This window comes from Antribacter sp. NEAU-D49 (assembly GCF_057158775.1).
The window spans coordinates 1-57215 of record NZ_JBXTSN010000006.1; the positions used below are offsets into that span (position 1 = coordinate 1).

At 72.3% G+C, this 57215-nt stretch carries 55 protein-coding genes and 1 rRNA gene (1 of these 56 running past the window's edge); 33 read left to right on the forward strand and 23 right to left on the reverse strand.

Translation table 11 applies throughout. From position 1 onward, the window contains the following. Nucleotides 1-214: 214 nt before the first annotated feature. A 5S ribosomal RNA gene (gene rrf, locus AC060K_RS06735) occupies nt 215-331 on the forward strand. Nucleotides 332-560: 229 nt separating this feature from the next. Here the strand turns inward: rrf and AC060K_RS06740 are convergent. Continuing rightward, on the reverse strand, nt 561-1904 hold the full coding sequence (locus AC060K_RS06740; RefSeq protein WP_483764656.1) for a hypothetical protein: 1344 nt from the start codon (nt 1902-1904) through the stop codon (nt 561-563). Here AC060K_RS06740 and AC060K_RS06745 point away from each other — a divergent pair. The 14 genes from AC060K_RS06745 to AC060K_RS06810 all read left to right on the forward strand — a co-directional run bounded on the left by AC060K_RS06745 (nt 1899) and on the right by AC060K_RS06810 (nt 17572). Further along, complete coding sequence (locus tag AC060K_RS06745) at nt 1899-2840, forward strand: hypothetical protein (protein ID WP_483764657.1); 942 nt, start codon at nt 1899-1901, stop codon at nt 2838-2840. The two genes, AC060K_RS06740 and AC060K_RS06745, sit on opposite strands and share 6 nt — an antisense overlap. Further along, the gene (locus AC060K_RS06750) at nt 2837-3877 is read left to right on the forward strand and encodes an HAD-IIA family hydrolase (RefSeq protein WP_483764658.1); all 1041 of its coding nucleotides are present in this window, start codon (nt 2837-2839) and stop codon (nt 3875-3877) included. The genes AC060K_RS06745 and AC060K_RS06750 overlap by 4 nt, the downstream gene beginning before the upstream one ends. A gap of 73 nt (nt 3878-3950) precedes the next feature. Continuing rightward, nucleotides 3951-4229, forward strand: a complete 279-nt coding sequence (locus AC060K_RS06755; RefSeq protein WP_483764659.1) for a hypothetical protein — start codon at nt 3951-3953, stop codon at nt 4227-4229. A gap of 5 nt (nt 4230-4234) precedes the next feature. Next, nucleotides 4235-5227, forward strand: a complete 993-nt coding sequence (locus AC060K_RS06760; protein ID WP_483764660.1) for a TlyA family RNA methyltransferase — start codon at nt 4235-4237, stop codon at nt 5225-5227. Then, nucleotides 5224-6183 carry an NAD kinase gene (locus tag AC060K_RS06765; protein ID WP_483764661.1) on the forward strand — a complete coding sequence of 320 codons (960 nt, stop codon included), beginning with the start codon at nt 5224-5226 and terminating at the stop codon, nt 6181-6183. Before AC060K_RS06760 ends, AC060K_RS06765 begins: the two co-directional genes overlap by 4 nt. 1 nt (nt 6184) lies before the next feature. Then, the gene (gene recN, locus AC060K_RS06770; protein ID WP_483764662.1) at nt 6185-7957 is read left to right on the forward strand and encodes a DNA repair protein RecN; all 1773 of its coding nucleotides are present in this window, start codon (nt 6185-6187) and stop codon (nt 7955-7957) included. A gap of 6 nt (nt 7958-7963) precedes the next feature. Continuing rightward, a complete protein-coding gene (gene steA / locus AC060K_RS06775; protein WP_483764663.1) occupies nt 7964-9169 on the forward strand; it encodes a putative cytokinetic ring protein SteA in 1206 nt (401 codons plus the stop codon). Nucleotides 9170-9245: 76 nt separating this feature from the next. Continuing rightward, a complete protein-coding gene (locus AC060K_RS06780) occupies nt 9246-10229 on the forward strand; it encodes a copper transporter (protein ID WP_483764664.1) in 984 nt (327 codons plus the stop codon). A 58-nt stretch (nt 10230-10287) separates the two neighbouring features. Further along, nucleotides 10288-11211, forward strand: a complete 924-nt coding sequence (locus AC060K_RS06785; protein ID WP_483764665.1) for a hypothetical protein — start codon at nt 10288-10290, stop codon at nt 11209-11211. Between the two features lie 2 nt (nt 11212-11213). Continuing rightward, a complete protein-coding gene (gene murJ / locus AC060K_RS06790) occupies nt 11214-12962 on the forward strand; it encodes a murein biosynthesis integral membrane protein MurJ (protein ID WP_483764666.1) in 1749 nt (582 codons plus the stop codon). A 127-nt stretch (nt 12963-13089) separates the two neighbouring features. After that, complete coding sequence (locus AC060K_RS06795) at nt 13090-14769, forward strand: CTP synthase (RefSeq protein ID WP_483764667.1); 1680 nt, start codon at nt 13090-13092, stop codon at nt 14767-14769. Between the two features lie 2 nt (nt 14770-14771). Beyond that, nucleotides 14772-15608, forward strand: a complete 837-nt coding sequence (locus tag AC060K_RS06800) for an NUDIX domain-containing protein (RefSeq protein ID WP_483764668.1) — start codon at nt 14772-14774, stop codon at nt 15606-15608. A 108-nt stretch (nt 15609-15716) separates the two neighbouring features. Next, nucleotides 15717-16505, forward strand: coding sequence for a DUF4230 domain-containing protein (locus AC060K_RS06805; protein ID WP_483764669.1), 789 nt, complete (start codon nt 15717-15719; stop codon nt 16503-16505). A gap of 116 nt (nt 16506-16621) precedes the next feature. Beyond that, complete coding sequence (locus AC060K_RS06810; RefSeq protein ID WP_483764670.1) at nt 16622-17572, forward strand: hypothetical protein; 951 nt, start codon at nt 16622-16624, stop codon at nt 17570-17572. 87 nt (nt 17573-17659) lie between these two features. Here the strand turns inward: AC060K_RS06810 and AC060K_RS06815 are convergent, their stop codons facing one another. Then, nucleotides 17660-18619, reverse strand: coding sequence for an LLM class flavin-dependent oxidoreductase (locus tag AC060K_RS06815; protein WP_483764671.1), 960 nt, complete (start codon nt 18617-18619; stop codon nt 17660-17662). Between the two features lie 65 nt (nt 18620-18684). On the opposite strand from AC060K_RS06815, the gene AC060K_RS06820 reads away from it, so the two are divergent. Next, nucleotides 18685-19851, forward strand: coding sequence for an FAD-dependent oxidoreductase (locus AC060K_RS06820; protein ID WP_483764672.1), 1167 nt, complete (start codon nt 18685-18687; stop codon nt 19849-19851). Between the two features lie 21 nt (nt 19852-19872). On the opposite strand, the gene lgt is transcribed toward AC060K_RS06820, so the two are convergent. Next, entirely contained in the window at nt 19873-20823 is a 951-nt protein-coding gene (lgt, locus tag AC060K_RS06825) for a prolipoprotein diacylglyceryl transferase (RefSeq protein WP_483764673.1), read from the reverse strand. 156 nt (nt 20824-20979) lie between these two features. Here lgt and AC060K_RS06830 point away from each other — a divergent pair, with 156 nt between their 5' ends. Together AC060K_RS06830 and AC060K_RS06835 are read left to right on the forward strand one after the other, a co-directional pair. Further along, nucleotides 20980-21741 carry a helix-turn-helix transcriptional regulator gene (locus AC060K_RS06830; RefSeq protein ID WP_483764674.1) on the forward strand — a complete coding sequence of 254 codons (762 nt, stop codon included), beginning with the start codon at nt 20980-20982 and terminating at the stop codon, nt 21739-21741. An 11-nt stretch (nt 21742-21752) separates the two neighbouring features. After that, a complete protein-coding gene (locus AC060K_RS06835) occupies nt 21753-22595 on the forward strand; it encodes a hypothetical protein (RefSeq protein WP_483764675.1) in 843 nt (280 codons plus the stop codon). 3 nt (nt 22596-22598) lie between these two features. Here the strand turns inward: AC060K_RS06835 and AC060K_RS06840 are convergent, their stop codons facing one another. The 3 genes from AC060K_RS06840 to AC060K_RS06850 all read right to left on the reverse strand — a co-directional run bounded on the left by AC060K_RS06840 (nt 22599) and on the right by AC060K_RS06850 (nt 25506). Further along, nucleotides 22599-23537, reverse strand: coding sequence for a COX15/CtaA family protein (locus tag AC060K_RS06840; protein WP_483764676.1), 939 nt, complete (start codon nt 23535-23537; stop codon nt 22599-22601). 119 nt (nt 23538-23656) lie between these two features. Beyond that, nucleotides 23657-24454 carry an ABC transporter permease gene (locus tag AC060K_RS06845; RefSeq protein ID WP_483764677.1) on the reverse strand — a complete coding sequence of 266 codons (798 nt, stop codon included), beginning with the start codon at nt 24452-24454 and terminating at the stop codon, nt 23657-23659. After that, entirely contained in the window at nt 24451-25506 is a 1056-nt protein-coding gene (locus tag AC060K_RS06850) for an ABC transporter ATP-binding protein (protein WP_483764678.1), read from the reverse strand. The genes AC060K_RS06845 and AC060K_RS06850 overlap by 4 nt, the downstream gene beginning before the upstream one ends. A 217-nt stretch (nt 25507-25723) precedes the next feature. On the opposite strand from AC060K_RS06850, the gene AC060K_RS06855 reads away from it, so the two are divergent. The 10 genes from AC060K_RS06855 to AC060K_RS06900 all read left to right on the forward strand — a co-directional run bounded on the left by AC060K_RS06855 (nt 25724) and on the right by AC060K_RS06900 (nt 34363). Further along, complete coding sequence (locus AC060K_RS06855; protein ID WP_483764679.1) at nt 25724-26506, forward strand: helix-turn-helix transcriptional regulator; 783 nt, start codon at nt 25724-25726, stop codon at nt 26504-26506. A gap of 101 nt (nt 26507-26607) precedes the next feature. Next, complete coding sequence (sufB, locus tag AC060K_RS06860) at nt 26608-27942, forward strand: Fe-S cluster assembly protein SufB (RefSeq protein ID WP_483764811.1); 1335 nt, start codon at nt 26608-26610, stop codon at nt 27940-27942. Next, nucleotides 27942-29171 carry a Fe-S cluster assembly protein SufD gene (gene sufD / locus AC060K_RS06865; RefSeq protein WP_483764680.1) on the forward strand — a complete coding sequence of 410 codons (1230 nt, stop codon included), beginning with the start codon at nt 27942-27944 and terminating at the stop codon, nt 29169-29171. Before sufB ends, sufD begins: the two co-directional genes overlap by 1 nt. Next, entirely contained in the window at nt 29168-29512 is a 345-nt protein-coding gene (locus AC060K_RS06870; RefSeq protein ID WP_125776654.1) for a non-heme iron oxygenase ferredoxin subunit, read from the forward strand. Before sufD ends, AC060K_RS06870 begins: the two co-directional genes overlap by 4 nt. Nucleotides 29513-29546: 34 nt before the next feature. Beyond that, complete coding sequence (sufC, locus tag AC060K_RS06875) at nt 29547-30308, forward strand: Fe-S cluster assembly ATPase SufC (RefSeq protein WP_483764681.1); 762 nt, start codon at nt 29547-29549, stop codon at nt 30306-30308. A gap of 28 nt (nt 30309-30336) precedes the next feature. Then, the gene (locus AC060K_RS06880) at nt 30337-31656 is read left to right on the forward strand and encodes a SufS family cysteine desulfurase (protein WP_483764682.1); all 1320 of its coding nucleotides are present in this window, start codon (nt 30337-30339) and stop codon (nt 31654-31656) included. A gap of 20 nt (nt 31657-31676) precedes the next feature. Continuing rightward, entirely contained in the window at nt 31677-32165 is a 489-nt protein-coding gene (gene sufU, locus AC060K_RS06885; RefSeq protein WP_483764683.1) for a Fe-S cluster assembly sulfur transfer protein SufU, read from the forward strand. 25 nt (nt 32166-32190) lie between these two features. After that, a complete protein-coding gene (locus AC060K_RS06890; RefSeq protein WP_483764684.1) occupies nt 32191-32526 on the forward strand; it encodes a metal-sulfur cluster assembly factor in 336 nt (111 codons plus the stop codon). A 243-nt stretch (nt 32527-32769) separates the two neighbouring features. After that, entirely contained in the window at nt 32770-34047 is a 1278-nt protein-coding gene (locus AC060K_RS06895; protein WP_483764685.1) for a tyrosine-type recombinase/integrase, read from the forward strand. A 151-nt stretch (nt 34048-34198) separates the two neighbouring features. Continuing rightward, a complete protein-coding gene (locus AC060K_RS06900; RefSeq protein WP_483764686.1) occupies nt 34199-34363 on the forward strand; it encodes an excisionase family DNA-binding protein in 165 nt (54 codons plus the stop codon). 117 nt (nt 34364-34480) lie between these two features. Here AC060K_RS06900 and AC060K_RS06905 read toward each other — a convergent pair whose 3' ends face one another. The 5 genes from AC060K_RS06905 to AC060K_RS06925 all read right to left on the reverse strand — a co-directional run bounded on the left by AC060K_RS06905 (nt 34481) and on the right by AC060K_RS06925 (nt 39017). Beyond that, nucleotides 34481-34819, reverse strand: coding sequence for a hypothetical protein (locus AC060K_RS06905; RefSeq protein WP_483764687.1), 339 nt, complete (start codon nt 34817-34819; stop codon nt 34481-34483). 110 nt (nt 34820-34929) lie between these two features. After that, on the reverse strand, nt 34930-36204 hold the full coding sequence (locus AC060K_RS06910; protein ID WP_483764688.1) for a hypothetical protein: 1275 nt from the start codon (nt 36202-36204) through the stop codon (nt 34930-34932). A 268-nt stretch (nt 36205-36472) separates the two neighbouring features. Continuing rightward, the gene (locus tag AC060K_RS06915) at nt 36473-36865 is read right to left on the reverse strand and encodes a hypothetical protein (protein ID WP_483764689.1); all 393 of its coding nucleotides are present in this window, start codon (nt 36863-36865) and stop codon (nt 36473-36475) included. A gap of 103 nt (nt 36866-36968) precedes the next feature. Further along, on the reverse strand, nt 36969-37997 hold the full coding sequence (gene dprA, locus AC060K_RS06920) for a DNA-processing protein DprA (protein ID WP_483764690.1): 1029 nt from the start codon (nt 37995-37997) through the stop codon (nt 36969-36971). A 15-nt stretch (nt 37998-38012) separates the two neighbouring features. Next, nucleotides 38013-39017: a hypothetical protein gene (locus AC060K_RS06925; protein WP_483764691.1), complete on the reverse strand. Its 1005-nt coding sequence runs from the start codon at nt 39015-39017 to the stop codon at nt 38013-38015. Nucleotides 39018-39484: 467 nt separating this feature from the next. Between AC060K_RS06925 and AC060K_RS06930 the strand changes: the two genes are divergently transcribed. After that, nucleotides 39485-39811, forward strand: a complete 327-nt coding sequence (locus AC060K_RS06930; RefSeq protein WP_483764692.1) for a hypothetical protein — start codon at nt 39485-39487, stop codon at nt 39809-39811. A gap of 4 nt (nt 39812-39815) precedes the next feature. Here AC060K_RS06930 and AC060K_RS06935 read toward each other — a convergent pair whose 3' ends face one another. The 6 genes from AC060K_RS06935 to AC060K_RS06960 all read right to left on the reverse strand — a co-directional run bounded on the left by AC060K_RS06935 (nt 39816) and on the right by AC060K_RS06960 (nt 46061). Continuing rightward, nucleotides 39816-41087, reverse strand: coding sequence for a hypothetical protein (locus tag AC060K_RS06935; protein WP_483764693.1), 1272 nt, complete (start codon nt 41085-41087; stop codon nt 39816-39818). Next, nucleotides 41087-41830 carry a hypothetical protein gene (locus tag AC060K_RS06940; RefSeq protein ID WP_483764694.1) on the reverse strand — a complete coding sequence of 248 codons (744 nt, stop codon included), beginning with the start codon at nt 41828-41830 and terminating at the stop codon, nt 41087-41089. The genes AC060K_RS06935 and AC060K_RS06940 overlap by 1 nt, the downstream gene beginning before the upstream one ends. A gap of 13 nt (nt 41831-41843) precedes the next feature. Continuing rightward, complete coding sequence (locus AC060K_RS06945; protein WP_483764695.1) at nt 41844-42308, reverse strand: single-stranded DNA-binding protein; 465 nt, start codon at nt 42306-42308, stop codon at nt 41844-41846. Nucleotides 42309-42376: 68 nt separating this feature from the next. Then, the gene (locus tag AC060K_RS06950; protein WP_483764696.1) at nt 42377-44188 is read right to left on the reverse strand and encodes a type IV secretory system conjugative DNA transfer family protein; all 1812 of its coding nucleotides are present in this window, start codon (nt 44186-44188) and stop codon (nt 42377-42379) included. A gap of 5 nt (nt 44189-44193) precedes the next feature. Beyond that, nucleotides 44194-44907, reverse strand: coding sequence for a hypothetical protein (locus AC060K_RS06955; protein ID WP_483764697.1), 714 nt, complete (start codon nt 44905-44907; stop codon nt 44194-44196). Nucleotides 44908-44909: 2 nt separating this feature from the next. Then, nucleotides 44910-46061 carry an ArdC-like ssDNA-binding domain-containing protein gene (locus tag AC060K_RS06960; RefSeq protein WP_483764698.1) on the reverse strand — a complete coding sequence of 384 codons (1152 nt, stop codon included), beginning with the start codon at nt 46059-46061 and terminating at the stop codon, nt 44910-44912. A gap of 237 nt (nt 46062-46298) precedes the next feature. Between AC060K_RS06960 and AC060K_RS06965 the strand changes: the two genes are divergently transcribed. From AC060K_RS06965 to AC060K_RS06975, 3 genes are read left to right on the forward strand one after another with little or no spacing between them, the layout of a single operon-like run. Beyond that, nucleotides 46299-46610: a CU044_2847 family protein gene (locus AC060K_RS06965; protein WP_483764699.1), complete on the forward strand. Its 312-nt coding sequence runs from the start codon at nt 46299-46301 to the stop codon at nt 46608-46610. Then, nucleotides 46607-48400 (forward strand): S1 family peptidase, encoded by a 1794-nt coding sequence (locus AC060K_RS06970; RefSeq protein ID WP_483764700.1) that lies wholly within the window; start codon nt 46607-46609, stop codon nt 48398-48400. Before AC060K_RS06965 ends, AC060K_RS06970 begins: the two co-directional genes overlap by 4 nt. Then, nucleotides 48397-50490, forward strand: a complete 2094-nt coding sequence (locus tag AC060K_RS06975) for a WD40 repeat domain-containing protein (RefSeq protein WP_483764701.1) — start codon at nt 48397-48399, stop codon at nt 50488-50490. The genes AC060K_RS06970 and AC060K_RS06975 overlap by 4 nt, the downstream gene beginning before the upstream one ends. A 283-nt stretch (nt 50491-50773) precedes the next feature. Here the strand turns inward: AC060K_RS06975 and AC060K_RS06980 are convergent, their stop codons facing one another. From AC060K_RS06980 to AC060K_RS07000, 5 genes are all read right to left on the reverse strand, one after another. Beyond that, nucleotides 50774-51307 carry a hypothetical protein gene (locus tag AC060K_RS06980; RefSeq protein WP_483764702.1) on the reverse strand — a complete coding sequence of 178 codons (534 nt, stop codon included), beginning with the start codon at nt 51305-51307 and terminating at the stop codon, nt 50774-50776. A 34-nt stretch (nt 51308-51341) separates the two neighbouring features. Then, nucleotides 51342-52433 (reverse strand): hypothetical protein, encoded by a 1092-nt coding sequence (locus tag AC060K_RS06985; RefSeq protein ID WP_483764703.1) that lies wholly within the window; start codon nt 52431-52433, stop codon nt 51342-51344. Between the two features lie 163 nt (nt 52434-52596). Next, complete coding sequence (locus tag AC060K_RS06990) at nt 52597-54054, reverse strand: ATP-binding protein (RefSeq protein WP_483764704.1); 1458 nt, start codon at nt 54052-54054, stop codon at nt 52597-52599. Further along, nucleotides 54051-54530 carry a hypothetical protein gene (locus AC060K_RS06995; protein WP_483764705.1) on the reverse strand — a complete coding sequence of 160 codons (480 nt, stop codon included), beginning with the start codon at nt 54528-54530 and terminating at the stop codon, nt 54051-54053. The genes AC060K_RS06990 and AC060K_RS06995 overlap by 4 nt, the downstream gene beginning before the upstream one ends. A 44-nt stretch (nt 54531-54574) precedes the next feature. Continuing rightward, entirely contained in the window at nt 54575-55420 is an 846-nt protein-coding gene (locus AC060K_RS07000) for a hypothetical protein (protein WP_483764706.1), read from the reverse strand. Between the two features lie 155 nt (nt 55421-55575). Between AC060K_RS07000 and AC060K_RS07005 the strand changes: the two genes are divergently transcribed. Next, a complete protein-coding gene (locus tag AC060K_RS07005; RefSeq protein ID WP_483764707.1) occupies nt 55576-56739 on the forward strand; it encodes a hypothetical protein in 1164 nt (387 codons plus the stop codon). A 4-nt stretch (nt 56740-56743) separates the two neighbouring features. On the opposite strand, the gene AC060K_RS07010 is transcribed toward AC060K_RS07005, so the two are convergent. Continuing rightward, nucleotides 56744-57215: the 3' end of an SCO6880 family protein gene (locus AC060K_RS07010; RefSeq protein WP_483764708.1), read on the reverse strand. 998 nt of this gene lie beyond the right edge of the window; only the last 472 of its 1470 coding nucleotides appear in the window; the start codon falls outside the window, past its right edge; its stop codon occupies nt 56744-56746.

Below are 57215 nucleotides of genomic sequence, written 5' to 3' on the forward strand. Positions count from 1 at the left end.
CCAGCAGACTACTGGGTCGATAGGCCGGACGTGGAAACGGGGACGAAAGACCCGTGCAGCTGACCGGTACTAATCAGCCGACAACTTCACAACACCCTTAAACAACATGCTACGCGTCCACTGTGTGGTTCCCGAGAAACGGGCACCACCCCCCAACCCCCACCCCTTGACCGGGGCGGGAACCCGGGGGGCAGCCCTGACAACTCGATAACGTTACGGCGGTCATAGCGTAGGGGAAACGCCCGGTCCCATTCCGAACCCGGAAGCTCAGCCCTACAGCGCCGATGGTACTGCCCTGGAGACGGGGTGGGAGAGTAGGACGCCGCCGGACACCCTTCACATCAAGACCCGCACCCACGTGGTGCGGGTCTTGATGCATTTCCGCACTAGTTCACCACGGACGTCACACCCCATGACCGCTGGGCGCACCGCCTTCGCGAGCCCCGGCGTGGGAGAATGGACCCGTATCTGCCGTCGAAGGGAACACCGTGAACGATTCGCCCCGTGAGCAGGGCAAGGAGCGCGAGGGCGAGCGCTCGTCCGAGGGTTACAACCGCGCGTCACGTGGGGGTGACGCCCGTCGTGACGGTGGTTTCCGCCGAGATGGCGCGCCCCGACAGGACGGCCGCGGTGGTGACCGTCCGGCGCGTCCCTACGGCGACCGTTCCGAGCGTCCCGCACGTTCCTACGGTGATCGTCCTCAGGGCTCCGGTGAGCGTCGCACCTACGGTGACCGCCCGGCCGGCGGTTCTGGTGAGCGTCGCACCTACGGTGACCGTCCGGCCGGCGGTTCTGGTGAGCGTCGTTCTTACGGCGACCGTCCGCAGCGTGACGGCGACCGTCCCGCACGTTCGTACGGTGACCGCCCGGCCGGCGGTTCCGGTGAGCGTCGCACCTACGGTGACCGTCCGCAGCGTGATGGTGACCGTCCGGCTCGGTCGTACGGTGACCGCCCCACGGGCGGTTCTGGTGAGCGTCGTTCTTACGGTGACCGTCCGCAGCGTGATGGTGACCGTCCGGCTCGGTCGTACGGTGACCGCCCCACGGGCGGTTCTGGTGAGCGTCGTTCTTACGGCGATCGTCCGCAGCGTGATGGTGACCGTCCGGCTCGGTCGTACGGTGACCGCCCGACCGGCGGTTCTGGTGAGCGTCGCACCTACGGTGACCGTCCGCAGCGTGATGGTGACCGTCCGGCTCGGTCGTACGGTGACCGCCCGACCGGCGGTTCTGGTGAGCGTCGCACCTACGGTGACCGTCCCACTGGCGGTTCTGGTGAGCGTCGTTCTTACGGCGATCGTCCGCAGCGTGATGGCGACCGTCCCGCACGTTCGTACGGTGACCGCCCGACCGGCGGTTCTGGTGAGCGTCGTCCCTACGGTGACCGCCCTCAGCGTGACGGCGACCGTCCCGCACGTTCGTACGGTGACCGCCCGACCGGCGGTTCTGGTGAGCGTCGTCCCTACGGTGACCGCCCTCAGCGTGACGGCGACCGTCCGGCCCGTTCGTACGGAGACCGGCCCCAGGGCTCCGGCGAGCGTCGGTTCGACGACCGGGGCGGCGATCGTCCGGCGCGTCCCTTCGGTGACCGTCCTCAGGGTGGTGGCGGTAGCGACCGTCGCTTCGAGGACCGGATTCCTCGCGCCGGCAACCGTTCTGAGCGTCGGGCGTCGGGCGAGCGTCCGCAGTCGAGCGGGGAGCGCCGCTCGTTCGGTGACCGCCCCACAGGCGGCGCCGAGCGTCGTCCGTACGGCGACCGGCCCCAACGCGACGGCGCGGCAGCTCGTCCGCGGCGCGAGGACGACCGTCCCGTGCGCTCGTTCGGTGACCGCCCCCAACGCGACGACGACCGGTCGTTCGAGGACCGTCCGCGTCCTGTCGACGAGCGTGCCTCGGAGCGCGTGCACGAGCCGGAGATCGCCGAGGACGCGTCGTTCAGCGACCTCGACAAGGAGGTCCGCGGACGCCTGCGCGGTCTGAGCAAGGACAACGCGGAGCAGGTGGGCCTTCACCTGGTGATGGCCGGCCGACTTCTCGATGTGAACCCTGAGCTTGCCTATGAGCACGCCCAGGCGGCCGTCCGCCGTGGCGGCCGTGTCGACATCGTGCGTGAGGCGGCCGGTCTCGCCGCCTACCGCACCGGCCGGTACGCCGAGGCGCTGCGCGAGCTGCGTACGGTGCGCCGTCTCAACGGCTCGTCCGAGCACCTGCCGCTCATGGCCGATGCAGAGCGTGGTCTCGGCCGTCCGGAGCGCGCGATCGCGCTTGCCGCCTCGGACGAGGCGTCCACGCTGGACGCCGTCGGGCGGACGGAGCTCGCGATCGTCGTCAGCGGTGCGCGCACCGACCTCGGTGAGCACGACGCGGCCCTCGCGGTCCTGGACAAGATTCCCGCGAGCGAGGCGCAGGGCGATCTCGGCCTCCGGGTTCTGCAGGCTCGGGCCGTCGCGCTCGAGGCGGCCGGACGAGGCGACGAGGCAGCTGCTCTCCTCGCCACCGTCTCGCCGAAGGACCTCGAGCGTGCCATCGGCGCTACGGCTCCCGACGAGGAGGTCGTCGTCTACGACGTGTACGACGAGGCCGCCGACCTGGGCGATGAAGAGGACGACTCGGACGAGCCTGAAGAGGACGACGAGGACGCGGCCGACTCCGCTGACTCGGCCGACTCCGCCGACTCGGCCGACGAGACGGACGACGTCGACCCGGAGGACGACTCCGACCCCGAGCCCACGGCTGAGCCGACCACGCACGACAAGGGTGACCAGCCCGGCGTCGGGCAGGACGATGACGCCGAGGTGACGACGGACGAGGACACGAAGGACGCCCCCGGGGCGTCCGCGTGACCGCCGGTCTTCTCGCGAGCGCTGTCCCGCTCGCCGAGGCCTTCGACCTGGCGCTCGTGGATCTCGACGGGGTGGCCTACAAGGGCCATCTGCCGATCGAGCACGCGGCCGCCGGGCTGTCGGCCGCGCGCGAGCGGGGCATGCGTCTGGTCTTCGTGACGAACAACGCCTCGCGCGAGCCGGAGGACGTCGCGGGTCAGCTGAGCGAGCTCGACATTCCGACCGTCCCGGACGAGGTCATGACCGCGGCCCAGGCGTGTGCGGCCCTGCTGCGCACGCGGCTGGAGCCCGGGGCGAAGGTCCTGGTGGTAGGTGGTAAGGGCCTCGTGACGGCAGTGACCGCCGCGGGCTTCGAGGTCGTGACGTCGGCGGACGACAAGCCTGTCGCCGTGGCCCAGGGCTACTCGCCCGACCTCGGCTGGGTCCAGCTCGCCGAGGCCGCCTACGCGGTGCAGCGCGGGGCGTGGCACGTGGCGAGCAACCTCGACCTATCGCTGCCGACGGCGCGGGGGTTCGCACCGGGCAACGGCTCCCTCGTGGGGGCCGTCGTCGCGGCCACGGGCGTCCAGCCCTCGAGCGCTGGCAAGCCGTCGCCCACGATGTACCACCTCGCGGTGGAGCGGGCCGGCGCTGAGCGTCCGCTCGTCATCGGCGACCGGCTCGACACGGACCTCGCCGGCGCCCGGGAGGGCGGCTATCCCGGCCTGCACGTGCTGACCGGGGTGTCGACGGCGCGTGACGCGGTGCTCGCCGAGCCGGGCCTGCGGCCCACGTTCCTCGCGGCGGACCTGCGGGCGCTCCTGGAGCCGCACCCCGCGCCCGTCCTCGACGACGGCTGGTGGGTCTGCGGCGAGGCGGCTGCGCAGGTGTCCGACGGCGGACTCCGGCTGGGTGGTCGGCCCGCCGCGGGTGCGGTTGCCGCAGGCGGGCACGGCACCGGCATCGACCTGGTCCGGGCTGCCTGCGCGGCGGCGTGGGCCGCGGTCGACGCGGGCGACCCGCTCGACCCCGCGACCGTGCCGGAGCTGACGGCCTGAGGTCACCGGGCACCCTGCCGACGTCCGGCTCGGTGTCGGTGGCGGCGGGTACGGTGTGAGCGGGCATCCGCCCGTGCAGGACGAACCGGAGGTGACGATGACGCAGGAGACTCCTGGGGCGGTGACGCCCTCGGTGCTGGCCCGCGCCGCCGGGGCTGCCCCGCAGGCGGGACCGCAGGTTGCCCCGCAGGTGGGCCCCGAGGCCGGTGCCGCCGACCCCGAGGCCGCGGTGCGCGATGCTCTCGGGCTGCTCGACGGCCTCGAGGACGTGCCTCCGGCCGACCATGTGGCCCGCTTCGAGGCGGTCCATGACGCGCTGCGTGCGCAGCTGAGCGGCGACTCCGGACGGTGAACCTCGTGACAGGAACGACAGGCGACGCCTCGTCGGGCGCTACGGCGCGCGTCGACGCGGAGCTGGTGCGCCGTGGCCTCGCCCGGTCGCGCAAGCATGCGGCGGAGCTGGTCGCGGCGGGACTCGTCGTCGCGGACGGGCGAGCGGTGACCAAGCCGTCCGTCGCCGTACCGACGGCAGCGGTGATCGACGTCGCGGGCGGCGAGTTCTCGGAGTTCGAGTACGCGTCCCGCGCCGGCCTCAAGCTCGCGGGCGCTCTCGACGCGCTGTCCGTAGCCGAGGTCCCGCTCACGATCGAGGGCTCGTGGTCCCTGGACCTGGGAGCCTCCACCGGCGGGTTCACGGACGTGCTGCTCCGCCGCGGCGCGGAGCACGTGGTCGCGATCGACGTGGGCCACGACCAGATCGTGCCGCAGCTGCGCGAGGACCCGCGGGTCACCGTGGTCGAGGGCTTCAACGTGCGCGACCTGGGCCCGGAGCACCTCGACCGGGTCCCGGACGTCATCGTCGCGGACCTGTCGTTCATCTCGCTCGTCAAGGTGCTGCCTGCGGTCGTCGGGGTCTCCGGGCCGCGCACGCAGGCGCTTCTGCTGGTCAAGCCGCAGTTCGAGGTGGGGCGCGAGCGGCTCGGCTCGGGCGGTGTCGTCCGTGACCCGGCCCTGCGCCACGACGCGGTCCAGGTGGTGGCACGGGCCGCCGAGGGCGTGGGCCTCCGCGTCCGCGCGGTCGTGCCCAGCCCGCTCCCGGGACCGCACGGCAACCGGGAGTTCTTCCTCTGGCTCACCCCCGGCGAGAGCGCACCCGTCGCCGACGCCGTGCTGGACGCCGCGATCGCTGAGGCCGTGGCATGGGACCCGGACCCTGCGACCACCCAGGGCACGGACCGGGCCGGCGAGTCCGCCCCCGGCGAGTCCGCCCACGGCGAGACCGCAGCGGCGGGCGGGCCGCCGCCCACGCCGCCGGCCGTCGTCGTGCAGCCGGACGGAGCGACCTCGTGAGCCGCCGCGTCCTCATCGTCACGCACGGCGGGCGGCCGCAGGCCGTCGTCGCCCTGCACGAGGCGGTCAAGGAGCTGACGTCGGCGGGCTTCGACGTGACGCTGCACGACGACGACCTGGCCGAGGACTTCGGCAACCACATGTCGGCCGCGCGGGCCCGTGAGGGCGTGACCGACGCCGAGGTGGTCATGGTGCTGGGCGGCGACGGCACGATCCTGCGCGCCGCGGAGCTCACGCGCGGCACCGACGTGCCGCTTCTCGGCGTCAACCTGGGGCACGTGGGGTTCCTCGCGGAGTCGGAGCGGGAGGACCTGCACCTCGCGGTCCGGCGTCTCGCGGACCGCGACTACGCGGTCGAGGAGCGCGCCGTCGTCGACGTGTCGGTGTATCTCCCCGGCCAGGACGAGCCTGTGACCGGCTGGGCGCTCAACGAAGCCACCGTCGAGAAGGCTCGGCGTGAGCGGATGCTCGAGGTCGTCGTCGGGGTGGACGGGCGGCCCTTGTCGTCCTTCGGGTGCGACGGAGTGGTGATGTCGACGGCGACAGGTTCCACGGCGCACGCTTTCTCCGCCGGAGGGCCGGTGATGTGGCCCGACGTCGATGCCGTGCTGCTCGTGCCGCTGTCGGCGCACGCGCTCTTCGCGCGGCCGCTGGTCATCGGGCCGCGGTCGACGTTCACGGTAGAGATCCGGGAGCACAGCGCGGCGTCGGGGGTGCTGACGTGCGACGGGCGGCGCAGCATCGACCTGCCGCCGGGCTCGCGGGTCGTGGTGCGACGGGGGGACGTGCCGCTGCGGCTGGCGCGCCTCTCGACGGCGCCGTTCACGGACCGGCTCGTGTCCAAGTTCAGCCTTCCGGTCACGGGCTGGCGCGACCGGCTCCCCGAGGCGGTACGGTCTGAGCCACGCGGCGTGCCCGTGCCCGGTGCGGCACACGGCGACGAGACGAAGGAGTGAGGTGCTCGAGGAGATCGCGATCGAGAACCTGGGCGTCATCCGTTCGGCCCGGGTCCCGCTGTCCGACGGTCTGACCGTCATCACGGGTGAGACCGGTGCGGGCAAGACGATGGTGCTCACAGGCCTGAACCTGCTCATGGGCGGCAAGGCCGACCCTCGCTCGGTGCGGCCTGGTGCCGCGGGCGCGGCCGTCGAGGGCCGGGTCCGGGTCGCCGGGCGCAGCGAGGTGCTGGAACGCGTCGAGGAGGCCGGTGGCGAGGTCGAGGACGACGGCACCGTCGTGATCCTGCGGACCGTCGCCGACGGCAGGTCGCGCGCGCACCTCGGTGGGCGCAGCGTGCCGCAGGGGGTGCTGGCCGACATGGCCGACGACCTGTTCACGGTGCACGGCCAGTCCGACCAGCTGCGGCTGCGCACGCCCGCGAAGCAGCGTGAGGCCCTCGACACGTTCGCCGGGCCCGACCACCAGCGCGCGCTCGAGCAGTATCGCGCGGCGTGGTCCGAGCGCAGCGGCCTCCTCGCCGAGATCGCCGACCTCACGACGAAGAGCGCCGAGCGCGCCCGCGAGGTGGAGCTGCTGCGGATCGGGCTGGACGAGATCGAGCGCGTCGACCCCCAGACCGGCGAGGACGTGGAGCTGGCGGCGGTCGTGGAGCGGCTGTCGAACGCCGAGGCGCTCCGGATGGCGGCGCAGGAGGCGCACGAGGCTGTCGCGGGGGAGGACGCCGACGGCTCCCGCGAGAACGCGATCGCGCTCGTCGAGCGGGCCCGCCGTGCGCTCGACGCGGCGGCGCACTCCGACCCGGCGCTGGGCGCCCTCGCGGTGCGCTTCGCGGAGGTGGGCTACCTGCTGTCCGACGTCGCGACGGACGTTGCGGCGTACGTGGACGACCTGCAGGCCGACCCCGCCGCCCTCGAGGCGGCGCACCAGCGGCTCGCGGCGCTCAACGGCCTCACCCGCAGCTACGGCGACACCATCGACGAGGTGCTGCAGTGGGCGAGCGACGCCGGCCTGCGCCTCCTCGACCTGGACGACGGCGGCGACCGGCTCCGCTCCATGACCGAGCGCACGCAGGAGCTCGACGCCGAGCTCGCCCGGCTGGGGGAGGTCCTCTCGCGAGGACGCACGCAGGCGGCGTCCGCGCTCGCTGCCGCCGTGACCGAGGAGCTGCACGGCCTGGCGATGGGCGGCGCGCACCTCGTGGTGACGGTCGAGGCGGCCGAGAACCTCGGGCCGTTCGGCGCCGACCAGGTGACGTTCCTGCTGGTGCCGCACCCGGGCGCACCGGAGCGACCGCTGGGCAAGGGCGCCTCCGGCGGTGAGCTCTCGCGCGTCATGCTCGCGCTCGAGGTGGCGCTGGCGACGGCGGCCAACGACCGCAGCGGAGGCGCCCGGCAGGGGGCCGACAGCGGCGACGGCGCGGTGGCTCTCCGGCGCACGTTCGTGTTCGACGAGGTCGACGCGGGCGTGGGCGGGCGGGCCGCCGTCGAGGTGGGCCGCAGGCTCGCGACCCTGGGCCGCAGCACGCAGGTGGTCGTCGTCACGCACCTGGCGCAGGTCGCGGCGTTCGCCGACGCGCACGTCGTGGTGACGAAGTCGACCGACGGCGGGGCCGAGGAGGCGGACGGGATGATCACCGTGACCGGCGTGCGGCAGGTCACGGGTGACGAGCGCGTGCGCGAGCTGGCGCGGATGCTGTCGGGCCAGGAGAACTCCGAGACGGCCCGGCAGCATGCTCTCGAGCTCATCGAGTCCTCTGTCGTGGGACGATAGGTCCCGATGAAGCTGACCCTGTCACGTCCTGAACGACGCAGCGAGCGGCGGGTCGACCCGGAGGAGTCCGCGTCGACCACGCGCGGCCCGGCGCGCGTCGGTGCCCGCACCAAGGAGCTGACGGCGCGGCTGCGTCCGGGGGACGTCGCGGTCATCGACCACGTCGACATCGACCGGGTGGCCGCCGACGCGCTCGTGGCCGCCCAGCCCGTCGCGGTGCTCAACGCCGCCCGCTCCACCTCCGGCCGCTACCCGAACACGGGACCGGGGATCCTCGTCGAGGCCGGGATCGTCCTCGTGGACGACCTGGGCCCGGGGATCATGTCGGTGCCCGACGGCACGCAGCTGGAGATCTCCGAGGCCGAGGTGCTCGTGGACGGCGAGCCGCTCGCCAGCGGCGAGCTGCAGACCGCCGAGTCGGTCGCCGCGAGCGCTGCGGCGGCCCGCGAGGGCCTGTCGGCCGAGATCGAGCGGTTCGCCGAGAACACCATGACGTACCTGCGCCGTGAGCGGGACCTCCTCCTCGACGGCGTGGGCGTGCCCGACATCCGCACGTCGATCGCGGGCCGGCACGTGCTGATCGTGGTGCGCGGCTATCACTACCGTGAGGACCTGGCCATGCTCCGGTCCTACATCAAGGAGAACCGGCCGGTCCTCATCGGGGTGGACGGCGGCGCCGACGCGATCATCGACGCGGGCTGGAAGCCCGACATGATCGTGGGCGACATGGACTCCGTGTCGGACCGGGCGCTGTCGAGCGGGGCCGAGATCGTGGTCCACGCGTACCGCGACGGCAAGGCGCCGGGCCTCGAGCGGGTCCGCGCGCTCGGCGTCGAGCCGGTGGTCTTCCCGGCGACCGGCACGAGCGAGGACATCACGATGCTGCTGGCCGACGACAAGGGTGCTGAGCTCATCGTCGCCGTCGGCACCCACGCGACGCTGGTCGAGTTCCTCGACAAGGGTCGCGCCGGCATGGCCTCGACGTTCCTCACGCGCCTGCGCGTGGGCGGCAAGCTCGTGGATGCCAAGGGCGTCTCGCGGCTGTACCGGACACGCATCTCGAACTGGCAGCTGACGCTGCTGTCGCTCGCGGGCCTCGCCGCCGTCCTGGCGGCCCTGTGGTCCTCGTCCCTGGGTCAGACGGTGTTCGGCATCGTCGCCGCCCGCTTCGACGACCTGGTCTCCTGGGTCGGCTCGCTCTTCGGCGGCTAGCGCCGCCCCGACCCTGTCCGAACCGTCCCCGCCGCACGTATCGTCGGCGCACGCCCCCGAAGGACTCCCGCCCCTCGTGATCGACTTCCGGTACCACCTCGTCTCGCTCATCTCGGTGTTCCTCGCGCTGGCCGTGGGCATCATCCTCGGCGCAGGACCTCTCCAGGGGTCCATCGGCGAGCTCGCCGAGGAGCAGGTGGACCAGCTGAGGGACGAGCGCAACGCCTACCGGGACCAGCTCGAGGCCGCCCAGGAGCAGCTCGACGAGGACGACCGGTTCGTGGAGGCGGCCGGGTCGCAGCTCCTCGCCGGCCGCCTGGAGGACCAGCGGGTGGCGGTGCTGGAGCTCGGCGAGGTGAGCGACGAGGTGCACGACGGTGTCGTGGACCAGATCGTCGCAGCCGGCGGCACGGTCGTCGCGGACGGGACCCTCACCGAGACCTGGTACAGCGTCGAGGAGGCGTCGATGCGCCGCACGCTCGCCGCGGGGTTCCGGGAGGCGTTCGGGGAGGGGGTGCCGGACGGCACCACACCTCCGCTCGCAGCGGCCCTCGCGGTCGCGCTGACGGGCGGTACGGACGCCGCGCGCAGCGAGGAGGCCACCGACCTGGAGATCCAGCTCGAGCAGATGAAGCTTCTCGAGGTCGGGACCGAGCAGACGGAGCGCGCGGACGCCGTCGTGCTGCTGGCGGCGCCGGTGCCGGAGCCGGAGCCGGCGGTGGAGACCACCGACGAGGACGCGGAGACGCCCACGTCGGTGTGGACCAGCGTCGCCACGACGCTGCAGGGCCGTGGCGCGCCCGTGGTGCTCGCGGGTCCGGCGGAGGTCGCGACCGACGTGGTGGCGTCCGTGCGTGCCGACGAGGCGGTCGCGGAGATGGTCACCACGGTGAGCGGCGTCGACCGGACGGTGGGTCGCATCACGGTCCCGCTGGCAGTCGCCGCCCGGCTCGGCGGGGTCGCCGGCCACTACGGGCTGGAGGACGGCGGGAACGCCCTGCCGCCCGTGGTGGAGCTCCCGGCCGACGGGCAGACGCCCCCCTCGGGCGACGCAGGCTGAGGCGCGACGCAGGCTGAACCGGCGGGCCGCAGGCCCGGGGCGACGGAAGGGGACACGCGTGGGCGTGGTCAGGTTCATCGCGGCGGCTGGCGTCGCCGCCGGGGTCACCGTGGTGGCGCGGCGCGCGCTGGACGCGGTCGCGGGCGACGGCGCGCGCTGGACGCGCACCAACCACCGGGGCGAGCCCATCAGCCTGCTCGAGGGTCCCGCCGTCGCTGCCGGGCTCCTCGCCGGGTCGCTGGCGGCGGGCGGTCCCGCACCCGGGGCCACGGCGCTCGGCACGGTGAGCGCTGCGGTGTTCGGCGTGGTCGACGACCTCGCGGAGGACACGACGGTCCGGACCAAGGGCCTGCGTGGACATCTCGGCGCGCTGGCGCAGGGCCGGGTCACGACGGGCGCCCTGAAGGTCGTCGGGATCCCGGCGACCGCGCTGGTCGCGGCGGCCGTGGGCACCCCGCGGCGGGGCGGGGCCTTCGGCCACCTGGTCGACGTGGGTGTCAACGGCGCCCTGATCGCCGGGACCGCGAACCTTCTCAACCTGTTCGACCTCCGTCCGGGGCGGGCCCTCAAGGCCGGCGTGGTGGCGAGCCTGCCGCTCGCTCTGGGTCCCACCGGGGCGGGGACCGGCGCGGTGCTGGGGGCCGCGGTGGCCGCCGCCCCCGGAGACCTCGGGGAGCGGGACATGCTGGGCGACGGCGGAGCGAACGCCCTGGGCGCCCTCGTGGGCAGCCAGGTGGCCTTCGGCGCGCCCCGTGCGGTGCGCCTCGCCGCCCTGGCGGGCGTCGTCGGCCTCACGCTCGCGTCGGAGCGCGTCAGCTTCTCGAAGGTGATCGCCGAGACGCCGTGGCTGAGCAAGGCCGACCAGTGGGGTCGCCGGCCGGTGCCGCCGCCCGCGGTGCCCGACGACGACGCGGCCGCCTCGGGCACGGACCACACCGGCACGGTGGTCGCCGCGGCCGCGGACCCGGGCCCGAAGAGCTGACGGTGGGAGCCTCACGCCGCACCCAGACGCTCGTAGGGGCGGCGCTGCTCGTCACGGTCGTGACCCTCGCGAGCCGGGTGGTGGGCTTCGGCCGGTGGCTGGCTCAGGGTGCGTTCCTGGGCACCGGCGGGGTGGACGCTCCGTTCAACAGCGCCAACCTGCTGCCGAACGTGCTGTTCGAGGTCGCTGCGGGCGGCGCGCTCGCCGGGGCCGTGGTGCCGCTGCTGGCCGGCCCGCTGAGCCGGGCGGCGTTCACGGCGGAGGGGACCGAGCAGTCGCGCCAGGACGCGTCGCGCACCGCGTCCGCGCTCCTGGGCTGGACCCTCGTGGTGCTGGTGCCGCTGGCGGCGCTGCTCGCCCTCCTGGCGCGACCGGTGGTCGGCCTGCTCGGCCTGCACGACCCGCTCCTGGAGGACGTGGCGGCGGGCTTCCTCCGGGTGTTCGCCGTGCAGGTGCCGCTCTACGGGGTGGCCGTGGTGCTCGGCGGGGTGCTGCAGGCGCACAAGCGGTTCTTCTGGCCGGCGTTCGCCCCGCTGCTGTCCAGCCTGGTGGTCATCGCCGTGTACGGCGGCTTCAGCCTGCTCGCGGACGGCGACGCCCAGGACGTCGCCCGCCTGAGCGGCGCCGCGCTGGACTGGCTCGCCTGGGGCACGACGGCGGGAGTCGCGTTCCTCGCGCTCCCGCTCGTGATCCCGGTACGGCGCACCGGGATCCGGCTGCGGCCCACGCTCCGCTTCCCGGCGGGGGAGGGGCGCCGGGCCGCACGGCTGGCGTTCGCCGGTGTGGGGGCCCTCATGGCACAGCAGCTCTCCGCGCTGCTCGTGATGCGGGCCGCCAACCTCGCCGGGCCGGAGGGTACCTTCACGATCTACCTCTACGCCCAGCAGGTGTACCTGCTGCCGTTTGCCGTGCTGGCGTTCCCCATCGCGACGAGCGCCTTTCCCCGCTTCGCGGAGCACGCCGCCGCGCGCCGCCTGGACGCCCTGCGCGACCTGGTCGCGAGCACCACGCGGACGCTCCTCCTCGTGGTGGCGGCCGGTGTCGCAGCGCTGGTCGCCGCCGCGCCGGCGGTCGAGTCCGTGTTCGACCTCGTGGTCGACGGCAGCGACGCCCCCGGCCTCGCGGCAGGGCTCACCTGGCTCGCCCCGGGCCTCGTCGGCTACGCGCTGATCCTGCACCTGTCGCGCGCGCTGTACGTCGTCGACCACGGGCGTGCCGCGGTCGCCGCGACGGCCGCGGGGTGGGCCGTCGTGGCGCTCGGTGCGGTCCTGGTGCCCGTGGTCCTCGGTACGGCGGACCCGGAGCCCGGGTCTGCCGCGTTCGCCGACCGGGTGCCGGAGGTCCTGGCCGCGCTCGGTGCGGTAGGGACGGCGGGGATGGTCGTGGCGGGGGCCGGGCTGCTCCTGGCGGTCCGGCGCCACCTGGGACCCGTCGCCCTGCGCGGTACCCCGCGCGCGCTGGCCGGGCTTGCCGTCGCCGTCGCCGCCGGGGCCGTCCTGGGTCGCGTCGTCGCCGACGGGCTCGGGTCCCACGTGCCGCGGTCGGGCGCCCAGGTTCCCGGCCCGCCTTCCGAGGTGCCCTTCGACCTGGGGGCCTTCGGCGGTGCGGTCGGTACAGGCCTCCTGGCGGGCCTTCTCGCGGCGGCGGTCGTCCTCGTCGTGGCTGCCCTGCTGGACCGGGACCTGCGTGCCCGGGTGAGCTCCGGCGTCGGGCGGGTCATGGCACGTGCCCGGCGAGGAGCGGCCCGGTAGCCGCCCCGAGCGGCACGCCGAGCCCACGTAGCGCACACTGGCGGGTGACGTAGGTCGCTGCCCGGAACCTGCCGTGTGCTTGTTCCCACAGCGCCGGTGCGCTGCAACTCGGTTAGGATGGAGTTCCGTGGTCGATCACCAGAACAGACTCCAGTCTCGCTCCCAGACACGCGGCGGCTCCTCGCCGACCAAGCACATCTTCGTCACCGGGGGTGTCGCGTCGTCTCTGGGTAAGGGTCTGACGGCATCCTCGCTCGGGCGCCTCCTGCGCTCCCGCGGCCTCCGGGTCACCATGCAGAAGCTCGACCCGTACCTCAACGTGGACCCGGGCACCATGAACCCGTTCCAGCACGGCGAGGTCTTCGTCACCGAGGACGGTGCCGAGACGGACCTGGACATCGGCCACTACGAGCGGTTCCTCGACGTGGAGCTCCCGGCGTCGTCGAACGTCACCACGGGCCAGGTCTACTCGCAGGTCATCGCGAAGGAGCGCCGCGGCGAGTACCTGGGCGACACGGTGCAGGTGATCCCCCACATCACGGACGAGATCAAGTCGCGCATGCGCGCCGAGGCCGGCGACGACGTGGACGTGATCATCACCGAGATCGGCGGCACGGTGGGCGACATCGAGTCGCAGCCGTTCCTCGAGTCCGCGCGTCAGGTGCGGCACGAGCTGGGCCGCGACAACGTCTTCTTCCTCCACGTGTCCCTCGTGCCGTACATCGGCCCGTCGGGCGAGCTGAAGACCAAGCCGACGCAGCACTCCGTGGCCGCGCTCCGCTCGATCGGCATCCAGCCCGACGCGATCGTGCTCCGCGCGGACCGTGAGGTCCCGGAGCCCGTCAAGCGCAAGATCGCACTCATGTGCGACGTCGACAACGAGGCCGTCGTCAACGCCGTCGACGCGCCGAGCATCTACGACATCCCGCGCGTGCTGCACTCCGAGGGCCTGGACGCCTACGTGGTGCGCCGCCTCGGGGTGCCGTTCCACGACGTGGACTGGGACGGCTGGGCGCAGCTCCTCGAGCGCGTGCACGAGCCCGAGCACAACGTCGAGGTCGCGCTCGTCGGCAAGTACATCGACCTCCCCGACGCGTACCTGTCGGTCACCGAGGCGCTGCGCGCCGGCGGTTTCGCGAACGACACCAAGGTCGCGATCCGCTGGGTCGCCGCCGACGACTGCAAGACCCCCGAGGGCGCCCAGCGCTCCCTGGAGGGCGTGGACGCGGTGCTCGTGCCCGGCGGCTTCGGCGTGCGCGGCATCGACGGCAAGGTCGGCGCGCTGCGCTGGTCCCGCGAGAACCTGGTGCCGACGCTCGGCATCTGCCTCGGCCTGCAGTCCATGGTGATCGAGTACGCGCGCAACGTGCTGGGCTGGGTGGACGCCTCGTCCACCGAGTTCCACCCCGAGTCGGAGCACCCGGTCGTGGCCACCATGGCCGAGCAGCTCGCGATCGTGGGCGGCGAGGGCGACCTCGGCGGCACCATGCGGCTCGGCTCGTACGAGGCCCAGCTGGCTCCCGGTTCCGTGGCGGCCAAGACCTACGGGACCGAGCGCGTCTCCGAGCGGCACCGTCACCGCTACGAGGTGAACAACTCCTTCCGGCCCGCGCTCGAGGAGGCCGGCCTGGTCATCTCCGGCACGTCGCCCGACTCGTCCCTCGTGGAGTTCGTCGAGCTCCCGGCCGAGACGCACCCGTACTACGTGTCGACGCAGGCGCACCCCGAGTTCAAGTCGCGCCCCACGCGTGCGCACCCGCTGTTCGCGGGCCTCATCGCGGCCGCTCTCGAGCGCCAGGCCGCCTGACGGTGGGAGAGCAGCCGATCCCCGCCGCGGGTGCGGTGGCGCCGGTCGAGAGTGCGGCCGCCGAGATGGCGCCGGTCGAGACCGTGCCGGTCGAGAGCGCGGCCGCCGAGACCCAGCCGGAGGAGTCGCCCCAGGTGGCGGCGAAGGCCACCGGCGAGGTGCCCGTGCAGGTGGCAGCGGAGACGTCGCGCCCCGAGCCGGCGCCACGGCCGCGGCGCGGGTCGATCGTCGACACGATCGCCCGCCGCCCGTCCCGCCGCCTCGCCGTGCCCTTCCAGGGCCGCATCGTCGACATCGTCACCGACGAGGTCGACCTCGGCACCGCGGGCGTGGTGCGCCGGGAGTACGTGTCGCACCCCGGCGCGGTCGCCGTCGTGGCGCTCGACGACCAGGACCGCGTCCTCCTCGTGCGTCAGTACCGCCACCCCGTCGGCGCCGTCCTGTGGGAGCTGCCCGCCGGCCTCCTGGATGTCGACGGCGAGGAGCCGCACGTCGCGGCGGCGCGCGAGCTGGCCGAGGAGGCCGACGTCGTCGGCGCCACCTGGCACGTCCTCGCCGACCTCCTGCCCACTCCCGGCGGCAGCAACGAGGCGCTCCGCGTGTACCTGGCCCGCGACCTGGCCCCCGTGCCCGACGACGAGCGTCACGTGCGCGAGGCCGAGGAGGCCGAGATGGTCGTGGTCCCCGTGCCGCTGGAGGAGGCCGTGCAGCTCGCGCTCGCCGGCAAGCTGCACAACGCCGCCGCGGTGACCGGCATCCTCGCCGCAGCCATCGGCCAGGCATCGTCGTGGACGACGCTCCGGCCGGTCGACGCCCACTGGGGCTTCCGGCGCCGGTGACGTCCCCGCGCCGCTGTCCTCGCCGGACAGCGGCGTGGCCCGGGAGCGAGCGTGGGCGGCAGGCGCTACGGTGTGGCCCGCAGACAAACTCCCGGAAATGGGGCAGACGTGGCGGACGACAACGACCGGACGACGGAACGGATCGAGCGGCCACGGGTCGCGGGCCAGCCGCGCGGCCGCGCGGAGGCCGAGGCGGTCCAGGAGGCCAGGTCGGGCGACCGCTTCCGCTGGCGCACGCTGCTCACGGCGCTGGTCGGGACGGTCGCCGGCCTGCTGCTCGTGATCGCCGTCGGGCTGGGGGTGCTGTGGGCCTTCCGGGACCAGATCACCACGGCGCTCAACCCGTTCGCCACCGAGACGATCGACCGCTCGACGCCGCCGGTGCTGCTCAGCATCAAGGACCTGGCGCGCTTCGTCGCCGCGGAGGGCAACTACGAGGTGGTGGTGGACCTCGAGGAGGACACCCGCTTCGTGCCCGACTGGCTCGCCGGTGAGCGCACGCTGTTCATCGCGCACGGGTCGGTCGACGCGTACGTCGACTTCCGGGAGCTCACCGAGGACGACATCACGGTCTCCGAGGACGGCACCGCCGTCGAGCTGGTGCTGCCGCGTCCGGAGCTGGCGGAGCCGCGCCTCGACCTGGAGCGGAGCCGGGCCATCTCGCAGGAGCGCGGCCTCATCAACCGCCTGAACGACTTCTTCGCCGGCGACGACGACTCCCGCCAGCAGGTGCTCGCCAAGGCCGAGGAGATGCTCGGCGAGGCCGCCGGCTCCAGCGACCTGGAGGAGCGGGCCGAGGAGAACACGCGCAAGACGCTCGTGGGGATGCTGACGTCGCTCGGGTTCGAGACGGTCACCGTGACCTACGAGGGTGACGGGATCGCCCCGGGCGACTGACGCCGCCGTCTGGCGGGGCGCCGAAACCGGGTGAACTCGCGCGGATCACCGGCGTGCCGAGGCACCGGAGGCGGTCGCGTCATTTCGGTGCTATGCAGTTCCGCTAGTCTTCGCGCGTGACAGATTCCGACGTGCTCCCCAACGTGTCCTCCCTGCCCGCGTGGCTCGTCCCGTCCGTCTATCTGAACTGGACGGACGACTGGCTGCGCGAGTCCGTGGCGATCGCCACCCGTAGCCCCGAGCACCGCCTGCCGGGCGGGCCCGACGGCCCGCAGCGTGGTGACGTCGTCGTCACCGTCGTGGGCGCCGAGCCCGGCATCGTCGCCGCGGTCGAGCTCATGGGCACCTCGAAGGGTGAGGACTGGGTCTCGGACGAGCTGTTCGGCCCCGACCGCCCGGTCATCTGGGACGACCTCTTCACCGGTGCCACCGCCTACTCCCGATCGTCCGGCTGGCTGCCGCAGGAGCACGCGCGCCTCGTGCTCGACGGCATCGCGCACCAGTTCAAGCACGGCTCCACCGGCACGCTCGAGGCCGGCGAGTGCGAGACCGGCCCGCTGTCGCCCAACCTGCACGCGCTGCGCCTGCTGTCGCACCGCCAGATCGCGGGCTGGGACCTGCGTCGCGAGGAGCGCTGCGCCACGTGCGAGCGGTTCGTCGACGTCTCCACCCTCATGGCGCACGACGACGGCGCCGTGCGCGCCGCGCTCGAGGGCGTCACCGAGCGTTCGCTCCAGCAGCTGATCAGCGACACGTACCTGATCTGCGCACCCTGCCACGAGCTGCTCCACCCGCACTCGGTCGCCTCGCAGCGCGCCCGGATGCGTCCGCAGTGCCCCGCCTGCGGCGCCCGCGGCAACACCAAGCGCATCGTCTGGGGCATGAAGATGGGCGACGTGCCCATGGAGCCCGAGGTCGTCTACGGGGGCTTCGACGTACCCGTGCCGACGCCCGAGTGGTACTGCCCCGAGTGTCACGCGAACTTCGCCACGGGGGCCGTCGCCTCGCGTGCGCTGGGTGACCGTCCGGCCGACGTCGTCGCCGACGTCTGGCAGCCGGAGATCTGACCTCCCCCTCCCGCTGTGGGTATGGCTGTGGCGTGAATTCCGCACGGAGTTCACGCCACAGCCATACCCACAGCGGTCTCTGCGCGGTCAGGTCCCCAGGCGGTCCAGCTCCGTCAGCGCCGCGCCGAGCGCGTCGATCGACCCGGCCGTGATCGGGTCCAGCACGAGCTGGACCTCGTCGATCCCCGCCGCCGCGTAACCGGCGAGACCCGCCGCGATCTCCGCCGGCGAGCCGGTGAGCGCGGGCACCTCCATGGCGGGGTCGACGTCGCCCATGACCCGGCCGGTGCCGCCCGGCAGCCGCACGAGCACGGCGACGGTGCGCGCCACGTCACTTGGCGCGCGTCCGGCGGCGACGACGGCGTCGTCCACGACGGCCCGGAGCGGCGCCACACCCTCCGGCACGTTCCCCGTGTCCGAGTACCAGGCGTTCCAGGCGTCGGCCGTCGGCGCGGTGATCCGGAGCATGCGGGGGCCCGTCGAGCCCACGAGGACGGGCGGGCCGCCCGGCGTCGGGCCCAGGGGGACCAGCTCGCACTCGCGGGCCTGGTAGAACTGCCCGTCGAAGTCGATCGCCCCGTCGCGCAGGAGGGTCGTCACGATCGTGTACGCCTCCTCGAACCGGGCCACGCGGCGGTCGAACGGCAGCCCGTACGCCCGGAACTCCACCTCGTTCCAGCCGGCGCCCAGGCCGAGCACGAAGCGGCCGCCGCTGATCTCGTCGAGCGTCGCGGCCTCCTTGGCGAGCACCGCCGGGTTCCGGTAGGCCGTGCAGGCCACGAGCGGGCCGAGCGTGACCCGGGTGGTGACGGCGGCGAGGGCCGCGAGCTGGCTCCAGGCCTCCCAGGGGCCCCGCGTGGAGCCGTCGGCGAACCGGTAGAGCAGGTGGTCGCCCACCCACAGGGAGTCGAGGCCGACGTCCTCGGCGCGCCGGGCAAGGTCGAGCACCTCGGCCCAGCGCACATGGCGCTCCACCTCGGGGAGCTGGACGCCGACGCGCAGCGGGCGGCCGGGGGAGGCGGGCAGGCGGTGATAGCGGGAGGTCATGCACCGATCTTGGCACCGGGGTGCGCGAGGATATGACCGACGCCCGACCGAGCGGCAGGAGCAGCGTGGAGCTCACGGCAACAGTGGTGGGAGGCGGCCTCGCCGGCCTCGCCTCGGCGATCTCGCTCGCCCAGGCGGGCTGGCGCACGACGGTCCTCGAGCGCTCGCCCGACCTGGGGGAGGTGGGCGCGGGCGTCGCGATGTCGCGCAACGCCGAGGCCGCGTTCCGCACTCTGGGGTTCGGGGACGACGACGTCGCGCGGCTGGGCCCGGCGACCTGGGCCGGCGGCACCTGGGACCTGCACGGTGGCGAGATCCTGCGGATCCCGGGGACACCTGAGGTGCGGCGGGCGGTCGGGGTGCGGGGGGTGCACCGCCGTCGGCTGCACGGGGCGTTGCTCGAGGCCGCGCTCGCGACGGGCGTGGAGCTCGTGACCAGCGCCCGGGTGACGCACGTGGAGACGGGCGCCCCGGGCGGCGCCCCGGCGGTGGTGGGTGCGGGCTCCGAGCGGTGGGAGTCCGACCTGGTGGTGGGGGCCGACGGCGTCCGCAGCGCCGTCCGGGCCGCCGTGTTCCCCGCGAGCCGCCCGGTGTACAGCGGCTACTCGAGCTGGCGGGCGGTCGTGCCCCAGGCCGCTCCCGACGAGTTCCTGCGGCAGGTCTGGGGGCCGCACGCCGAGTTCGGCGTGATGCCCCTGGGCGAGGCCGAGACGTACTGGTACGGCTACGTGCGGCTCTCCGAGCGAACGGTGCTCGACGACGAGCTCGCCGCTGCCCGCGAACGCTTCGCCGGATGGGCTCCGCCGGTCCGCGACCTCGTGGACGCCACGCCCGCTTCCGCCGTGATGCGTCACGACGTGCACTATCTGCCCGGCGGGCTGCCCCGGTACGTCGTCGGGCGGCTGGTCATGGTGGGCGACGCCGCGCACGCGACCCTGCCCACCATGGGGCAGGGGGCGGCGACGGCGCTCGAGGACGGGGTGAGTGTGGGGCGGCTGGTGGGCGCGCGCGTGCGGGCGGGCGAAGACCTGTCCGCTGCGCTGACCGCGTTCGACGCGGCGCGTCGGCCCCGCTGCCGGGCCATCGGGCGGGCGTCGCTGCAGTCCGGCCGGTTCGGGTCGCACCTGGGGCCCCGGTGGCAGGGTGCGCGCAACGCGCTGATGCGGCTGACGCCGCCGTCGCTGCTGATCCGGGGCGCGGACGCGGTGATGGGCTGGACGCCGCCGGACTGATGCCGGCGGCGTCCGGCCGGCTTACTCGGCGGCGGGTTCGGCCTTGGCCTTGGCCGCGGGTTCGGCTGCGGCGGGTTCGGCCTCGGCGGGTTCAGCCTTGGCCTTGGGCTCGTCGGCATCGGCATCGACGTCGGCCGGCGCGGGCTCGGCGGCCTCCGCCTGAGCGGCCCGGCGGCGATGTACCAGGAACAGGGTCAGCCCGAGCAGGACCACCACGCCGGAGGCCACCACGTTGGCGGGCAGGCCGAGGTAGCGGTCGCTGGTGGGGTCGATGCGGAGCAGCTCGAGCCAGGCGCGGCCCAGGCCGTACCAGACGAGGTAGAGGGCGAACAGACGGCCGTGCCGCAGGTCGAACCGGCGGTCCAGGGCGATCAGGAGCGCGGCCCCCACGAGGTTCCACAGCATCTCGTACAGGAACAGCGGATGGAACAGTGTCCCTTCGGGCGTGCCCGCGGGGTACATGCCGGCCGCCGGGTCGATCTGCAGACCCCAGGGGAGCGTCGTCGGGTTCCCGAAGAGCTCGTGGTTCCAGTAGTTGCCCATGCGGCCGATCGCCTGCGCCACGAGCATGCCGGGAGCGAGCGCGTCCGCGAAGGTCCAGAACCCGATCCCGGTCTGGCGGCAGCCGATCCACGCGCCGACGGCGCCGCCGATCAGGGACCCGTACAGCGCGTTGCCGCCGTCCCAGATCCGTACGACGTCGAACAGGTCGGCGCCCGGGTAGAAGTAGTCGCCGGTGTGGGTGAGCACGTGGTAGATCCGCGCGCCCACGATGCCGAGGGGCACCGCCCAGAGGACGACGTCCATGACGGCGCCCTCGGGCGCGCCACGGCGGGTGAGGCGCCGGTCGGTGATGACGGTGGCCGCTGCGATGCCCGCGAGGAGCCAGAGCGCGTAGATGTGGATCGTCAGGGGGCCGAGATGGATGGCGTTCCAGTCCAGCGGAGGGCTGGGGATCGCGGTGGAGAGCACGGCGGATGCCTCTCGTGAGGTCGCGGGTCGCGGTCGCGCGCCGACCGCCGTCGACACCCTAGACCGCCGGGCAAGGTACTGCGGAACAGTCTGACCCATGCGGTGCAGATCTGCACAGGCGATGCAGATCTGCACCACCCGGTCTACGCTGGTTCCATGGACCTGGCAGAGCGTGTGTCCGCACTACGCCGCATCAACCGGTTGAGCGCCCGTGAGCTTGCGGCGCTCGCAGGCGTGGCCCCCACCACGATCAACCGGATCGAGGCCGGGAAGGTCAGCCCGTCGTTCGACCTCGCTCAGACCATCCTCATGGTCCTCGGGGAGCCTGTCTCGGTGGGCGCCACAGCCGACCGCGCCGCGATCGCCGCCGCCCGCGCCGCCGTGGACCCGGAGTCGGGCATGGTGGTGACGCGCGCGGCCGAGGCGTGGCTCGACCGGTGGGCGAGGCTGGGCCTGGTCACCGAGGACTACACGGTTGCGCCCGGTCGCGAGGCGGACCTGTTGTTCCGGGCGTCCACGGTGGCCCGCCTCGCCCGGCGGGAGGGTGCGGTCGACTGCCTTCCCACCACGGACTGGCGGTCCGTAGCGCGCCGGATGGCCGACGGGGAGGTCGAGTATGCCCTCACCGGGGACGCCGCCGCGAACCTCTACCTGGACAGCGCCGCGGAGCAGTGGCCGGTCTTCTACGTGGAGGACCTGGACATCGCGATCGACGTGACAGAGCTCGAGCCGCGCCGCAGTGGCACGTACGGGAACCGGATCACGCTCATTCCGTTCGACGGCGTGTGCGAGGTGGGCCGCATCGAGCTCGACGGGGTGACGGTGGCGGACGAGAACCAGGTGGTCATCGACTGCTACGGGGGGACAGGGCGCATGGCGGAGCAAGCAGACGCACTGATGAGCGGGGAGACGCTGTGATCGGGGGCGACGTGACTGCGCGGGAGCCGGTCGGCGATGTCGAATGGAGCCGCCGGGCCATCATCAGCGTGGTCACGCTGCTCGAGGAGCACGCTCCCTCGCTGACGCTTGTCGGTGGACATGCCGTTGCGCTGCGCACTGCCGACCTCGACGTGTCGCCTGGGCCGACGGGCGACGGTGACCTCGGTGTCACGCCCAGCCTTGTGCCCGCGTCCCCCAGCCTCGACGCACTGCTCACCGGAGCGGGCTTCAAGCACCGGATCGCGTCACGACCGGGGCTCTGGGGCCGCACGTCGTACGTGGACCGGAACGGCCGGTGGCAGTATCGGGAAAAGATCGACCTGCTGACGGGCAAGGCCATCTCCGGCGCGGTCGGCAAGGCCCGACGCGGTGTACCGCTCCTACGCGAGGATCACGGTGCCCTGAGTGTCGCTAACGCGCCGGGCCTCGAGCTGTCCGCCTTCGACCGCAGTGCGATGAGGGTCCACGACCTCGCAGACCCGGGATTGACGGTGGATCTCCAGGTGGCGGGCGTGCCTGCGCTGCTCTGCGCCAAGTCGTACAAGATCGGTGAACGGCTCGGGGGGCCTCGCGACCACACGGTTCGTGACAAGGACTACGGCGACCTCTGGTGTCTCATGGCTTCGATGAAGCCGGAAGCCGCAGCGGGTGTCTTCGACGAGTACTCCGAGCACGACGAGATCGGAGCGAGCGTGCGGCTCGGCATGCAGTACCTGACGGGGCTCATCCACGACCAGGTGACAGTCCTGCGGCTCGTCCGGTACTACGAGGACGTCGCCGACCCCGCCCGCATCACCGCGGTTCTCGGCCGGTGGAGGTCGGTCTTCGGCTGACCGTCAGCGCGTACGCGTCGTCAGCACCACGCGCGTGGTGCCCGCGATGAGCAGCGCCGCGCCCAGCATGTGCAGGGCCACGAGCAGGATCGGCAGCCCCGTGAAGTACTGCACGTAGCCGATCGCACCCTGGAGCAGAGTGATCCCGAGCAGCACCCACGCGGAGCGCCGTACCGGCGCGAGGTCGAGGCCCGGGCCGGCCGCGGCCCGCGGCCGCACCGCCACGAGAAGCGCGACCAGCGCCACCAGGAACGCCCACACGGAGGCGGCGTGCCACTTCGACATCAGGGCCGGGTCCACCGTGAAGCGGTAGCCCACCTCCGCGTCGCCCGAGTGCGGACCCGCGCCGGTGGTGATCACGCCGAGGACCACAACGACGACGGTCAGGCCCGCGAGCGCCCATGCGAGGGCCCGCACCCGCGGCCCGACCAGCGGCACCGCGGCGCCATCGCCCTCGGGCCAGCGGTGCACCAGGTAGAGCGAGATGGCCACGAGCAGGCCCGACAGGATGAAGTGCAGCGACACCAGGCCCGGGTGCAGGTCCAGGTGCACGAGGATCCCGCCGAGCAGCGCCTGCACCGCGACGAGGACGAGGGGCACGAACCCGAGCCGGCGGAACGCCAGCGACCGGCCCGGTGCCGTCCAGAGCAGCACCGCGACCGCCAGGGCGAAGAACGAGACCACTCCGGTCAGCGTCCGGTTCCCGAACTCGATGTACTGGTGGTAGCTCGTCTCGGGGTGGATCACGGCGGTGAACTGCCCGGGCTCGCAGTACGGCCACGTGGAGCAGCCCAGCCCCGACTCGGTGAGGCGTACCGCGCCGCCGGTCACGATGATGCCGATCTGCGCCACCAGGTTGGCGATCAGGGCCGCCGGGGTCCAGCGCCGGAGGGGCGCGAGGCGGTCGGTGGTGGGTCCGGCAAGGGCGGCGCTCGCAGTCACGCCCTCCACGGTAGTGCCCGACGCCGGTCGCTCGCCCCGGGCGAGCACCTCACCAGGTGTGATTCTCGCCCGGGTAGCAGCCCTCCGAACACGGGGTGGCCGTGCGGCCCGCGCCCGGGTCAGTGCCAGCGGAACAGCTTGCCCGCACCCCAGCCGAGGGCGGCCGTCCAGCCCAGCAGCACCACGACGGAGAACGGTGGCACCGCGCCGTCGAGCAGCGCCCCGCGCATTGCCTCGCCGAGCGCCCCCGACGGGAGCAGCACCGCGAGGTGCGCGAGCGGCGCCGCCAGGTCTCCGGCGGGCAGGAGCACGCCGCCACCGACGAGCAGCAGCACGAGCAGGAGGTTGGCCACCGCGAGCACGCCCTCGGCTCGCAGCGTTCCCGCCAGCAGCAGGGCGAGGGCGGTGAACGCCGCCGTGCCGAGGAGCGTCACGCCCACGACGGCCGGGAGCCCGGCGAGCGCCGGCCGCCACCCGAGGGCGAGCGCCACGCCGGCGATGACCACGACCTGCACCACCTCGACGGCGAGGACCCCCAGCACCTTGCCGGCGAGGAGGCCGCTGCGGCCGAGCGGGGTGGTGGCGAGGAGGCGCAGCACGCCGTTGCGCCGGTCGAACGCCGTGGCGATCGCCTGGGACGTGAACGCCGTGGACATCACGGCGAGCGCCAGCACGCCGGGGGTCACGAAGTCGACGCGCGACCAGCCCTGCGTGTCCAGGTCGAGGAACGACGTGCGGACCAGCCCCACCAGCACGAGCACCGGCAGCACGATCGTGACGAGCAGCTGCTCGCCGTTGCGGAGGATCGCGCGGGTCTCGAACGAGGCCTGGGCGGTGACGCGCCGCCAGGCGGGCGCGGCGAGGTCCGACGCCGGGGCCTCGCCCGGGTGCACCGTCCCGGGCTGCGTGGTGGTCATCGCAGGTGCCTTCCGGTGAGGTCGAGGAACACGTCCTCCAGGGTGCGGCCGGTGCCCCGGCCGGTGGTCAGCGACCGGGCGAGGACCCCCTGGTCGGCGAGCCACGCGGCGACGGTTGCCACGGCACGCGGGTCGACGGGGCCGGTGACCGTGTACGTACCGTCCGCCCCGGCGACCACCGCCCAGGGTGAGGTGGTCGCGGAGGCCGCGCGACAGCCGTCGGGCAGCGTGCTTCGCGGTGGGGCCGTGCCGCCTGGGAGGCCATGACCGGCAGGGAGGCTCGGACCAGTTGGGAGGCTCGCGAGCGCCTTGACCAGTGGCTCCGTCTCCAGTCCGGGCGTGGCCTCGACGCGGACCGTCGCGGGGGCGTCGCCGGCGGACGGCCCGTCGGCGAGGAGGTCGGCGACCGAGCCGGACGCGATGACGCGGCCGTGGTCCACGACGTGGACCAGGTCGGCGAGGTCCTGCGCCTCGTCCATGAGGTGGGTGGTGAGGACGATGGTGACGCCGTCGGACCGGAGCTCGCGCACGAGGTCCCAGACCGCGCGGCGGCTCTGCGGGTCCATGCCGGCGCTGGGCTCGTCGAGGAACACGACCTCCGGGCGCCCCACCACGGCTGCCGCGAGGGCGAGGCGCTGGCTCTGGCCGCCGGACAGGCGGCGCACGGTGGTGCGGGCGAACGAGTCGAGACCGAGGCGCGCCGACAGCTCGGCGACGTCGCGCGGACGGGCGTACATGGCGGCGACGTGCCGCAGCATCTCGAGGGCGCGCACGCCGGTGGGCAGGCCGCCGTCCTGCAGCATGACGCCCACGCGGGGCCGGAGGCGGCGGGCGTCGGCGACAGGGTCGAGGCCCAGCACGCGGACCGAACCGGCGTCGGGGGTGCGCAGGCCCTCGCAGCACTCGACGGTGGTGGTCTTGCCGGCGCCGTTGGGGCCGAGCACCGCGGTCACCGCGCCCGGACGAGCCACGAGGTCGAGGTGGTCGACGACGGCCCGGCCGTCGTAGCGCTTGACGAGGCCGCGCACCTCGAGCGCGGGGGAGGCAGGCACCGTGCCATCGTAGGCGCGAGGGCGCGCCCGCCCTGGTGGGCCGCCGCCCGGACGGGTGTGATCTTGTGCAGATCGGGCCTGTGTGAGGCTCGCCTTCCTTGCGCATCGGGAATTAGGGAACAAGGATGTTCCTTAAACCGACGGAGTCCTGGTGCGTACTGCTGCCCGGGTCTCGTCCAGGACCCGGCGCACGCCGGCAGGCACGAGGGGAGGACCGATGGCGACCACGACCGAGACCACGACGGCGCTCGCGCCTGCCGCCTCGCCGACCCTCGCTGCCCACACGCTCGTGCACCCCACCGAGACCGACGGCACCACCCGCCGCCGCGTGCTGCAGCTCGTCGCGAGCGACGGCCCGGTCAGCGCCGCCGACCTGGCGCACGAGCTGGGGCTCACCGCCCCGGCCGTCCGCCGTCACCTGGGCCTCCTCGAGGAGGAGGGCAAGATCTCCGTCCACGAGTCCCACGCGGGCGGCCCTGCCCGCCGCGGACGCCCCGCCCGCCGGTACGTCGTGACGTCCGGCGGCCAGTCGGAGCTGTCGGGCGGCTACCAGGAGATCGCCGGCCAGGTGCTGCGGTTCCTGCGCGACAACGCGGGTCCTGACGCGGTCGCGGCCTTCGCGGCCGAGCGGTACGACGCGGTGGTGCGGCGCTACGAGCCGCGACTGACCGCGACGGACCCGGCGGGCCGGGCCGAGCAGCTCGCCGGCCTGCTGTCCGCCGACGGCTACGCGGCCTCCGTCCGGCCCCTGCCGGCGCCCGTCACCCGTGCCGGAGTGGTACCCGGCGTCCAGCTGTGCCAGGGGCACTGCCCCGTGCAGCACGTCGCGGAGGAGTTCACCGAGCTGTGCGAGGCGGAGGCCCAGGCCTTCTCCCGGCTGCTCGGCTCCCACGTGCAGCGGCTGGCAACCATCGCGGGCGGCGCGCACGCCTGCACCACGAACATCCCGGTCCGGCCCCCGGCCGGGCACCTGCCTACCACCACCGAAGGAACGAGATGACTGCAGAGACCCAGGCTGCGCCTGAGCAGCGCTCCGACGAGGAGATCATCGCGAGCATCGGCTCGTACGAGTACGGCTGGCACGACAGCGACGCCGCGGGCATGTCCGCGAAGCGTGGTCTGTCCGAGGAGGTCGTCCGGAACATCTCCACGCTCAAGAGCGAGCCCGAGTGGATGCTGAACCAGCGCCTCAAGGCGCTGCGCCTGTTCGGCAAGAAGCCCATGCCCAGCTGGGGCGCGGACCTCTCCGGCATCGACTTCGACAACATCAAGTACTTCGTGCGCTCCACGGAGCAGCAGGCCACCAGCTGGGAGGACCTGCCCGAGGACATCCGCAACACGTACGACAAGCTCGGCATCCCGGAGGCGGAGAAGCAGCGCCTCGTCGCGGGCGTCGCCGCCCAGTACGAGTCGGAGGTCGTCTACCACCAGATCCGCGAGGACCTGGAGGAGCAGGGCGTCATCTTCGTCGACACCGACACGGGTCTGCGCGAGTACCCGGAGCTCTTCCAGGAGTACTTCGGCACCGTCATCCCGGCCGGCGACAACAAGTTCTCCGCGCTGAACACCGCCGTGTGGTCGGGCGGCTCGTTCGTCTACGTGCCGCCGGGCGTGCACGTCGAGATCCCGCTGCAGGCCTACTTCCGCATCAACACGGAGAACATGGGCCAGTTCGAGCGCACGCTGATCATCGCCGACGAGGGCTCGTACGTGCACTACGTCGAGGGCTGCACGGCGCCGATTTACAGCTCCGACTCGCTGCACTCCGCCGTGGTCGAGATCATCGTGAAGAAGAACGCCCGCGTGCGCTACACGACGATCCAGAACTGGTCGAACAACGTGTACAACCTGGTGACCAAGCGCGCCACGGCCGCCGAGGGCGCCACCATGGAGTGGGTCGACGGCAACATCGGCTCGAAGGTCACCATGAAGTACCCGGCGATCTACCTGCTGGGCGAGCACGCCAAGGGCGAGACGCTGTCCATCGCCTTCGCCGGCGAGGGCCAGCACCAGGACGCCGGCGCCAAGATGGTGCACGCCGCCCCGAACACGTCGTCGTCCATCATCTCCAAGTCCGTCGCGCGCGGCGGTGGCCGCACGTCGTACCGCGGCCTGGTGCAGGTGCTCGAGGGTGCCCACCGCTCTGCGTCCAACGTGCTGTGCGACGCGCTGCTGGTCGACCAGATCTCCCGGTCCGACACGTACCCGTACGTCGACGTCCGCGAGGACGACGTGTCGATGGGCCACGAGGCCACGGTCTCCCGCGTGAGCGAGGACCAGCTGTTCTACCTGATGTCCCGAGGCATGGAGCAGGACGAGGCCATGGCGATGATCGTGCGCGGGTTCGTGGAGCCCATCGCGCGCGAGCTCCCCATGGAGTACGCCCTCGAGCTGAACCGCCTCATCGAGCTGCAGATGGAAGGGTCCGTCGGCTGATGGCCGTTACTACCGATCACACGCGCGCCGTCGCCGACGGCGCCCACTCGCACTCGTTCGGTACCGGTGCGGTGCCCCAGGGGTCGCGCGCCGAGCGGCTGACGTCGTTCGAGCTCGCCGACATCCCCGTGCCCTCCGGCCGCGAGGAGGAGTGGCGCTTCTCCCCGGTCGCGCGCCTCCAGCCGCTGTTCGCGGAGACCCTGGCCGCCTCGGGCGTCCAGGTCACCGTGAGCGCGGCCCCCGAGGTCACGGTCGAGACCGTCGGGCGCGACGACGCCCGCCTGGGCACCGCCGGCAAGCCGGGCGACCGCACGGCCCTCACCGCGTGGAACGCCTTCACCGAGGCCACCGTCGTGACGGTGCCGGCCGAGGCCGTCGCGTCCGACGTGACGTCCGTGCGCATCTCCGGCGTGTCCGGCGAGGCCACCGCCGCGCACGTCCTCGTGCGCGCCGAGCGCCACTCGCAGGCCGTGGTGGTCCTCGACCACGACGGCGTCGCCACCGTGTCCGAGACCGTCGAGATCGTGGTCGAGGACGGGGCGCACCTCACGGTCGTCACCGTCCAGGACTGGTCCGACGGCGCCGTGCACGCCTCCTCGCACCGCGCCCGCCTGGGCCGCGACGCCAAGCTCAAGCACGTCGTGGTGACGTTCGGCGGCGACGTCGTGCGCATCACGCCGGACGCCGAGTTCACGGCCGAGGGTGGCGAGGTCGAGATGGTGGGCCTCTACTTCGCGGACGCCGACCAGCACCAGGAGCACCGCCTCTTCGTGGACCACGCCGTGCCGTCGTGCCGCTCGCGCGTCACGTACAAGGGCGCGCTGCAGGGCCAGGGCGCCCACGTGGTGTGGGTGGGCGACGTGCTCATCCGCGCCGAGGCCGAGGGCACCGACACGTACGAGCTCAACCGCAACCTCGTCCTCACGGACGGCGCGCGCGCGGACTCCGTGCCGAACCTCGAGATCCAGACCGGCGAGATCGAGGGCGCGGGCCACGCGTCCGCGACCGGCCGGTTCGACGACGAGCAGCTGTTCTACCTGATGGCCCGGGGCATCCCCGAGGTCGAGGCCCGTCGCCTGGTGGTGCGCGGCTTCTTCGCCGAGCTCATCGGTGAGATCGGCGTGCCGTCGGTCGAGGAGCGTCTGCTCGCCTCCATCGAGGCCGAGCTCGAGAAGTCCATGAGCGTCATCACGGGCGCGCCCGCCGAGGCGGCCGAGGTCACCGCGTGACCGCGCAGCTGGCGTGCATGACCTCAGACCTGGGACCGGAGGAGGCCATGCTCGTCGAGCTCGACGGCCCCGACGGCGCCCCGGTCGCGGTGTCGGTCATCCGCGACGCGGACGGCGAGTTCCACGCGATCTCTGACGTCTGCTCCCACGGCGCCGTCTCCCTGTCGGACGGGGAGGTGGAGGGCTGCCTCGTCGAGTGCTGGCTCCACGGCTCGCAGTTCGACGTCCGGACCGGCAAGCCCGTCCAGCTGCCCGCGGTGCGGCCCGTCCCGGTGTACCCGGTGACCGTCGACGGCGAGCGTGTGCTCGTCGACATCGACGTCACCGTCCCGGTGTCCTGAATCTTTCTGTGCAACTGAACCTGGAGAACTGAGCATGTCCACCCTCGAGATCCGCGACCTGCACGTCAGCGTCGAGACGAAGGAAGGCCCCAAGCCGATCCTGCGCGGCGTCGACCTCACCATCAACAGTGGTGAGACGCACGCCATCATGGGCCCCAACGGCTCGGGCAAGTCCACCCTCGCGTCGGCGCTCGCCGGCCACCCGAAGTACCAGGTCACGGCCGGCACCGTGACGCTCGACGGCGCCGACGTCCTCGCGATGAGCGTCGACGAGCGCGCCCGCGCCGGTCTCTTCCTCGCCATGCAGTACCCGGTCGAGGTGCCCGGCGTGTCCGTGGCGAACTTCCTCCGTACCGCCAAGACGGCGATCTCCGGCGAGGCCCCCGCTCTGCGCACGTGGGGCAAGGAGGTCAAGGGCGCGATGGAGAACCTGCGCATGGACCCGGCCTTCGCCGAGCGCTCTGTGAACGAGGGCTTCTCCGGCGGTGAGAAGAAGCGCCACGAGATCCTCCAGATGGAGCTCTTCAAGCCGCACTTCGCGATCCTCGACGAGACCGACTCCGGCCTCGACGTGGACGCCCTGCGCATCGTCTCCGAGGGCGTCAACCGCGCCAAGGAGACCACCGACGTGGGCGTGCTGCTGATCACGCACTACACGCGCATCCTCCGCTACATCAAGCCGGACTTCGTGCACGTGTTCGTCGACGGCCGCATCGCCGAGGAGGGTGGCCCCGAGCTGGCCGACCGCCTCGAGAACGAGGGCTACGACCGGTTCCTCGCCGCCAAGACGGCCTGAGACCGCTGAACCTGACGAGGGGACGACCATGACCATCGCGACCGCGCTCAGCGCGACCGAGCTCGCCGCCGTGCGGGCGGACTTCCCGCTGCTCGCGCGCACGGTCCGCGGCGGTCGTCCCCTCGTCTACCTCGACTCCGCGGCCACCTCCCAGAAGCCGCAGGTCGTGCTGGACGCCGAGGTGGACTTCTACGAGCAGCGCAACGCCGCGGTCCACCGTGGTGCGCACCAGCTCGCTGAGGAGGCCACCGAGGCGTTCGAGGACGCCCGCGCGGCGGTCGCCGCGTTCGTCGGGGCCGACGTCGGCGAGATCGTCTGGGCGGCGGGCGCCACGGCGGCGATCAACCTCGTCAGCGCCGCGATGCTGAACTCCACCCTCGACGCGGCCCTCGGCCGCGGGTCGGAGGCCGCGCGCCGGTTCGTGCTCGGCCCGGGCGACGAGATCGTGGTCACCGAGGCGGAGCATCACGCCAACCTCATCCCGTGGCAGGAGCTCAGCGCCCGGACGGGCGCCACGCTGCGCTGGCTGCGGGTGTCCGACGACGGCCGCCTGGACCTCTCCGACCTCGACGAGCTCGTGAACGAGCGCACCAAGGTGCTCGCGTTCGCGCACGTCTCCAACGTGACGGGGGCCGTGGCCCCGGTGGCGACGCTCGTGGCCGCCGCCCGGCGAGTGGGCGCGCTGACCGTGCTCGACGCGTGCCAGTCCGTGCCGCACCTGCCGGTGGATCTGCACGCGCTCGGCGTGGACTTCGCCGCGTTCTCCGGGCACAAGATGCTCGGCCCCACCGGCGTGGGCGCCCTGTACGGGCGGCGCGAGCTGCTCGAGGCCATGCCGCCGGCCACGACCGGCGGCTCGATGGTCGAGGTCGTCACTATGGAGCGCACCACGTTCGCCCCGCCGCCGCAGCGGTTCGAGGCCGGCACGCAGATGGTGGCGCAGGCCGTCGGCATGGGCGTGGCCGCGCAGTGGCTCGGCGAGCTCGGCATGGAGGCCGTCGCGGCCCACGAGGCCGAGCTGGCCGTCGAGATGCTGAAGATCGCGGAGATCCCGGGCGTCCGGGTCATCGGCCCTTCTACTGTGGGGGTGGGGCCGGACGGGCTGCCCGACCGGGTCGCCGCCGTGTCGTTCGTGGTGGACGGCGTCCACGCGCACGACGTGGGCCAGGTGCTCGACGACGCCGGCATCGCCGTGCGCGTGGGACACCACTGCGCGCAGCCGCTGCACCGCCGGTTCGGCGTGGCCGCGACCGCCCGCGCGTCCGCGTCCGTGTACACGACGGTCGAGGAGATCGTCGCCTTCCGGGAAGCGCTGGCGGGGGTCCGCGCGTTCTTCTCTGTGGACTGATTCTTGGTGAAAGGCACGACGTGAGCTCGCTCGAGCAGATGTACCAGCAGGTGATCCTGGACCACGCGAAGCATCCCGTGGGCCGGGGGCTGGCCGACGCGCCGTCCGGGCACCTCGCGGGGGAGTCGCACCAGGTCAACCCCACGTGCGGCGACGAGGTCACGCTCCGCGTGTCCGTCTCGCCCGGCGGGGTGGTCGACGCCGTGACCTGGGAGGGTCAGGGCTGCTCCATCTCGCAGGCGTCCGTGTCGGTGATGACGTCGCTCGTCACCGACGCCTCGCTCGCCGAGGTGGCTCGGCTCGACGCCCTGTTCCACGACCTGATGGGCTCGCGGGGCAAGGGCCTGGCCGACGACGCCGCGGAGGACGCCCTCGGCGACGCGACGGCCTTCACGGGCGTGTCGCAGTACCCCGCCCGCATCAAGTGCGCGCTGCTCGGCTGGGCAGCGCTCAAGGACTCCCTCGCGCGCAGCGGCGCCCTCGCAGCCGCGCAGGCCACCCATGACTGAGCACCACCCCGAACGAGGAGACAGCATGACCGAGGCGACCACCGGCTCCACGCCCACGACCGCCGCAGACGTCGAGGAAGCCATGCGCGACGTCATCGACCCCGAGCTCGGGATCAACGTCGTCGACCTGGGCCTCGTCTACGGCCTCACCGTGGACCAGAACAACCACGCCACCATCGACATGACGCTCACGTCCGCGGCCTGCCCGCTGACCGACGTGATCGAGGACCAGAGCGCGAGCGCGCTCGAAGGGATCGTCGACGGCTTCCGGATCAACTGGGTCTGGATGCCGCCGTGGGGTCCGGAGAAGATCACGGACGATGGCAAGGAGCAGCTGCGGATGCTGGGGTTCAACGTCTGAGGTTTTGGTGGGTCGGGCGGCAGGTCCCTGAACTGGGGAAATGCCGTCTGACCTGCTGATTCTCTGTTGGGTCCGTGGGACAGGAGTGGACTCGGATGGCCTCTCGGGGCCATCCATTCCCCCACAGTTCCCCCACGGGATCCAGGGCATTGTCGCAGGTCGGATCCTTGATCTGGGCCGTGCAGGGTGTGCCGTTCCCCCATGGGAGCCGGTGGGATACCTGACGGGTGGAGAGGACCACCCATGGCGCATTCCAACAAGCGAGTCTTCGGTGAGTTGGAGAAGCGCACGAGCCCCCGGACTGGCAAGGTCACCGGCTGGAGGGCGCGCTACACAGGGCCGGATACCGAACGGCATCCTCGGACGTTCGGCGACAAGATGGCCGCAGAGGCGTGGCTCAACGCGGAGCGGATCCTCATCGACCGGGGTGAGTGGAAGCCGCCGAAGGTGCGCGAGCGCGAGGCGCGGCTCGCCCAGCAGCGGGCGATCACGCTCGCGGAGTGGGCCGACCGGTCGGTGACCAACAAGAAGCTGCGGCCCTCGACCAGGCACCGGTACGAGCGGTCCCTGAACCAGAGGATCCTGCCGGAGCTGGGCGAGATCCCGCTCGCGGACCTGACCCGGCTCGACGTGGCGAACTGGTACACGCGGCTGGCTGCGACCGTGGCCGCAGAGGCGAAGGTCCGGAAGGCGAACGGGTACAAGGGCAACAGCGACGGGCGTGGGGTTCTGTTCTCCGCCTACCAGGTGCTGTCCTCGATCCTGAACGACGCTGTCGACCATGAGCTGCTGGACGCCTCGCCGGCCAAGGTGAAGCGCGGGTTGCAGTACGAGGCGATGCACGAGCCGGTGGTGCTCACCCCGGAGCAGATGTGGCGCCTGACGGAGCTGCTGCCCGACTACTTGCAGGCGATGGTGCCGCTGGCGGTGACGACGGGGCTGCGCAACGGTGAACTGCGGGCCTTGCAGCGGCAGCACCTGGACCTGGCCGATCCGGCCAGGGCTGTAGTCAAGGTGCGGGGCACGGCTGCGAACAACAAGGCAGCCGGCCGGTACGCGGAGATCGGCGAGCCCAAGACGAAGAAGTCGAAGCGCGACGTGCCGATCCCGTCGTTCGTGGTGCCGATCCTGCGGGCGCACCTGGAGAGGTTCTCCGAGCCAGGGGAGACGGGGATGGTCTTCCCGGCCAAGCGCGGCGGGGTGCTGTACGCGTCGGTCGTCGAGCGGAACTGGCAGGCGGTCCGCGTGCAGGTCGGGCTCGACGACCTGCACATCCACGACCTGCGGCACACCGCATTGACCTGGGCCGCTCGTTCCGGGGCGACGCTGGCGGAACTGATGGCGATCGCGGGGCACGCGAACCCGACCGTGGTGCTGCACTACCAGCACGTCGGGGACGAGGAGCGCCAGCACGCCATCGCGGAGAAGATCGGGGCGGCGTTCCAGGACGAGCTGGCCGAGCGGCGGCTGCGTCGGGAGAGCGCGGCGGGTGACGGGTCGGCGGATGTTCAGCTCGGGTGAGGTCCCGTGCGGACGAGAGAGGTCTGCAATCGACGTAGGGGGCACACCTGCGTGGTGAGGGCGGCCGAAGGCGCCGTCGGGACGGAGCGGGACGATGACTACTCGGACTCCGGAACGGGGAGGTCAGAAAAGCGCGCCGAGCGGACACCTGGTGTCCCTCGCCGAGGCCGCGCAGGACTTGAGTGTCTCGGTGAAGACGATCCGGCGGCGGATCGCTGAGGGGTCGGTCCGTGCCTACCGGATCGGACGCCTCATCAGGATCGACGCCGAGGAGTTGCGAGCGGCGCTGCTGGTGCCGGTATCGAACCGGCGATGAGCGGTGCGGCCACCTGGCCCGCGACCTCGAACGAGGTCGCGGGCCAGATCATGTCATGGTCGCCTCCCCGCTACGAGAGCCAACGAGATGGCGAGTACTCTTCGCGCCTGGTCGTTGCTAGCGAACAGGTCTCTCTGCCCACGCCGCGTCCAGCAGCGCGCGTGCCTCGGCAGCGCCGACGGGGTCGACGTACTGGGCGAGGTCGTCGATCGCGGTCCCGGCCATGGCGTACAGGTCCGCGGGTGTCATCGCGGGCAGGGGCTCGGTGGGCATCATGCTCAAGGGGTGGTGCAGGTGGTCGACGCGCAGGAGCGTCCAGGTGTACCGGGAGAAGCTCTCATCGGTCGCGGAGTCGGCCAGGGCCGCTAGGGCGGACCGGGCTCGCCCGTAGGCGGTGAAGTGTTCCGGGGGTAGCGGCACGCCGAGGAAGTCTCCGGCGGGCAGTTCGTCTGTCACGTTGGTCTCCTCGAATCGATGGCGCTCCTACGGCTTGTTGTCGACCGTACGAGCCCGAGCGTGTCCACGCGGGCTCGGCGCACGGTGCTGGGGACAGCGAACGAATGTGGTCACATCCGGAGGTGCGCTGGTTCGGTGGGTCGGCGGCGGTGGTCGCTCACGGTCGGGTCGGCGGGGTCGGAGTATCGGCGTTGGCGGTCGGCCCGGATGCGGGTGTCGTCGAGTGTGGTGCGGAAGGCATGCCGGCCCGCGGCTGCCTGGGCGGTGTCCACAGTGAGAGGTCGGTCCTGGAGGGGGCGTTCCGGGAGGGGAGGACGGAGCTCGCGTACGAGCGGGCCGAGGTCCGGGTGCGACAAGGCGGTGATCGGCTCGAACACCGGCACCGCGAATGCCATGACTCCCGTGTCGTGGAGGCGTTTGCGGTTCGTCACGAAGTAGCCCTGCTGCGCGACCCCGAGAGCGAGCACGTTCGCGACGGCGACGTCGGTGCGCCGGAGAGCCGTCCCGAGTCGGGCAAGGTCGTCGTCGGCGGCGGCTGGGCCGGCGTCGGGCAGGAGGGTCAGGGCGAAGCGGGTCTCTTCGGCGGCGAGGCGGCCGCGCCCGAGGTTGCCGCCCACGTTGCGCAGTGCGGCGGAGAGCGCCCGGTAGGTCGACGCGCGGGCGGCCCACGTAGCGGTGAGGCGCGGCTCGTCGGTCAGGCGTGCGACCCGGGCGGACAGTGCCATGTGGTCGGCGACGATGCCGCGCAGGGCGTGTGGGTTGGGCAGACCCTCGGCGGCCAGGTGCCCACGCGCACGCTCGAGCGCGTCCACGCAGCTCGAGACAGTGCGGGGGAGCGGTCCGAACGGGCGGGGCGGTGTGGGCGTGTACCCGAGGGCGTCGACCCGGTAGGCGGACGGTTCGATTCGCTGTCGGGCCCAGTCGCTGCACCGGGCGGCGGTGGTCATGAGCCCTTTGGGGCGCTTGGGGATCCCGTTGGCACCCGGGGCGGGGACGTGGTCGGCCATCGCCGTCCAGCCGGGGATGGCCAGGTACCGGGCGTCGAGCCGGACGAGCGCCCAGACGAGCTCGGCAACGTCGCCTACGATGACGGGCGCCTCGGCTGCCGTGACGTGAGCGGCGAGCTCCTCGATCTCCAGCATGCTGCCGAGCGCGGCCGTCGCCGCTGCCCGGCGCCACGCCTCGACCAGGGCCAGGTCCTGCGGCGTTCCGAGCTCGGCCAGGTCTGGCCGATTGAGGGCGGGGTCGGCAAGGGCGTTCTGGACGCGTCGCGCCAGGATGAGCACCGGGCCCCAGGTCGAACCTCGGTCTTCCGGGATGACGGCGCGGAGGGCGTCGCGTGCGTACGTCCAGACCGCGGTGCGGTACCGCTGGACCTGCTCCATCGACGCCCTGATCTCCACTGGTGTGCGCCAGGCTGGCTGACGACCGATAGCCCCACCGAGCAGGTGATTGACATGCCGTGTCCCCAGCAGTCCTGTGAGGTGGTCCCGAAGAGCTTGCGAGGTCTCTCCATACGTCATGGCCGCTCCGTCCGACGCCGTCGCATGGTCGCCGCCGGCGACCCGCGTCGGAGGGAAGGTGTGCGGGGGTGGCCAGCAGGTCAACGCGGTGGCTGGCGGAGCCGCGGTGTGACGACGGACCGTGTGCCTGTCAGAAGGGATCGTCGGTGCCCTGTGGCCGGTATGCCGACGCCGGCCGGTCGGCCGGCGTCGGCGCAGGGTCGATGCCTCGGGCCGTGCTCCCGCCTCGGACCGGCCGACGCGGGTAGGGGCGTCGGGGGATCGAGGTGTAGACGTCCCTGGTCTGGAGCCAGACGATGAGCTCGTCCGTGCTGGACGGGGCGCCGATCGGCTTGATCATCACCATGACGTGGTCCTCGGTCCAGCGGATCGCGCGCCCGGGTACGAGCTCGTCACCGGCGGGCCAGGCGAGACGCACGATCACCGCGATGCTTCCTTGCGGGCGCACCGGCGCGCTCTTGGGCATCGAGAAGTTCAGCGGCCGGTCCGCCGGCCACCAGTCGCCCCCGTCCCGTTCTCGCACTCGACAAGGCTAACGCCATCTCGAACGTACGTTCGACGCCAGGTGGTGGAACCCACGCCGGCGCCGCTGCGGATCGTGATCCCGTCCGATCGCGGGCCCCTGCTCAGAGGGACGGCCTGGGAGAGGGCGTGGGCCTTCCGTTTTGTGCTGGCGCGGTGGGAACGAGCTGGAGTCGTGGTCTGCCCCGCGCGGGCTGTGGCGTGTCGCTCTTCGTGTCGATGAGGTCGACGATGTCGGCCGTGCTGGTCACCAGGCGTGCTGCGCCTGTTGCGATGAGGTGGTTGGTGCCGGAGCTGGCCGGGGAGGTGATCGGCCCGGGGATTGCGCCGATCGGCCGGCCGAGGGCCGCGGCTTCGTGGGCGGTGTGCAGGGAGCCGGACCGGTTGGCGCCTTCCACGACGACCACTGCGCTGCTGAGGGCGGCGACGAGCCGGTTCCTGGCGAGGAACGCGTCCCGCGACGGCGTGCTCCCGGGCGGGGCCTCGGAGAGCTGGAGGCCGGTGGTGGCGATCTCCTGGTGCAGGTTCCGGAGCCCGGCCGGGTAGGTGTGCCCGAGACCCGACGGGAGGACCGCGATAGTGCGTCCGTCGTTGTGGAGCGCGGCCTTGTGTGCGGCGTCGTCGATCCCGTACGCGCCGCCGGCGACCACTCGTAGCCCGCGGCTGGTCAACCCGGCGGCGAGCTCGGCCGCGACCTTTAGCCCGTACTCCGAGGCGGCGCGTGACCCGGTCACGGACACGCAGCCTGGGGCCCCGCGGGAGAGGAGCTTGAGGTGGCCCTTGGCCCACAGGGCCACCGGCTCCCGGCGGCCCAGGTCGCCCAGGGCGGTCGGCCACGCGTCGTCGCCGGGGATCAGCACCTCGAGCCCATACTTGCTCGTGAGGTCGACGACCCGGTTCAGGCCCGCGACGGTGAACCGGCCGGAGACCGCCTGGTGCCAGGTGTTGGCCAGGGCGGTGTCGAACGGGTCGGGCATCTGGTCGGACAGCGCCAGGCGCACCGTCTCGGTCGCGCCGACCGCCGCGACCAGCCGCCCGGTCGTGATGTTCCTCGGCGGGCACGCGATCGCCAGCAGCACCCGCGCGGTCCGCTCGTCGGCGGCGATCGTGTACAGGGCCTTCTTCTCTTCCATGACGGTCACTCCCTCTCAGATGCTGGGCGCGTCGCCGCGCGCGGTGGCCGACGGCGGTCGGCGTGCCTGGGTGCGGACGCTGCGGTCCGCCTCGCGGGCCAGACGCGCCTCGGGCGGGTGCCAGGACGCGGACACCGCGGCAAGGCCGCGGGACAGGGCCTGGGCGACGATGCGGGACACGACGTGGTGCAGGACGACGTCGACGGGCTCGTCGTCGCACCGGACGGTGTATCGGGCGGCGTCGTGGTCGGCGTCGCCCATCACGCCGGCGGTCCCGACGATGTGCTCGGGGTAGGTGAAGCCGTAGTACTCGTTGACGTACTCGACCCCGCCCGGGACGGCGACAGGGTGCAGGTTCAGGAAGTCGGCTGAGCGGACGGGCTCGCCGGGAAGGCGCCTGCGCAGGAACAGCAGGTCGCTCGCCTCTGCATTCTCGACGGGCAGGTCCGGGCGGAAGAACGTGGCGGGCAGGCGCGCCGCACCGAGCAGGTCGGCGTTGTCCAGGAACAGCTCACGATGCGCCGTCTCGGGACCGTCGAGGACCTGACGGGAGGCGACCGCGGCGACGATCCCGCCCGGGAAGGCGTGTGCGATCGCCGACCGGAGGTACTCGTTGTGGATCTGCGCGATCCGCTGCTTGCCGTACTCGGACCGGAAGTGCACGTCCGACCACGGCAGAGCGGTGATCACGACGTCGTGCGTGGCCGGGTCGTGCTCGGTGAACGACCGCAGCCGGACCATGTCCTGCGGCCACGGGTACCTGCCGTCCGGTCCTGCCGGCGGGATCGCCGCGACCCACTCCTCGTAGATCGACGTCGTGACCTGCTCCCTGGCCGAGACTCCCGCGTGCACGGCGGCGTGATCGCCCAGGACCAGCATCCGGCCCCGCTCCACGCCCAGGCCGCGCAGCGCACCCCAGACCTTCTGCGCCAGCAGGGCGTGAGCGGCGTACGCGTCGAACGTCCCGTGCCGGTACATCGCCTCGGCGTCAGCGTTGTCGAGCTCTTCCTCGCTGGCCATGACCAACTCCCGTCTCTCGAGGGCTCTCGAGAGACAGGTGCCCGGCCGACGCCGAAGAGCAGTAAACCGGGCGCGCGCCGCGGACGGCGAACGCCGCGGTGGCGTGGGAATGCGCAGAAGAGTCGGCTCGGATGCTGCCGACGGCGACCGGCCGGGACCCCGACCCGCTGAAAAGTGTGCCAAGCCGCCGCATCTCTGGCTGGGCGCAAGCCGACCAGCCACCGGACGGCGCCCGTAGACGGTCGTGGAGCCGGCTCGTGTTGGGATCCCCGTGAGTCGGTCGGCCGGGTCGGCAGCCCGTCGGACGCGAACACCGTCTGACGGCATTGACGTGCCAGGCGGCTCAGTACGCGCTATGCCAGCGCGAGAACGTCATGGCACGGACGCTGGGAGCACGGTGCTGCACGCAGCCGGCAGGGAGAGATGTGCTGAGGCTGGCAGCGGTGGGTCGGCGTAGGGTCGGGAGCATGGCGATCACGCGACGAACCGCCGTCTTTGCGCAGCTCGCAGCGTCTCTCGAGTCTTGTCTGGATATCGAGGGCTACGCGGCCGAACCCAGCGAGGTCGACCGGGTGCTGAACACGTTCCTAGAGGTCCGCGCCGCAGAGATGCGGATCCAGCCGCGTTCGATGCTCACCTATTTCGCCTCGCCCGAGATCGCGCTGTCGATCGCCCAGAAGCTTGCCACCTGGTTCGCGGCTGGCCCGCCGTCTGAGCAGGACGCACAGCGGATGGGCAGCCTGGCTGGCGCGGTGCAGCAGATGATCGACGACACGGACCGGCCGAACTCCTGAGAAGTCACAGATCTGGGCCCGGACGGTCCGTGTCCGGGCGAGGTGGGTGCGGTGGAGGATCGACCATGCCGCCAGGGCGCTGCGCGTTCCCCCACTGAACGGCACGAGGATCGCGGTCGCTCAAGGGCGGCGGCTCGCCCGCGAGCCCCTTGGGGACGTTGCGGTTCTGGCGGCCATGGTTGGCACGTAGGGCGGTGATCCGTCGACGGACGTCGTCGAGGTCGTGCCGGTGTACGAGGGTGTAGTCGATCGGTGTGTCCGGGTCGTCCCGCTGCGCTTCGCGGATCCGCGCGTCGACCGCGGCGCTTGTCTCGGCGATCAGGCCAGCCGCATGTGCGTGGTCGACGATGTCCTCTAGCCGTAGGGCCAGGCTCGGGAACAGCCTGTACCCCCGGGCCGGGCGGACGGCCAGGTCCGGTGGCCCCCACGTGCTGGCCCGTGCCTCCAGCTCGCCGAGCACGTTGAGCGGGTTGGTCAGCCAGTACTGGTTGAGCTCCACGACCGCCTCCCCGACGCGGTGGTCGCGGGTGGGCAGGAACACGCAAGGGGCGGTGTCGGTGCCGGGGATGAGCGGCCGGCGGAAGATGAGGAGGTCCACGCAGGACTCGTTGCCGGGCAGCCCCGGGCGAAGTGCTCCCGAGGGCAGGGGGACCGCTCCGACGAGCTCGCCGTGCCGGGCCAGCTGCTCGCGGGAGCGGCGGTCGGGGGAGTCCATGACCTCGCGAGAGGCCAGCGTGATGCAGTAGCCGCCGGGCTCGGTGTGTGCGAGGCAGCCGAGGATCGCCATGACCTGAGCCTGACGTCGGGCATCCGCAATGCCCGGCCTGTGGAGCGAGACGTCGACGTGCTGGGGCAGGTGCACGACGACGTCGTACCGGTCGGGTGCGGTGTCGTCGAAGAGCCGCAGGGTCAGCCCTGGGTGGGGTGCTTCGGAGCGCGTCGCGGACTCGGGGATCTGGGCGAAGAATCCGCCGGCAGTGCCCGGGTGGAGTCGTCGCTCGTCGGCGGGGACACCGGCGAGGACCTCTGGGTCTTGGCCGACCACGAGCATCCTTCCCCCGTGCACGCCCATCGCTCTGAGGTTGCGCCAGAGGAGGGTGGCGATGATCTCGTGCGCGTCGGTGGCGTGGAAGGCGTGGTGGTCGGCCATGGCGGTGATGTCGGCGCGGGCGGCGGCCTCGGCGTGCTCGTCACCGTCGTACGCCTCGTCGAGCCACCGGTCGAGGTCGGGGCCGGGACCTGGGCCGAGGTCGCCGTCGAACGGGTTGTCGTCCATCACTCGTCCCTCCGGAGGCTGGGCCGCAGCGAGCGGCCGTCGAGCATCGGTTCAACCCGGTGGGCGCGGGCGTGTTGTTCGATGTCGCGTCGGCGGGTGACGTCGGCCTCCATCCACGTGCGGAAATCGGCCTGGCGGTCGCTGATCGGGACCGGTGTCGCGGCATCGGTCCAGGTCTCCTGGGCGCCGAATCCTGGCTCGCCGGGCCACAGGGTCATCGGGGTGGGGCGGTCTTCGACGAGCGAGGTGCCCGACTGCGACACCCAATCGTGCAGCCGGCGGATCGACTCGGACAGCTCGCGGTGCCAGTTGACCGGTGAGCCGGCGTGCGCCTCGGGGTCGTAGGCGGCCAGCCACGCGGTGTGCAGGGCGGACAGCTCCCATCTCAGCTCGGCGTGGCGGTGCCACAGCGGCGGGATGATCGTCACGCCGAGGCCGTAGTCGTGCCGAAGCCAGTGGACCCAGCCGTCGAGCTCGGGCCAGTACGCCGAGGCTTCGGCGGCGCTGAGCAGGTTGAGGTTGACGGGCCGCAGCGCGGTCCCCGGCTGGAGTCCGGTATCGGCCCCGTCGTCCATGCCGAGGACGTCGAGCTCGCCGAGGTCGTCCTCGTCGAACTCGTCGTCGCCGAGGGCGGCGACGTCCATCGGAAGCCTGAACGATCCAGCGAGGTAGGCCTCCAGCAGGCTCTCCGCGCGGGGAACATCGCCGGGGCCATGTGCGTGGGGGTTGTCGTCGTCTGCCATGGGACCGGTCCTCTCACGCGACGGGTGCCGGTTGGTCGGGCACGGTTCCGGCGACGACGGAGTCGACGGTGCTCGTTCCGGTGCCGTCGCGTGTCTGGCGTGCGGCGGTCCGGCGGCCGGCGCGTTCGGTGCGGCGCGGTCGGACGCGGGTGACGGTGTAGTCGGTGCGGGCGGCGTCGTGCCCGACGCGACGGGCGACGAACGCGCCGGTGTCGTGCTCGGAGACGTGGCCCGAGGCCACGACGACGTCGCCGAACCGGAACCGGCGGGCGAGGCACAGGGCGGCCTTGCCGCGGGCGACGAGGACGCAGTCGACGGGCTCTGCTTGCGCGAAGGTGCCGTCGGGCTGGTACTCGGGCTTGGGCTCGGCCGCGAACCGCACGCGGACGTACGGCTTGCCCTCGTCGGTGTGCTTGAGGTGCGGGTCGGCGGCGAGCCGTCCCTCGATGCTGTTGAAGGTGGGGATCTGCTCGGGCATGGTCTTCCCTCTCGCGCTGGGGTGTGTGGTCGCTTTGCAGGTGTGCGGGCTGCTCCCGGGACGGGTGATCAGCCAGCCGGTGCGGCTTCGGAGCCGCCGCCGACGGTGCCGTCGCTCGTGTCGCGGATGCTGGTCTCGAAGGCGGTACGTCCTGCGGTGAGCTGGTCGGCGTCGGCTCGGCGGGTCCAGGGCCGCAGCGTGGCGATGATGGGCGGCGCGGATCGCAGCAGGACCAGGCCGGTGCCGAACGGCAGGGTGCGGATCTGCTCGGGCGGCAGGACCGGCACTCGCCGCAGGGATCGCTGCAGGGACCGGGATCCGTCGGGTCCAACGGTCCAGGAGTCGGTGGTCTCGTCCTTCTCGCCCAGCAGCGCGGACAGGTCGCGCAGGTCGGACGCGGAGGACGTGCCGCCCAGGACGACCTTCACGATGGACGAGTCCCAGATCGCCGCAGCCGACTCCGGCCCCCACTGGTCGCGTGCCTGGGCCATGGACTGGAACACGGGGACCGTCGTGATGCCGGTGCCGCCGCCGTCGGCCATGAGGAACCGCAGGGACGGCAGCGGGGCGATGTTCCCGATCTCGTCCAGGGCGAGGAGCAGCGGTGGGTCCAGGCGCTGGCCGGGGGATCGCGCGGCGAGCCTGCGGGCGGACTCGGTGAGGTCCTCGATGAGCGCGGCGACCAGCGCCGAGGACGCCGAGGCGCCCGAGCCGGTCGCAAGCAGGTAGAGCGTGCCGCGTTCGCGCAGGAACCGTTCGGGGTCGAAGTGCTCGTCGGGGCCGGGGGAGACGGCGTCGAGCACGTCGGGGTCAGCCAGGCAGGCCAGGGCCTGGCGGACGCCGATCCAGACCGAGCCGCGCGAGCGGCCCTCACCGTTGATCATCCCTTCGAGGCCTTCACCCCACCCGTGAGCGGCCTTGGGGTGGGCACGCAGGATCGCGATGGCGTCGGCGGCGGCTGCGGGGGACAGGGACCAGACGAACAGGTCCTTGGGTGTCCGCCCGCCCAGCGCGGCGGCGTGCAGGAGTGCTTGGAGCGCACCGCGGGTCGTGTTCTCCCAGAAGCCGCCGTTCTCCACGCCCTTGCCGCCGATCCCGGTGTCCTTCGCCAGGCCCGCGGCGCGGACCATCGCCCGGCGTGGGACCTCGCAGCCCCGGATGGGTGACCATCGCATCCCGGTGCCGAGGTCGCCGGCGAGGTGCTGAGGGTCGAACACGGCGACCGGCCCGACGGCCTGGCGGGCGGCGAGGGTGACAGCGAGCGTGTCGGGCCGGGTGCTGGTGGTCACGACCGCGCCGGGGGCGTCCAGCACGGCGTTGATCACCAGGTGCAGTCCCTTGCCGGACCGGGGCGGGCCCAGGACGAGCATGGAGTCCTCGACCGACGCCCACAGCTCTCGGCCACGGGCGTGGCCCAGGAGGTAGCCGACGTCGGACGGGGTCGCCTTGACCAGCGAGGGCCGCAGGGTTCTCGACCGTCGCACCAGGGACGTGCGGGAGCCGGTGCGGGCCAGGTCGGACCTGCTCGCGAGCCCCTTGGTCGTGTTCGTGTGCGCCGACGGCGTGCGCAGACCTCCCACGACCCGCCATACCAGCCAGGTGATGACCATCGCGGCCGCGACGAGCACGGTGACGGTGAGCCAGTAGACGAACGGGTTCAAGGCCTCGTCGCCGAACGCCCTGCCGGGGTGAGCGGGGTCAGCCAGCACCTCCAACCCGGACACGGGCCCGCCGTCGGGCGTCTCACCTCCGGTGAGGAACGCGGCGACGTTCGCGGCGAACCGGAGCACCGCCGAGAGGGTCAGCAGCGCGACCAGCGCGATCAGGGCGAGGTTGGTCAGCTCGTCGCCGCCGCTGCGGCCAGTCGTTGTGGGCGACATGGTTCTCACATCCCGAGGTCGGGGCCGCTGGCGTGGCGGCGGAAGCCGAGGTTGAGGTCATCGAGGCCCAGGGCGGACTGCGCGGGCGCTCGGCCGTCGAGGCTGGGGATCCAGCGCCCCGTGGCGGGGGCGCGCGTGCCGGCCTGGTTGACGTTGATCTCGTGGGACTCCTCGCCGATCGCGACCGAGTCACCGATCATCGGGCGCAGTGCCGCAGGCAGGATGAGGCAGATCCGGCCGTGGTCGTCCGCGGTGACGCGCGTGACGATCACGGCGATCGAGACCTGCTCACCCGGGGTGTACCCACCGGCCTCGAACCATCCGGTACCCCGACCCGGGCGGGGCTTCGGCGCAGGCCGTCCCACCGGTTCGCTACCGCCGACGGCGCCCTCGCTGGCGACCGCCACCGGTCGGCGGTGACGGTCGGGCGCGTACCCCGGGGGAGCCGGCGAGAACGAAGGGTTGTCGGGCTCCGCGGACTGAGGAAGAACCAGGTCCCGGAAGGTCTTTCCGCGGTCGCACAGGACGACGTCCAACGGGCGGCGGTGCTCGGCCAGGAGGCTGTCCAGGACCCACGGCACGTCGCTCCGGCCGAGAGGAACTTGCGGACTGACAACTCCGGGGCCGGGCGGCACCCACTCCACGTCAGCGGCGAGAACCGTCAGGTGGCCCTCATAGTCGACGTCGATCCGGACGCCGACGGGACGCTCGTCGCTCATCCTCAGATCCCTTCCATGACGGGTGCCGGCGCGGGCAGCGAAGTCCGAGACGGCGCGGGCGGCTTTGCGGGCGCGGGGGAGACGGCAGGTCGCTCGACCGCGGGGTCGGGCAGGGCGGCAGGACTCGGTGCCGGGGCCGGTGGTGATCCATCGGGGATCTGGCGGGTCTCGAGCCGCTCGAGGATGGTCACGGCGGCGGACCGGACGCGGGCGGCGGTGCTCTGGACCGTCTGGAGCGGGTCGCTGCCAGGGACGGTGGTGGCCCAGCCCGAGACGTAGGGCACGGTCGAGCCGGCCAGGTCCAGACCGTGGGCGGCCGCGACCATGAAGGCCACGGAGTCTGCTTCGACCTCCCGAATCCCGCGGTGCGGGGACCGGCCCTCACGCCCGGCCTCCGGAGTGGTGCCGTCGTCGGGGGCGGTGTCGTGCCCGGGAGCGTGGAGCATGGCGTGCGCGAGCTCGTGAGCGAGCACGGCCGCCTGTGCCCCGGACGGCAGGTCAGCGCTGATCTCAACGAGGCGTTCGGCGTAGGTCGTACGCCCGCTCGCGCCGTCGAGCGCGGCGGCGTCGGGGACCATCCGCAGGTCGTAGCCCAGCGCGGTGACCTGGGCGGCCAGGCCGTCCCACAGGCCCGGTGGCGCCTGCCCAGCTGGCAGCTGGATGGTCGGTGGTTCTGAGATGGGCGGGCCGTCGGTCTGAGAAACGTCCCAGACGTAGGCGGGCCGGACGCCGATCATCCGAGTCCGGACGACCTCGCCCGGCGCGGGCTCCTCGCCTTTGGACAGGCGGTGCCAGGAGGTGGGGTCGTCGTCGCGGCCGGCCATGCGAGCGGTGACCGGCGCGAGGATCTGGTACCCGGGCTGTCCCTTCAGCACGTGCCGGCCCAGGGCGCGCCATTGCTGAAAGCCCGCGACGTAGGTCGGTGCCGGCGCGGGGACGAGGCCCTTCTCGTGCGCGACGGTGTGCTGGGCCCAGATCAGCAGGGTGTTGTTGAACGACCGGGAACGGAACCGCGCGGCGAAGGTCAGCGCGCGTCGCCAGTCGTCACCCGTGACCAGGGCGTCGACGGCACTGGTGAGCTTGGCCTGCAGCTCGTCGAGCTTGGCGTTGCGGTCGGCGATCTTCTGCTCGAGCGAGCGGCTGTCCTTGCCCATCGCGGCCTCCTCGGTCTCAGAAGGCAGGTGCGCACCGTGTGCCAGGTTCAGGAGCCGCGCTGAGATTCCGCTCCAGGGGCGCGAGGCACCCGATAGGCCTGGTCGGGGGCAGACTGGAAGTAAGGGCAGGGCACGGGCGGTTGTGACCGGTGGGAACGCTGGTCTGACCAGTCGCCACGGATCGGGCAAACCGGCCATACTGTGGTTCGGTCCCTGCACCCCTCGAGGATGGCTCCGATGACGCAGCTCGCGACGTACACGCTGGACGACGGCACGAAGGTGCAGTTCGAGGTCGACCCGGATCTCGGGCCGACCGACGTCGGCGCCCGCGACGTCGCCGGGCGGCTGATTGATGCCACCAAGCCCGCTGTCGAGGCCGCCAAGGCGGTGCTGGACATGCTGCAGGACGCACGCCCGGACGAGGCGGAGGTGACGTTCTCGGTCAAGGCGTCGGGCAAGGCGAACTGGATCGTGGCCAAGGCGGCGACCGAGGGCACCCTCCAGGTGCGGCTGCTCTGGAAGGCCGCCGCTCCCGCCGCTGCCGAATGACGACGTGGCCGCCGCCGTGGGTGGCGATCGTCTGGTCGGGTGAGCCCGGCGCCAGGGAACAGAAGGGATCGGCGACGCTGGTCACGCCGACCCTGCTGATCACATGTCGTCACGTCGTGGACCAGGTCGAGACGCCGCTCGTCGTGACGTTCCCGCACCACGAGGAGGACTGGGACGTCGAGCTCGAGGTCGAGGTGCACCAGGCCGCCGGGCCGTCGGACGTCGCACTCCTCGAGCTCAACGCCGACGCTCCCGTGACCCCCGTCCGGATCCGGGCGCGCCGGCAGGCGGAGATCGCCGGCGAGTGGCGCACGTGGGGGTATCCGGTCAGCAGCAGCGGCGGACGGGACGACCGGGACGGGCACGCGGCAACCGGAACCGTCGAGGGCCCGATCGGCTCCGGCAGGGTCCGACTGGCGACCGACCCGGGCTCACGCCCCGTGACCCCCGGGTTCTCCGGGGCAGGCATCTGGTCCACGGATGCTGAGGCCGTCGTGGCGATCACCGTGCAGAAGTCCGACCACGACGAGGTTCGCGCGATCACCGTGTTCGAGGCCGCCAAGCGCTTCCCCGCCCAGCTCCAGCGGGTCGCCGAAGGTGGCATCGTCGGCGCCGATGACGTCGCGCTGCACGCCTGGAAGGTGACCGCCGACCCGGACTACGTCTCCCACTGGGACGCCCGCGCGCGCGGCGTGCGGACCAGCGGGGAGAAGGGGCACCGGTTCCAGGGGCGGCGCGCCGCTCTGGAATGCATCAACGACTGGCTCGATCAGGCGGACCGGCGCCCGTTGCTGGTGACCGGCTCGCCCGGGGTGGGGAAGTCCGCCGTGGTGGGCCGGGTCGTCACGACGGCCGACCCGCTACTCCGCACCCTTCTGCCCGACGACGGCGGGGTCCTCGCCCCGGCCGGTTCGGTCGCCGTCGCGGTGCACGCGAAGTCACGCACCCCGCGCGAGGTCGCCGAACGCGTCGCCGCCGCCGCGTTCGTCGACGTCCCGGCCGATCTCCGCGAGCTCGGCCAGAGCATCGCCGACGGCCTGGCAGAAGCCCCTCGCCCGTTCACTGTCGTGGTCGACGCGATCGACGAGTCGACCGATGCTCACCGCCTGATCGACGAAGTGCTGCGCCCGCTCTCGGAGACCGCCACCGGACCGGACGCCCCGATCCGGGTGCTTGCCGGCACCCGGCGCCGGGACGACGACGGCGACCTCCTCGCCCGGTTCGGACCACAAGCCCACCGCGTCGTGGTCGACCTCGATCTGCCCGAGTACTTCGAGCTCGGCGACCTCGTCCAGTACGCCCTGGCCAACCTCCAGCTCGCAGGGACCGACAGGTCGACCGCGTACGCCGACGTCACGGTCGCCTACCCCGTCGCGGCCCGGATCGCGGAGCTCGCGGGGCGCAACTTCCTGGTGGCCGGCCTCCTCTCCCACAGCCACGGGCAGTTCGACCCCCAACCCGTCCAGGCGGACGATCTCCGGTTCGACCCGGGCTCGGACGCCGTAGGACGCGCGCTCCAGGAATACCTCGACCGGATCGACGACGTCGACGGGTTCAGCGCCCAAGACCTGCTCACCCCGCTCGCCTACGCAGAGGCCCCCGGCCTTCCGCTGGACCTGTGGCAGGTCGCCGTCCACGCCCTGTTCGAGCGCGAGATCAGCCGCACGGTGCTGGACCAGTTCGTCAAAGGCTCCGCCGCGAACTTCCTCGTCGAGGCCACCCGCGGCGACCCTGCGTACCGACTGTTCCACGAAGCGCTCAACGAGACCCTCCGGGAGGCCCGACGGTGACCGACGGGAACGTACGCGACCAGCAACGCCTCACGGCCGCCTTCCTCCAGCAGGCACGGTCCACCGGCTGGTCCGACGCGCCCGACTACCTCAAGCGGTCCCTCGGCTACCACGCGGCGGCCGCCGGCCTGAGCGACGAGCTGCTCGGCGACGCCGAGTTCCTCCTGCATGCGGACCTGCGCCGCTTCCGCGGAACCCTGCAGACAATACCCACCGGGCCGCTCCGCGACCGGTACCGGCTCCTGGGCCTCACGCCGGTCGCGGCGGACCTCGACGCGGTCAGCCGGGGCGAGGCCTTCGCGATGGTCGAGGCCACGCAGCGGCTCGGGGACCCCTTCTATATGCGAGACCGGCATCCACTGTCCGTGAGTTGGTCTGCTACAAGCCCGTCTCAGGAACTCCTCACGCTGACTGGCCACACGGGCTGGGTGACCGCGATCGCCGTCCTGCCCGACGGACGCATCGTCACCGGCAGCGACGACGAGACGGTCCGGATCTGGGACCCGGACACCGCCACCCACCAGACTCTCGAAGGACACACCAGCGGGGTGTACGCGGTCGCCGTCCTGCCCGACGGACGCATCGCCTCCGGCAGCAGTGACGGGACGGTCCGGGTCTGGGACCCGGACACCGCCACCCACCAGACTCTCGAAGGACATACCGGCTGGGTGAACGCGGTCGCGGTCCTGCCCGACGGACGCATCGTCACCGGCAGCGACGACGAGACAGTCCGGGTCTGGGACCCGGACACCGCCACCCACACCCTCCAAGGACACACCGGCGGGGTGTACGCCGTCGCTGTCCTGCCCGACGGACGCATCGTCACCAGCAGCAACGACAAGACAGTCCGGGTCTGGGACCCGGACACCGCCACCCACCACACCCTCCAAGGACACACCGGCGGGGTGCACGCCGTCGCTGTCCTGCCCGACGGACGCATCGTCACCGGCAGTGACGATCGGACGGTCCGGGTCTGGGACCCGGGCACCGCCACCCACCAGACTCTCGAAGGACACACCGGCGGGGTGTACGCGGTCGCCGTCCTGCCCGACGGACGCATCGTCACCGGCAGCGGCGACGGGACGGTCCGGGTCTGGGACCCGGACACCGCCACCCACCAGACTCTCGAAGGACACACCGGCGGGGTGTACGCGGTCGCCGTCCTGCCCGACGGACGCATCGCCTCCGGCAGCAGTGACGGGACGGTCCGGGTCTGGGACCCGGACACCGCCACCCACACCCTCCAAGGACACACCGGCGGGGTGTACGCGGTAGCTGTCCTGCCCGACGGACGCATCGTCACCGGCAGCGGCGACGAGGAGGTCCGGGTCTGGGACCCGGGCACCGCCACCCACCAGACTCTCGAAGGACACACCGGCGGGGTGTACGCGGTCGCCGTCCTGCCCGACGGACGCATCGTCACCGGCAGTGACGATCGGACGGTCCGGGTCTGGGACCCGGGCACCGCCACCCACCAGACTCTCAAAGGACACACCGGCGCGGTGACCGCGGTCGCCGTCCTGCCCGACGGACGCATCGTCACCGGCAGCAACGACAAGACGGTCCGGGTCTGGGACCCGGGCACCGCCACCCACCACAGCCTCGAAGGACACACCGGCGGGGTGCACGCGGTCGCTGTCCTGCCCGAAGGACGCATCGTCACCGGCAGTGACGATCGGACGGTCCGGGTCTGGGACCCGGGCACCGCCACCCACCAGACTCTCGAAGGACACACCAGCGCGGTGACCGCGGTCGCCGTCCTGCCGGACGGACGCATCGTCTCCGGCGGCTACGACGGGTCGGTCCGGATCTGGGACCCCGGCACCGCCACCCACCACACCCTTGAAGGACACACCAACGCGGTATGGACCATCACGCTCCTGGAGAACCAGGCGGGCTCGTTCTGGATCGCCTCCGTCAGCGAGGACTGGACTCTGCGCCTGTGGGAGGTCGACGGCCCCGGCCGGCACACCACCCACCTCCCGAGCACAGCCCGCGCCATCGCCCCTACCTCGGACGGCGTCGTCCTCGGCCTCGATAGCGGCGTCCTCACCCTCCGCATCGACTGGGACCTGATCACCCGCAGGTGATCATGCGGCCCCGAACCCCGACCACGTGAGTGGCATGCCGAAGGTCGCGCTACCGCACCCTCGCAAGCACGTGGACAGCCGCTGTCTGTCGCTGCGCCGACCCGGATAGGAACGCCCGGCGAACGACTGCGTGCCGATCGAACTCGCCCGCTGCCTCGCTCCTGCCAGCGTGCAGGCCGCCGGAAGTACGAGCCGAGTTCGAGGGACGGGTTGTCGCCGTGACGGCCACCGGGGGTTCTCCCACAGTCACGACCCGAGCCGCGGGTGCGGTGGGTCCGAGGAATCAGAAGGGAGGCTCGATCCGTGGCCCGGTGCGCTCGACCGGCCTGCGCGCTGGGTCGGAGAACCCGACCGGTACCCGACGGCCTGGGCCGGGTGGCGCGACGAGTCCGCGGGCCCGGAGCACGGCGCGGATCCGGGCAGTCTCGTGTGCCGCGGCGCGGTAGTCCTCGAGCGTCGGGGAGAGCTTGTCCCATCGGACTCCGTCCTCGTCCGAGATGATCACCTCGCGCCAGCTGCGTCCCATATGACGCATGACCTTGTGGGCGAAGTCGGGTCCGTCCACGACCCGTTGGATGCTGCATTTCGCCTCGATCAGCTCGAACAGCCCGAATGGGCACGGGACCTCAGGCTCGATCGGATCGCGGCGTTCGGCAGCCCGTCCGTAGGCCGCGCTCTCGACCGCTGCGTGCTCTCGGCTGATGCGCCGCGCCACGGCCAGTCTCAGACGCTCGGCCGCCGGCCCGCTGCCCTTGACGCCGAGCGTCAGTGCCTCAGCGCGGTCGGCTCGCAGCGCCGTACGGCGATCCATCACCACGTCGAACCCTCCCCTCTACGGCTCCGCGCCGGGCTCACAGTCCCGGGCTGTCCGGCATCGTCCGTCGGACCTGTTCTTGGCTGGCGGGCGCAGGTTGGTGCTGCGGATCCAGGCGGTCGGGCGCGGGCCGCGGAGCAGGGTCTTGCGGTGCGCCGGGGTGGTCCGCCTCCCAGGCCTGCTGCGCGTGGTCGATGTCGTCGCGGGCCGCCTCGATGAGCACGGGGCGGAAGCGTTGGGGTTTGGCCCCTTCCTCCAGGGAGCGGGTCAGGAGGTAGGTGAGGTTCGCCTCGGGGTCGGCGTGGTTGAGCAGACCCCAGACGAGAGGCGGGTGCCATGCGGCAAGGAAGGCCGCTGCCGCAGCCGTCAGTGCGAGCGTCGGCCGCAGGTCCCGTGGCGCCGCGCGGAAGGTGCGGACGAGCGCGTCGACGTGCCCGTCGTGGACCTTGTCGGCGATGGTGTGCGCGATGACGGCCTCGCGCAGGACAGAGTCCGACGTCACGGCGTGAGCGAGTGTCTGCATCCGTCCCGGATCGTCGGTCCTTCCGGCGGCCAGGGCCTCCATCGCACCCACGGCCACGCTCAGCCGCTGAACGGGCGACAGGTCCGCGAGCTCTCGTGCCTTGTCCGGGTCCAGGGGCTCGAACAGGGGGTTCTCGAGCGGGGTGACCGAGTCCATGAGGTCCTGCCGCGACGCGGCGGGTGCGGGTCGTCCCCGCGCCACCATGTCAACCGCGCCGTCCGGGATCTGCTGCGGCGGGGTCCATCCGCCGGGGGTGTGGCGGCGCCAGGTGCTGCCGTCCACGTGCAGGACCATGGTCGCCACATCCATCGTCCGGGTGAGGTGGTCGGCAAGCAGCGTGGCGCGGCCCGGCCCGTCGGGCCCGTACCCGACCACGACGATCCGGTCGACCGTTTCCTCGCGCAGCGCCCGGGACATGTAGTCCGCCATCGCCTGGGCGATCACCGTGTCCGGCACGGGGTCGTCCCACTGGAGTGCGCCATGCACGATGGACCGGGCCGTCTTGTCGAACGCCCCAAGTACTACATGCTCGTCGGACAGCTGGTGCCCGACGACGAACGGGAGTCTGGCGACGTATGCGCCGATTCCGCGAGCCTTCGATTCCATCGTGACCGGCTCCTTCCCGAGATCGCCCTCCTGTGGGGCGCGTACTGGGCAGGTGTGCGTGCCCTGTCGCGCGAGGCGGGGATGCGGGGCGGCGTACTGGTGCGACGCTCGTTGCCGGCGGGAACGCCCGGAGCCGGCGCGGCCGACACCCCGGCGTCGCGGTCTACGCGCGAGCGCTGTAGCGAGCGTCGGTGTCGAACAGCGCCAGCTCGGTGTCATGCAGCTGAAGGGCGATATGGAAAGCCTTGCCGCCGATCTTCCACAACCCTTCGCCCAGACCCAGGTGTGGCAGCCGGGCGGTCTCGGCCGCGGTCAGCCCGAGGGCGGCTGCGGTCGGGCCGAGCTGGTCGGTCTCCTGCCGGTAGATGATCCGCGTCTCGGCGTTGGCCAGGAGCGAGGTGGCGGTGGCGCGGGCGGCCGAGCCTTGGTCGCCGACGTTGTCCAGGTCGGACAGCTTGTGGAACACGAGCAGGTTCGCGATGCCGTAGTGGCGGGCCAGACGCCACTGGGTGTCCATCCGTCGCAGCAGTGCCGGGTGGGCCATGAGGCGCCAGGCCTCGTCGTAGACGACCCAGCGCTGTCCGCCGTCGGGGTCGGCGAGCGCGGTCTCCATCCAGGCCGAGGCGCAGGTCATGAGGATCGACAGGGCTGCGGCGTTCTCCGCGACGCGCGACAGGTCCATGGACAGCATCGGCAGGCTGGGGTCGAACGCGACGGTCGAGGGGCCGTCGAACATCCCGGCGAGGTCCCCGGCGACCATCCGACGCAGCGCGTGCGCGACGGGCCTGCCGTCCTCTACGAGCCTGGAGTCCGGGTCGTCTGCCCGGTCGGGACGCAGGAGGAGGTCGACGACCTGCGGTAGCACCGGCACGTCGTCGGACGCCTGGACCGCGGCCGTCAGGGCGACGTCGATCGCGGTGTGCTCCACCGGAGACAGTGCCCGGCCGAGCGTCGTCTCGGCGAGCGCGCCGAGCAGGGTTCGGCGGCGTGCGCGGACCTGTGCGGTCCACTGCTCGTTGGTGACTGACGTGGGTCGCCGGCCCGGGTCGAGCGGGTTCAGGCGGGTGGGCATGCCAGGTCCGAGCTGGATGGCCCTGCCGCCGACGGCCTCGGCGATGACGGTGTGCTCGCCTTTCGGGTCGCACGGCACGTAGACGCGCCGACCGAAGGCGAGCGATCGCAGGTACAACGCCTTGGCCAGGGCCGACTTTCCGGCGCCGACGATGCCGGCGACCACGACGTTCGGGGCGGTGATCCGACCCCGCTGGTAGAGCACCCACGGGTCGTACGTGAACGACGCCCCCGTGGTGACGTCCTGCCCGATGAACACCCCGTCGGCCTCCAGCCCGCTGCCCGCGAGGAAGGGGTAGGCGGCCGACCAGGTCGCCGAGGTGTCCTGATGCCGGGGGACCCGCAGCCCGATCGGAGACCGCAGCGCGGCCGGTCCTGGCTCACCGGTGCGCGGCAGGTAGCGGGCCGGCTCGGACCGGGTCCGGGCTGGTTCCGCAGACCCGCGCGCCTGCAGCACCCTGACAGCCTGGCGCCGGGCCTGCCGTTCGGCCAGGGACTGCCTCGGCGGGGTCAGGAAGGCGGCGACATGGTGTCGCTCCTGCTCGTTCACAGGTCTGGCCCATCCTGCGTGACGGGACGATGCGACGACGGGGACGGCCCGGGAGGGGTCTGCTGTGAACGTGGCTGCGGCGGCGGTGCGGGCGGTAGCCAGGTGATCCGGCTCGACTGGGTCATTGCTGTGTCGAGGCTGCGGTGGGCGTGCTCAAGCATGAGGAGAGCGTTGAGGACGCCCGCGTGGACGGCCCCGACAGCGGCCCGGCCGCGTGCCGGGTCATCGCCGACACGGGCGCGGTCGGCGTTGCGGTCATGGGCCGCCCCAATCTGCTGGACCACCTGGGACAGCGACCGGATCAGGGCGAGCACGTCACCCAGCGCCCCGTAGGTGTCCTCGAGATGCTCCGGCGGTCCGTTCGTCCCGCTACCACGGTCATCAGGCCGGTCGAAACGGATCGTGGCGCGCACCAAGGCGCGGACGGACTCGCGCGCCAGCTCGGCGCCCGTCACGTGATCGCTGATGGTCGACATGAGGTTCCTCGCACAGGTCTCGTGGCAGGCAGGGGCCGACCGAGCTACGCGGCCGGCCCGTCGGGCTCACTGGGGCGGTCCATCTGGCGTCTGGCGGGCGGGTCGGGGACGACCTCGCCCGGTGTCACCGGCGAGAGTCGCGATGTGCGGTCGGGCCACCAGGCGGGTCGCTCGTCACTCGCCTCGAAACGGCGCAGCAGGTTGACGTGCCCGAGCCCCGGGTTCCAGACCAGGACGTACGGGCCCGACTCTGCGGTCCGGTCACCGGCATGCGCGGGCGGCTCGTCGTAGACATGCCCGTTGAACAGCGCGGCGTTGCGGGTCTCGTCGGGAGAGTCCCACTGCGACAGGTACTCGATCGCGGCGTCCACACCCCGCGTGTCGATCATGTCGACGACGTCGAATCCCTCGTCGCCCTGGAGGAACACGACGTCCCACCAGCGCGCAGGCGGCCACGCGGCCTCTGGTTCGTCGACCTCGTAGGCCTGGGCGTACTCCGATTCCGGGTCCTGGGACGCCTCGAGCTCGATCGCGAGCATCGCCAGCTCGTAAAAGTTCACGTAGGCGGCCTCGGGCACCCAGCCGGGGAACAAGTCGATGTTGTCCGACGGCGTCCCCGGGGAGCGGAGCGTGTGCTCGTACGCCTCCCCGGCCGCGACCAGGAACGACGCCAGGGTGCGGAGCATCGCATCGACGTCCGGCCGGTCCCCGACACCCGACCGCAGGTCCGACCCCTCGACGGGTCGATGCGACGGATCAGAGGTGTCGGTGATCCGGTAGCTGTACGACTGCCGGAACCCGCGGTCCGGGAGCGGCTCAGGCTCTCGGCCCGAGTGCCACAGTTCCAGACGCAGCGTCCCCGCAGCCCGGACGGTTCGAGAGAACTCCATGGTGCTCATGGGACGCAGGTGCGCGCCCCATACCGTTAGCTGAGGTCGGGCCCAGGGCGACTGTCGAACTGCTTACGCATCGTCCGCCGCTCGATCCCGGCTGCGAAGCGCGAGCGGGCTCGGAGCGGAACATTGGGACGGGCTAAGGTCCAACAGTGGCCGACGCGACAGCGACAGATCCGATCAACGACCATCGGTGGGAGCCGGCGCGGGTGCGGGCGAGGTCAATCGCGGACGAGCGCCTGGCTGTCGAACCACTAGAGACGCTGCTCGCCGAGATCATGGCGGCTGTCGCGCCTCTGCCGGTCGTGATGGACTACGTCGGCCGGTACGCGCAGCAGCGGGGGCGTACGGTCGAATTGCGCTACCCGTGCACTGGCGCCCTGGCGCGGCTGACGCGCCGGATCCAGTTTGGCAGCAGGTCCAATGGTGACCAGCACGAGTTGCTGGTCTTCTTGCAGTTCAATGACGATGCCGAGCTTGCTGCAGACCATCTGAGCAAGTACTTGGCTGAAGTCGAAGTCCGGCTCGAGGCCGAGGTCCGGGCGGTGAATCAAGAGATCGAGAGCGACCGCGCCGCCATCGCGGAGGCGGCCCTTGCTGTTCTCGAACCCCGATGGAAGACGACACGGACGCTCCGTGGCGCACTGGCCGCGCTGAACATTCCACTGGAGAAGAGTTCGGCGTCGACCCGGCTCATCCCTGCGCGGCCGGCTCCGCTGTCGATGACTGCTCTCGCTGCGGCAACAGGACGACACGAATGGGTCCTAGCCGACGAGCTCGCTGAGGGCGTTACGGAGACGATCGCGTCGTTCGGCCGCTCCCTCGAACGTATGCCCGCCGCGGCCGGCCGGCTTGTCGGTCACGATGAGGAGACTGTGCGCGACGTCATCCTCTGCATCCTTAACGCGACTTATCAGGGGCACGTGACCGGCGAGACCTTTATTGGAGACGGCAAGAGCGACCTCCTGCTGCGATGGCGTGACCGCGACGCCTTCGTCGGGGAGTGCAAGATCTGGAAGGGACAGGCTGCGCTGAAGTCCGGCCTGGACCAGCTCCTGACCCGGTACACCCTCTGGCGACAGTCCCGGATCGCGCTCGTAGTGTTCATCGACCAGCCCGCTGATGCCACGGCGATCATCGCCAAGGCCCACGCCGCCGTTCGGGATCATCCACGGATCATCCGCGTGCTCGACGACCACGAGCCAGAGCGCCGGGGCGATTACCAGGTCAGCGCAAGTGGTGACGAGCAACGACCCACTCATCTCACCCTGTTGCCCGTCGTGCTACGCCGACCGATCGAGCCTGCCGAGGCCTGATCAATTACCGAACCCTGCACGTGGCGACCGCGAGCGAGGCGAGAAAGCCGGCCGATTGCTGCCCCCACAGCCGACGGGTCTCGCACCCGGCCTGGATCGCGGTCTGCTCGACGGCGGCGACGTCGTGCTCGAGCTGCTCGGCGTCGGCCGCGGTGACGGTGATGAGCCCGATCGCTCGCAGGACGCCGTGCCCGGCGGCGAGTTCCGCCTCTTGGGCCAGGACGTCGTCGTACTCGGCGGTCTGGGTGGCGTCGTCGATCTGACCGACCTTGGCGCGTTGGGCGGCTTCGGTGATGTGGCTGGTCCGTTTGCGGCGTAGGTCGCGTGCGGCGACGTCGGCGCGGACCGGTTCCCAACGGATGGTGAGGGTGCGCTGGACGCCACTGGTCAGGATCAGCGGGGCGAGGAATCCCGGGTGGGTCGCGGTCTGCGGCCACTGCGAGATCCACAGGGTCGCGTGCCACGAGGCGTCGGAC

What these genes read in the sequence shown, in the direction of transcription:
- steA (WP_483764663.1), top strand. Translation starts at nt 7,964, where the DNA reads ATGAAGCTGACCCTGTCACGTCCTGAACGACGCAGCGAGCGGCGGGTC.
- AC060K_RS06815 (WP_483764671.1), bottom strand. Translation starts at nt 18,619, where the DNA reads ATGACCTCCCGCTATCACCGCCTGCCCGCCTCCCCCGGCCGCCCGCTG.
- AC060K_RS06830 (WP_483764674.1), top strand. Translation starts at nt 20,980, where the DNA reads ATGGACCTGGCAGAGCGTGTGTCCGCACTACGCCGCATCAACCGGTTG.
- AC060K_RS06845 (WP_483764677.1), bottom strand. Translation starts at nt 24,454, where the DNA reads ATGACCACCACGCAGCCCGGGACGGTGCACCCGGGCGAGGCCCCGGCG.
- AC060K_RS06855 (WP_483764679.1), top strand. Translation starts at nt 25,724, where the DNA reads ATGGCGACCACGACCGAGACCACGACGGCGCTCGCGCCTGCCGCCTCG.
- sufB (WP_483764811.1), top strand. Translation starts at nt 26,608, where the DNA reads ATGTCCGCGAAGCGTGGTCTGTCCGAGGAGGTCGTCCGGAACATCTCC.
- sufD (WP_483764680.1), top strand. Translation starts at nt 27,942, where the DNA reads ATGGCCGTTACTACCGATCACACGCGCGCCGTCGCCGACGGCGCCCAC.
- sufC (WP_483764681.1), top strand. Translation starts at nt 29,547, where the DNA reads ATGTCCACCCTCGAGATCCGCGACCTGCACGTCAGCGTCGAGACGAAG.
- AC060K_RS06880 (WP_483764682.1), top strand. Translation starts at nt 30,337, where the DNA reads ATGACCATCGCGACCGCGCTCAGCGCGACCGAGCTCGCCGCCGTGCGG.
- AC060K_RS06890 (WP_483764684.1), top strand. Translation starts at nt 32,191, where the DNA reads ATGACCGAGGCGACCACCGGCTCCACGCCCACGACCGCCGCAGACGTC.
- AC060K_RS06895 (WP_483764685.1), top strand. Translation starts at nt 32,770, where the DNA reads ATGGCGCATTCCAACAAGCGAGTCTTCGGTGAGTTGGAGAAGCGCACG.
- AC060K_RS06910 (WP_483764688.1), bottom strand. Translation starts at nt 36,204, where the DNA reads ATGGAGCAGGTCCAGCGGTACCGCACCGCGGTCTGGACGTACGCACGC.
- dprA (WP_483764690.1), bottom strand. Translation starts at nt 37,997, where the DNA reads ATGGAAGAGAAGAAGGCCCTGTACACGATCGCCGCCGACGAGCGGACC.
- AC060K_RS06925 (WP_483764691.1), bottom strand. Translation starts at nt 39,017, where the DNA reads ATGGCCAGCGAGGAAGAGCTCGACAACGCTGACGCCGAGGCGATGTAC.
- AC060K_RS06930 (WP_483764692.1), top strand. Translation starts at nt 39,485, where the DNA reads ATGGCGATCACGCGACGAACCGCCGTCTTTGCGCAGCTCGCAGCGTCT.
- AC060K_RS06935 (WP_483764693.1), bottom strand. Translation starts at nt 41,087, where the DNA reads ATGGACGACAACCCGTTCGACGGCGACCTCGGCCCAGGTCCCGGCCCC.
- AC060K_RS06940 (WP_483764694.1), bottom strand. Translation starts at nt 41,830, where the DNA reads ATGGCAGACGACGACAACCCCCACGCACATGGCCCCGGCGATGTTCCC.
- AC060K_RS06945 (WP_483764695.1), bottom strand. Translation starts at nt 42,308, where the DNA reads ATGCCCGAGCAGATCCCCACCTTCAACAGCATCGAGGGACGGCTCGCC.
- AC060K_RS06950 (WP_483764696.1), bottom strand. Translation starts at nt 44,188, where the DNA reads ATGTCGCCCACAACGACTGGCCGCAGCGGCGGCGACGAGCTGACCAAC.
- AC060K_RS06955 (WP_483764697.1), bottom strand. Translation starts at nt 44,907, where the DNA reads ATGAGCGACGAGCGTCCCGTCGGCGTCCGGATCGACGTCGACTATGAG.
- AC060K_RS06960 (WP_483764698.1), bottom strand. Translation starts at nt 46,061, where the DNA reads ATGGGCAAGGACAGCCGCTCGCTCGAGCAGAAGATCGCCGACCGCAAC.
- AC060K_RS06965 (WP_483764699.1), top strand. Translation starts at nt 46,299, where the DNA reads ATGACGCAGCTCGCGACGTACACGCTGGACGACGGCACGAAGGTGCAG.
- AC060K_RS06970 (WP_483764700.1), top strand. Translation starts at nt 46,607, where the DNA reads ATGACGACGTGGCCGCCGCCGTGGGTGGCGATCGTCTGGTCGGGTGAG.
- AC060K_RS06985 (WP_483764703.1), bottom strand. Translation starts at nt 52,433, where the DNA reads ATGGAATCGAAGGCTCGCGGAATCGGCGCATACGTCGCCAGACTCCCG.
- AC060K_RS06995 (WP_483764705.1), bottom strand. Translation starts at nt 54,530, where the DNA reads ATGTCGACCATCAGCGATCACGTGACGGGCGCCGAGCTGGCGCGCGAG.
- AC060K_RS07000 (WP_483764706.1), bottom strand. Translation starts at nt 55,420, where the DNA reads ATGGAGTTCTCTCGAACCGTCCGGGCTGCGGGGACGCTGCGTCTGGAA.